This is a genomic window from Cupriavidus campinensis (assembly GCF_905397395.1).
In the GTDB taxonomy this organism is placed as follows: domain Bacteria; phylum Pseudomonadota; class Gammaproteobacteria; order Burkholderiales; family Burkholderiaceae; genus Cupriavidus; species Cupriavidus campinensis.
Genome location: NZ_CAJPVH010000006.1, coordinates 55,442 through 110,704 on the forward strand (window position 1 = coordinate 55,442; position 55,263 = coordinate 110,704).

The 55,263-nt window shown below is 65.5% G+C and carries 58 protein-coding genes and 1 tRNA gene (2 of these 59 only partly in view); 8 read left to right on the plus strand and 51 right to left on the minus strand.

What is annotated here, in order from left to right:
• The 11 genes from KHO18_RS05650 to petA all read right to left on the minus strand — a co-directional run.
• Positions 1-127, minus strand: the 5' portion of a protein-coding gene (locus KHO18_RS05650) for an endo alpha-1,4 polygalactosaminidase (RefSeq protein WP_211942896.1). Its footprint begins 776 nt before the window's first position; the window shows 127 of its 903 coding nt (coding positions 1-127); the start codon lies at positions 125-127; its stop codon lies beyond the left edge, outside the window.
• Positions 128-187: 60 nt separating this feature from the next.
• Positions 188-847: a DUF2894 domain-containing protein gene (locus KHO18_RS05655; RefSeq protein WP_144200446.1), complete on the minus strand. Its 660-nt coding sequence runs from the start codon at positions 845-847 to the stop codon at positions 188-190.
• Complete coding sequence (locus tag KHO18_RS05660; RefSeq protein WP_144200444.1) at positions 840-1,487, minus strand: OmpA family protein; 648 nt, start codon at positions 1,485-1,487, stop codon at positions 840-842. Before KHO18_RS05660 ends, KHO18_RS05655 begins: the two co-directional genes overlap by 8 nt.
• Positions 1,484-3,379, minus strand: a complete 1,896-nt coding sequence (locus tag KHO18_RS05665) for a DUF802 domain-containing protein (RefSeq protein ID WP_211942897.1) — start codon at positions 3,377-3,379, stop codon at positions 1,484-1,486. The genes KHO18_RS05660 and KHO18_RS05665 overlap by 4 nt, the downstream gene beginning before the upstream one ends.
• A 10-nt stretch (positions 3,380-3,389) precedes the next feature.
• The gene (locus KHO18_RS05670; protein WP_144200440.1) at positions 3,390-4,088 is read right to left on the minus strand and encodes a DUF3348 domain-containing protein; all 699 of its coding nucleotides are present in this window, start codon (positions 4,086-4,088) and stop codon (positions 3,390-3,392) included.
• A gap of 81 nt (positions 4,089-4,169) precedes the next feature.
• A tRNA-Thr gene (locus KHO18_RS05675) sits at positions 4,170-4,245 on the minus strand.
• 50 nt (positions 4,246-4,295) lie between these two features.
• Entirely contained in the window at positions 4,296-4,784 is a 489-nt protein-coding gene (locus KHO18_RS05680) for a ClpXP protease specificity-enhancing factor (RefSeq protein ID WP_144200438.1), read from the minus strand.
• Positions 4,785-4,811: 27 nt separating this feature from the next.
• Positions 4,812-5,423: a glutathione S-transferase N-terminal domain-containing protein gene (locus KHO18_RS05685; protein ID WP_008643086.1), complete on the minus strand. Its 612-nt coding sequence runs from the start codon at positions 5,421-5,423 to the stop codon at positions 4,812-4,814.
• A gap of 244 nt (positions 5,424-5,667) precedes the next feature.
• Complete coding sequence (locus KHO18_RS05690; RefSeq protein WP_144200436.1) at positions 5,668-6,411, minus strand: cytochrome c1; 744 nt, start codon at positions 6,409-6,411, stop codon at positions 5,668-5,670.
• 37 nt (positions 6,412-6,448) lie between these two features.
• Positions 6,449-7,852, minus strand: coding sequence for a cytochrome b (locus KHO18_RS05695; RefSeq protein WP_144200434.1), 1,404 nt, complete (start codon positions 7,850-7,852; stop codon positions 6,449-6,451).
• Between the two features lie 2 nt (positions 7,853-7,854).
• Positions 7,855-8,472 carry a ubiquinol-cytochrome c reductase iron-sulfur subunit gene (petA, locus tag KHO18_RS05700; RefSeq protein ID WP_144200432.1) on the minus strand — a complete coding sequence of 206 codons (618 nt, stop codon included), beginning with the start codon at positions 8,470-8,472 and terminating at the stop codon, positions 7,855-7,857.
• A 218-nt stretch (positions 8,473-8,690) separates the two neighbouring features.
• Between petA and mscL the strand changes: the two genes are divergently transcribed.
• The gene (mscL, locus tag KHO18_RS05705; RefSeq protein WP_144200430.1) at positions 8,691-9,125 is read left to right on the plus strand and encodes a large conductance mechanosensitive channel protein MscL; all 435 of its coding nucleotides are present in this window, start codon (positions 8,691-8,693) and stop codon (positions 9,123-9,125) included.
• 33 nt (positions 9,126-9,158) lie between these two features.
• Here the strand turns inward: mscL and KHO18_RS05710 are convergent, their stop codons facing one another.
• Positions 9,159-9,905, minus strand: a complete 747-nt coding sequence (locus KHO18_RS05710; RefSeq protein WP_144200428.1) for a Nif3-like dinuclear metal center hexameric protein — start codon at positions 9,903-9,905, stop codon at positions 9,159-9,161.
• A gap of 20 nt (positions 9,906-9,925) precedes the next feature.
• Between KHO18_RS05710 and KHO18_RS05715 the strand changes: the two genes are divergently transcribed.
• Positions 9,926-11,119: a Do family serine endopeptidase gene (locus KHO18_RS05715; protein WP_144200426.1), complete on the plus strand. Its 1,194-nt coding sequence runs from the start codon at positions 9,926-9,928 to the stop codon at positions 11,117-11,119.
• Positions 11,120-11,469: 350 nt separating this feature from the next.
• Here the strand turns inward: KHO18_RS05715 and KHO18_RS05720 are convergent, their stop codons facing one another.
• The 27 genes from KHO18_RS05720 to KHO18_RS05850 form a co-directional block, all read right to left on the minus strand.
• Positions 11,470-12,609, minus strand: a complete 1,140-nt coding sequence (locus tag KHO18_RS05720; RefSeq protein WP_244844573.1) for a porin — start codon at positions 12,607-12,609, stop codon at positions 11,470-11,472.
• Positions 12,610-12,863: 254 nt separating this feature from the next.
• Positions 12,864-13,652 (minus strand): twin-arginine translocase subunit TatC, encoded by a 789-nt coding sequence (gene tatC, locus KHO18_RS05725; protein ID WP_144200422.1) that lies wholly within the window; start codon positions 13,650-13,652, stop codon positions 12,864-12,866.
• A gap of 94 nt (positions 13,653-13,746) precedes the next feature.
• Positions 13,747-14,262: a Sec-independent protein translocase protein TatB gene (gene tatB / locus KHO18_RS05730; protein ID WP_144200420.1), complete on the minus strand. Its 516-nt coding sequence runs from the start codon at positions 14,260-14,262 to the stop codon at positions 13,747-13,749.
• 77 nt (positions 14,263-14,339) lie between these two features.
• On the minus strand, positions 14,340-14,576 hold the full coding sequence (gene tatA / locus KHO18_RS05735) for a Sec-independent protein translocase subunit TatA (protein WP_092299262.1): 237 nt from the start codon (positions 14,574-14,576) through the stop codon (positions 14,340-14,342).
• Between the two features lie 152 nt (positions 14,577-14,728).
• A complete protein-coding gene (locus KHO18_RS05740; RefSeq protein WP_144200418.1) occupies positions 14,729-15,085 on the minus strand; it encodes a histidine triad nucleotide-binding protein in 357 nt (118 codons plus the stop codon).
• Positions 15,086-15,121: 36 nt separating this feature from the next.
• Positions 15,122-15,514, minus strand: coding sequence for a DUF4870 family protein (locus KHO18_RS05745; protein ID WP_144200416.1), 393 nt, complete (start codon positions 15,512-15,514; stop codon positions 15,122-15,124).
• Between the two features lie 72 nt (positions 15,515-15,586).
• Positions 15,587-15,973, minus strand: a complete 387-nt coding sequence (locus tag KHO18_RS05750) for a phosphoribosyl-ATP diphosphatase (RefSeq protein ID WP_144200414.1) — start codon at positions 15,971-15,973, stop codon at positions 15,587-15,589.
• Between the two features lie 2 nt (positions 15,974-15,975).
• On the minus strand, positions 15,976-16,377 hold the full coding sequence (gene hisI / locus KHO18_RS05755) for a phosphoribosyl-AMP cyclohydrolase (RefSeq protein ID WP_092299274.1): 402 nt from the start codon (positions 16,375-16,377) through the stop codon (positions 15,976-15,978).
• Between the two features lie 2 nt (positions 16,378-16,379).
• Complete coding sequence (gene hisF / locus KHO18_RS05760) at positions 16,380-17,150, minus strand: imidazole glycerol phosphate synthase subunit HisF (RefSeq protein WP_144200412.1); 771 nt, start codon at positions 17,148-17,150, stop codon at positions 16,380-16,382.
• 68 nt (positions 17,151-17,218) lie between these two features.
• Positions 17,219-17,962 (minus strand): 1-(5-phosphoribosyl)-5-[(5-phosphoribosylamino)methylideneamino]imidazole-4-carboxamide isomerase, encoded by a 744-nt coding sequence (hisA, locus tag KHO18_RS05765; RefSeq protein WP_092299279.1) that lies wholly within the window; start codon positions 17,960-17,962, stop codon positions 17,219-17,221.
• A gap of 186 nt (positions 17,963-18,148) precedes the next feature.
• A complete protein-coding gene (hisH, locus tag KHO18_RS05770; protein ID WP_186296926.1) occupies positions 18,149-18,802 on the minus strand; it encodes an imidazole glycerol phosphate synthase subunit HisH in 654 nt (217 codons plus the stop codon).
• A complete protein-coding gene (locus tag KHO18_RS05775; RefSeq protein WP_144200409.1) occupies positions 18,799-19,422 on the minus strand; it encodes a YchE family NAAT transporter in 624 nt (207 codons plus the stop codon). The genes hisH and KHO18_RS05775 overlap by 4 nt, the downstream gene beginning before the upstream one ends.
• 97 nt (positions 19,423-19,519) lie before the next feature.
• Positions 19,520-20,107, minus strand: coding sequence for an imidazoleglycerol-phosphate dehydratase HisB (gene hisB, locus KHO18_RS05780; RefSeq protein ID WP_092299285.1), 588 nt, complete (start codon positions 20,105-20,107; stop codon positions 19,520-19,522).
• A gap of 7 nt (positions 20,108-20,114) precedes the next feature.
• A complete protein-coding gene (gene hisC / locus KHO18_RS05785) occupies positions 20,115-21,215 on the minus strand; it encodes a histidinol-phosphate transaminase (protein WP_144200407.1) in 1,101 nt (366 codons plus the stop codon).
• A 39-nt stretch (positions 21,216-21,254) separates the two neighbouring features.
• Complete coding sequence (gene hisD, locus KHO18_RS05790) at positions 21,255-22,592, minus strand: histidinol dehydrogenase (protein WP_144200405.1); 1,338 nt, start codon at positions 22,590-22,592, stop codon at positions 21,255-21,257.
• 39 nt (positions 22,593-22,631) lie between these two features.
• On the minus strand, positions 22,632-23,306 hold the full coding sequence (hisG, locus tag KHO18_RS05795) for an ATP phosphoribosyltransferase (protein WP_092299294.1): 675 nt from the start codon (positions 23,304-23,306) through the stop codon (positions 22,632-22,634).
• Positions 23,307-23,348: 42 nt separating this feature from the next.
• Positions 23,349-24,599 (minus strand): UDP-N-acetylglucosamine 1-carboxyvinyltransferase, encoded by a 1,251-nt coding sequence (gene murA, locus KHO18_RS05800; protein WP_144200402.1) that lies wholly within the window; start codon positions 24,597-24,599, stop codon positions 23,349-23,351.
• 57 nt (positions 24,600-24,656) lie between these two features.
• Positions 24,657-24,908: a BolA family protein gene (locus KHO18_RS05805; RefSeq protein WP_149137230.1), complete on the minus strand. Its 252-nt coding sequence runs from the start codon at positions 24,906-24,908 to the stop codon at positions 24,657-24,659.
• Positions 24,909-24,951: 43 nt separating this feature from the next.
• Entirely contained in the window at positions 24,952-25,722 is a 771-nt protein-coding gene (locus tag KHO18_RS05810) for an ABC transporter permease (RefSeq protein WP_144200559.1), read from the minus strand.
• A 74-nt stretch (positions 25,723-25,796) separates the two neighbouring features.
• Entirely contained in the window at positions 25,797-26,747 is a 951-nt protein-coding gene (locus tag KHO18_RS05815) for an ABC transporter ATP-binding protein (RefSeq protein ID WP_144200398.1), read from the minus strand.
• A gap of 270 nt (positions 26,748-27,017) precedes the next feature.
• The gene (locus tag KHO18_RS05820) at positions 27,018-27,320 is read right to left on the minus strand and encodes an STAS domain-containing protein (RefSeq protein ID WP_144200396.1); all 303 of its coding nucleotides are present in this window, start codon (positions 27,318-27,320) and stop codon (positions 27,018-27,020) included.
• A 135-nt stretch (positions 27,321-27,455) separates the two neighbouring features.
• Positions 27,456-28,091, minus strand: coding sequence for an MlaC/ttg2D family ABC transporter substrate-binding protein (locus KHO18_RS05825; RefSeq protein ID WP_144200394.1), 636 nt, complete (start codon positions 28,089-28,091; stop codon positions 27,456-27,458).
• 236 nt (positions 28,092-28,327) lie between these two features.
• Positions 28,328-29,239 carry an MlaA family lipoprotein gene (locus KHO18_RS05830; protein ID WP_144200392.1) on the minus strand — a complete coding sequence of 304 codons (912 nt, stop codon included), beginning with the start codon at positions 29,237-29,239 and terminating at the stop codon, positions 28,328-28,330.
• Positions 29,236-29,790 (minus strand): outer membrane lipid asymmetry maintenance protein MlaD, encoded by a 555-nt coding sequence (gene mlaD, locus KHO18_RS05835; protein ID WP_211942898.1) that lies wholly within the window; start codon positions 29,788-29,790, stop codon positions 29,236-29,238. The genes KHO18_RS05830 and mlaD overlap by 4 nt, the downstream gene beginning before the upstream one ends.
• Positions 29,791-29,828: 38 nt before the next feature.
• Complete coding sequence (mlaE, locus tag KHO18_RS05840) at positions 29,829-30,605, minus strand: lipid asymmetry maintenance ABC transporter permease subunit MlaE (protein WP_144200388.1); 777 nt, start codon at positions 30,603-30,605, stop codon at positions 29,829-29,831.
• A complete protein-coding gene (locus KHO18_RS05845; RefSeq protein WP_244844574.1) occupies positions 30,602-31,453 on the minus strand; it encodes an ABC transporter ATP-binding protein in 852 nt (283 codons plus the stop codon). The genes mlaE and KHO18_RS05845 overlap by 4 nt, the downstream gene beginning before the upstream one ends.
• A gap of 134 nt (positions 31,454-31,587) precedes the next feature.
• On the minus strand, positions 31,588-32,709 hold the full coding sequence (locus tag KHO18_RS05850; protein ID WP_144200386.1) for a tripartite tricarboxylate transporter substrate-binding protein: 1,122 nt from the start codon (positions 32,707-32,709) through the stop codon (positions 31,588-31,590).
• Positions 32,710-32,903: 194 nt separating this feature from the next.
• Between KHO18_RS05850 and KHO18_RS05855 the strand changes: the two genes are divergently transcribed.
• The 3 genes from KHO18_RS05855 to KHO18_RS05865 all read left to right on the plus strand — a co-directional run bounded on the left by KHO18_RS05855 (position 32,904) and on the right by KHO18_RS05865 (position 34,340).
• Complete coding sequence (locus tag KHO18_RS05855; protein WP_211942899.1) at positions 32,904-33,428, plus strand: GNAT family N-acetyltransferase; 525 nt, start codon at positions 32,904-32,906, stop codon at positions 33,426-33,428.
• Between the two features lie 145 nt (positions 33,429-33,573).
• On the plus strand, positions 33,574-34,005 hold the full coding sequence (locus KHO18_RS05860; protein ID WP_144200382.1) for an STM2901 family protein: 432 nt from the start codon (positions 33,574-33,576) through the stop codon (positions 34,003-34,005).
• Positions 34,005-34,340, plus strand: coding sequence for a DUF1493 family protein (locus tag KHO18_RS05865; RefSeq protein ID WP_144200380.1), 336 nt, complete (start codon positions 34,005-34,007; stop codon positions 34,338-34,340). Before KHO18_RS05860 ends, KHO18_RS05865 begins: the two co-directional genes overlap by 1 nt.
• A 346-nt stretch (positions 34,341-34,686) precedes the next feature.
• On the opposite strand, the gene KHO18_RS05870 is transcribed toward KHO18_RS05865, so the two are convergent.
• From KHO18_RS05870 to pilM, 11 genes are all read right to left on the minus strand, one after another.
• Entirely contained in the window at positions 34,687-36,150 is a 1,464-nt protein-coding gene (locus KHO18_RS05870) for a glutamate synthase subunit beta (protein WP_144200378.1), read from the minus strand.
• Positions 36,151-36,272: 122 nt separating this feature from the next.
• Entirely contained in the window at positions 36,273-40,940 is a 4,668-nt protein-coding gene (locus KHO18_RS05875; protein WP_244844576.1) for a glutamate synthase-related protein, read from the minus strand.
• A gap of 376 nt (positions 40,941-41,316) precedes the next feature.
• Positions 41,317-42,048, minus strand: coding sequence for a transposase (locus KHO18_RS05880; RefSeq protein ID WP_211942901.1), 732 nt, complete (start codon positions 42,046-42,048; stop codon positions 41,317-41,319).
• A gap of 81 nt (positions 42,049-42,129) precedes the next feature.
• A complete protein-coding gene (locus KHO18_RS05885) occupies positions 42,130-43,266 on the minus strand; it encodes a deoxyguanosinetriphosphate triphosphohydrolase (protein WP_144200372.1) in 1,137 nt (378 codons plus the stop codon).
• A 54-nt stretch (positions 43,267-43,320) separates the two neighbouring features.
• Complete coding sequence (aroB, locus tag KHO18_RS05890; RefSeq protein ID WP_144200370.1) at positions 43,321-44,427, minus strand: 3-dehydroquinate synthase; 1,107 nt, start codon at positions 44,425-44,427, stop codon at positions 43,321-43,323.
• The gene (locus KHO18_RS05895; protein ID WP_144200555.1) at positions 44,424-44,996 is read right to left on the minus strand and encodes a shikimate kinase; all 573 of its coding nucleotides are present in this window, start codon (positions 44,994-44,996) and stop codon (positions 44,424-44,426) included. The genes aroB and KHO18_RS05895 overlap by 4 nt, the downstream gene beginning before the upstream one ends.
• Before the next feature lie 261 nt (positions 44,997-45,257).
• The gene (gene pilQ / locus KHO18_RS05900) at positions 45,258-47,390 is read right to left on the minus strand and encodes a type IV pilus secretin PilQ (RefSeq protein ID WP_211942902.1); all 2,133 of its coding nucleotides are present in this window, start codon (positions 47,388-47,390) and stop codon (positions 45,258-45,260) included.
• Entirely contained in the window at positions 47,387-47,923 is a 537-nt protein-coding gene (locus KHO18_RS05905; protein WP_149137216.1) for a pilus assembly protein PilP, read from the minus strand. The genes pilQ and KHO18_RS05905 overlap by 4 nt, the downstream gene beginning before the upstream one ends.
• 38 nt (positions 47,924-47,961) lie before the next feature.
• Positions 47,962-48,636, minus strand: coding sequence for a type IV pilus inner membrane component PilO (locus KHO18_RS05910; protein ID WP_144200366.1), 675 nt, complete (start codon positions 48,634-48,636; stop codon positions 47,962-47,964).
• 2 nt (positions 48,637-48,638) lie between these two features.
• Positions 48,639-49,286, minus strand: a complete 648-nt coding sequence (locus KHO18_RS05915) for a PilN domain-containing protein (RefSeq protein ID WP_144200364.1) — start codon at positions 49,284-49,286, stop codon at positions 48,639-48,641.
• A 17-nt stretch (positions 49,287-49,303) separates the two neighbouring features.
• Entirely contained in the window at positions 49,304-50,374 is a 1,071-nt protein-coding gene (pilM, locus tag KHO18_RS05920) for a type IV pilus assembly protein PilM (protein WP_177219987.1), read from the minus strand.
• Between the two features lie 455 nt (positions 50,375-50,829).
• Between pilM and KHO18_RS05925 the strand changes: the two genes are divergently transcribed.
• Complete coding sequence (locus KHO18_RS05925; protein WP_144200362.1) at positions 50,830-53,208, plus strand: penicillin-binding protein 1A; 2,379 nt, start codon at positions 50,830-50,832, stop codon at positions 53,206-53,208.
• Between the two features lie 90 nt (positions 53,209-53,298).
• Here the strand turns inward: KHO18_RS05925 and cyaY are convergent, their stop codons facing one another.
• On the minus strand, positions 53,299-53,634 hold the full coding sequence (gene cyaY / locus KHO18_RS05930) for an iron donor protein CyaY (protein WP_144200360.1): 336 nt from the start codon (positions 53,632-53,634) through the stop codon (positions 53,299-53,301).
• 168 nt (positions 53,635-53,802) lie between these two features.
• Between cyaY and lptM the strand changes: the two genes are divergently transcribed.
• Both lptM and lysA read left to right on the plus strand, forming a co-directional pair.
• A complete protein-coding gene (gene lptM / locus KHO18_RS05935; RefSeq protein WP_144200358.1) occupies positions 53,803-54,060 on the plus strand; it encodes an LPS translocon maturation chaperone LptM in 258 nt (85 codons plus the stop codon).
• Positions 54,061-54,091: 31 nt separating this feature from the next.
• Positions 54,092-55,263, plus strand: partial view of a diaminopimelate decarboxylase gene (lysA, locus tag KHO18_RS05940; protein ID WP_211942903.1) — the 5' portion only. It continues 88 nt past the right edge of the window; 1,172 of the gene's 1,260 nt are visible here — the first part of the coding sequence; the start codon lies at positions 54,092-54,094; its stop codon lies beyond the right edge, outside the window.

Below are 55,263 nucleotides of genomic sequence, written 5' to 3' on the forward strand. Positions count from 1 at the left end.
CGCGGACGACCGAACCGCCGTCGTCATCCCCCCCGCCGCCGCAGGCGGCAAGCGTTGCGACGGCCACCGCCGCGGCAAGACGCGCCAGGCGCGCGAGGCCGCCCATGCTCTGATTGTTTTGCATCATTGACCCTTCCTGTTGTTATCCCAAATGTATGCGACACATTATGCGTGCAAGCATAGGCGATCAGGCAAGGGGGTCGGCTTCGGCGGCACGGCGCTTGACGCGCGGCCGTTTTGGGGCGCTGGCGGCGCGGCGGGCTGTTGGCTCGGCCGGAGTCACAGCACCGGGGTTCATCTGTTCCAGCCACGCCAGACCATCGACATAGGACAGGAAACGCTGGAAATAGCCCGGCGACACGTCCCGCATCAGCGCAAGTGCGCCATGTACAAGATGATTCGTATTGAGCGGCCCGGCGTTCGCCGGCACGCTGTCCAGTGCCTCGCGCAACTGGCGGTCCGCGCTGACGCGCGCCCAGCTGTCGCGGAAATAGTCGATCAGGGCCGGCGCCGGCTCGGGACCGCGTTGCGCACCAGCGACAGGTGGCAGCGCACTGGCCGAGGAGCGCGCCGCGATGTATGCCACAAGCCCGCCGAGCGGGCTGGCATCTGGCTTGGCTGGCCGGTCGGCGCGCGGGGCAGCGTGCGTGAGCGCGTCGCCATACGCGGCCACGAGGTGTGCCAGCCGCGCATCGAGCAGTTCGCGCGCTTCGCCATGCTGGTTCGACGAGCGCCGCGCCAGCGCTTCCAGCAGCCGAAAGCGCACCGGGTCGATCCGGTCGGCGCCGCTCTCGCGCCAGGCGGCGAGACGAGCGCGCGGGTCCTGGCGCGGGTCCAAATCAGCCATGAGACTTTGCCGCCCCCGTGGACACTCTCGGAATCGGCGCGATCTCCACGCGGCGGTTCCTGGCGCGGCTCGCGGCGTCGGCATTCGGCACCACCGGCTGCTCGGCGCCAAACGCGGCCGAGAACACCATCGCGGCGGGAATGCCCGCCTCGATCAGCCCACGCGTCACGGTCAGTGCGCGCTGGGCAGACAACTCCCAATTGTCGGCAAAGCGGCGATTGCTGTCGCGCACCTGGGTGTCATCGGTATAGCCGCTCACCATCAGGATCTCGTCACGCGCATGCAGGTAGGCCCCCAGCGGCGCGGCAAGGCCCTTCAGCAACTCGCGCCCTTCTGGCTGCAACTGGTCCGAATTCACCGCGAACAGCACGTTCCCGCTAATGCCGATGCGCCCGTTCACGAGCGTCACGCGGCCCGCCGAAAGCGGCCCGGCGAGCGCCTTCTCGAGCGTCTCGCGCCGCTGCATCTCCTCCTGCCGCTGCTTGACCTCGGCTTCGAGCCGGGCCGACAGCTCCATCTGGAAGCCGATCACCCCAAGCAGGATCAGCACGAAGCCGCCCAGCAGCACGGACATCAGGTCGCCAAAGACGGCCCAGACCGGCGCGGTTGACTCCACGCCGGCGTCGAGGTCCTCGCTCATGCGGCCTCCGCGCCCGGTCCGTTGGCCGCGCCCGGTGCTGCCAGCCGTTGCAGGTCTTCGAGAATCTGCTTCTGCGAGAGCATGCTGAGATCGACAACCTCCCGCGCCTGCGCCACGTAGTAGGCGAGCTGCTCGTCGCTGCGCGCCATCGACTTGTCGAGCGCAGCCTCGATGCGTTGCAGGTGCGCGACCAGTTGCCCGTTGGCATCGCTGAACACCTGCACGGCGGCGCCAAACGACTCGCCAAGGCTGGCGGTCTCGACAGCGCTGCACGACACCTGCGCGGCAATCGTCGCCATGCGTTCGGTTTCGGACTCGACCGACTCGGCGAACCGGGCGCCAACGCGCTCGAGCAACTCGGCCGTGGTCGTCACGAGCCCGTCAACCGCAACGCGCTGGTCGGTGGAGGCATGGTTCACGGCATCAAGCAGGGTTTCGAGCGATGCCAGCAGGCGGCCGCGTTCGGCGAGCATTGCGTTGTCGCGTACGAGTCCTTCGGACAGTTTCTCCCGCAACTCCTCGATGATGGCGGCCGCCGCCTTGGGGGCCGCTGTCGTCGCCTCGACGAGGCGAGACACTTCCGCAATCGTCTCACTGGCCTGCGCCTGTGTCTGTGTGGCAATCGCGGCGGCCATGGCGCCGAGCGCATCCGTCCACGCGGTCAGACGCTGTTCGTCGCGGGCCTGCAACTGGACCTGAAGATCGGCGTGCGACTGGGTCACCGCCGCCGCCAGCGAAGTCGATTGCGCGGCGAAACTAGACGAAGTTTGAGCCAGTGCTTGCTGATTTTCGCGGACCAGGGCTTCACCGAAAGTATCGAGCGATTGGCGCAGGTCACGGGTCAGGGTTTCACTTGCGTGCCGATGTTCGCCCAACGCCTGTTGCCAGATATCGGCGACATTGGCGGTGGTTGTCGCAAATTCTGTCGAAATGCCCTCGAGTTGTTGCCGCACCGCCCCGGAGACGGTGTCCCGCAAGGCCGACATCTCATGCGCGAGACCGGCCATCGTCTCCCTGACGGCGGGCTCGACCACCGCGCTGACCACGCGCGCGCTATCGGCTATGCTGGTTTTCAAGCTTTCTTCGACAGAAGATGCCAGCCGCGTGTAAGTCGCTTCGGTCGAACCGTGAAACGCCTCCTGGCTCGCGGCAAGGCGCTCGGCCAGGGTCCGGCTCTGGCGCTCCATCGTGGCCATCATGTCTTGCAGACGGTCGACCAGCGTCGGCATGACCTCGGCCTGACGTTGCACAAGCCGGAACATTTCATCGCGCTGATGGCTGCGCGAGAACGGGCGCAGCGTGGTGGCGATCCGGGTGTCGAGCTGCCGCACCGCTTCAATGCGCTCGCGCCGGCACAGCGCGGCGATCAGGCCGAGCATCGCCGACGTGGCAACGCCCGCCACCGAGGTGCCGAACGCGAAACCCAGCCCCTTCACCGGCGCCGCCAGCGAGGCGCGCATGGCTTGCAAGTCCGTCGCGCCTTCCAGGGCCATGCCAGTGCCGCGCAGCGTGGCCACCATGCCGAGGAAGGTGCCGAACATGCCGAGCAGGACTAGCAATCCGACGAGATATGGCGTCAGCGTCGGTGCGGGCAGCGTCACGCGCTCGCCCTCGACGCGCAGCCGGACGGCATCGCGCAGACCGGCGGGGAGCGTGTCCAGCCAGTGGCCGAGACTTGCCGGGCTCTCGGACAATTTCGACACCGCATGCGCCAGCGAGGCCGTCGCCTGTCGATAGCGCTGAAGTTCGAACGCGCCGGTCACGTAGAAGGCACCGATCACGAGCGTTACGCCAAGGGCGAGCGCGTTCGCGCCCGCGTAGCCGGCACCGATCCAGCAAACGACGGCGAGACCCGCCATGAAGGCGACGATATGAGGAAGAATTCTGTTCATGTCTATGCGGTTAGCCAGCGCGCAGGGCGGCGAGCAGCCCTTCGACCGGTTCAAAACGGATGTCCAGTTCGGCCAGCAGAACGGCCTGCATGTCCTTGCGGAACTGCGCGAGCCAGGCGCCGGGCGCATGCCCGGAGGCCTGGCGCAGGTGCTCGAAATGGGTTTCCAACAGCCCCGGCACGCTCGACAGCAGGCTCTGCTCGCGTGCGCCTACCACGCGCTCCATGACCGTATCGACCATCGCCAGCTTCGCCATCACGGGCTGGCGGGCGGTCAATGCTTTGCGCAGCCGAGCTCGCAAAATGCCGATGTCCGTCGCCATGGTTTGTTGCGTAGTCAGATATCTGTGACGATAGACCGCGAAATCGACCGTCGCGTCAGGCGACTCCGCCGGCACGGCTGGCCGCCCCGGCCCACGGCGCCGCGCGCCGGATGCACCGTCATCGACAATCGCATTGGCCAGCGCGGCGCGCACGCGCACGGCATCGCGCGCCTCGGTATTCCCCGGGCGCGGCGGCAGCGACGATCCCGGCGCCGGATGGCTGGTGAGCGCGGCGGACAGGGCGATGGCGTCCGTCCACCCGAGCCATTGGCTTAGCTGGTGGGAGAGGGAACTGGCAGGTTCCGCGGCATCGACGTGGATCAGGCGAGACAGGAGCCGAACGAGCGTCGGGCCGCTATGGGCAGTGCGCCGTGGCAGATGGGACATACCGCCGGTTTCCGATCGAAAAACCAAGCAGTTTACAACGGACAAGGGGTTACAGCGCTTGCTGTAACCCCTTGTTTTATCTGGTGCCGGCTGCAGGACTCGAACCCGCCACCTGATGATTACAAATCAACTGCTCTACCTGATGAGCTAAGCCGGCATTTTGATGCAGACCGCGATTCTACTGCATGCGATCCACTTTGACGATGGCTACTTCACCACCTTCAGCGACGGCTTCTTGCCGCCGATTCGCGGCACCGGGGGCGGGGTCGGATCGTCGTCCGTGCCGCCCTCTTCGGCCGTGACCGGCGTGTCCGCATCCACCGGCGCCAGCTTTGGCGGGGGATTGTTTTCGCGCTCGGTGGCGGCCTGCGTCTCGGGGATGCTGCGCTCCACCGGGAACGCCATGCCCTGGCCATTTTCGCGCGCGTAGATCGCCAGCACGTTTTCCACGGGCACGTCGATCTTGCGGGACACACCACCAAAGCGTGCGCTGAAGCCGATCCACTCGTTACCCATGTCCAGCCCGCTTGTCGCGTCGAAACTCACGTTCAGCACGATCTCGTTGTTCTTCACGAATTCGCGCGGCACGTTCGTATTCCCGTCGACAAACACGGCGACATACGGCGTAAAACCGTTGTCTGTACACCACTCGTAAATGGCGCGGATCAGGTAGGGCTTGGTGGATGTTTCAGACATTACGCTTCCGGTGGCGTCGATACCGTCTTAACGACGCATGACCTTTTCAGACGGGGTCAGCGCCTCGATGTACGCCGGGCGGCTGAAGATCCGCTCCGCATACTTGAGCAGCGGCGCGGCGTTCTTCGACAGTTCGATACCATAGTGATCCAGGCGCCACAGCAGCGGCGCGATGGCGACGTCGAGCATCGAAAACTCTTCACCGAGCATGTACTTGTTCTTCACGAAGATCGGTGCGAGCTGCGTCAGGCGGTCGCGAATCGCGGCGCGGGCGCGCTCGTGATTCTTCTCGGCAGCCTTGCCCTTCTCGTTCTCGAGCACGTACACGTGGGTGAACAGTTCCTTTTCGAAATTGAACAGGAACAGGCGGGCGCGTGCACGCTGCACCGGGTCGGCCGGCATCAACTGCGGGTGCGGGAAGCGCTCGTCGATATATTCGTTGATGATGTTCGATTCGTACAGGATCAGGTCACGTTCGACGAGGATCGGCACCTGGCCGTACGGGTTCATCACCGAAATATCTTCCGGCTTATTGAACAGGTCAACGTCGCGGATTTCGAAATCCATGCCCTTTTCGAACAGGACAAGGCGGCAACGTTGGGAAAACGGGCAAGTCGTACCCGAATACAACACCATCATGGTTGAATTCCTTGGGTGTAAAGTCGCCGGATGCAGTGCATGACGGCGAACTTGGCAGCGCTAGATCGGACAGGGCAAACATTCTGTCAGAACGCCCCATCGAAAAGCAAATAAGTTACAAATAGCGAAAGCGACGCCCAAGCCACCTGCACTGCCGATCCGCAACGGAAAAGGGCCGGCGCGGTGCTGCAACAGTGCAACTTCCGCGCCGACCCTGCCGGCCACTGCAGACGGCTGTTACAACTTACTTCACGTCCTTCCAGAATGCCGCGTTCAGGCGCCAGGCGAAGACCGTGAACACGCCGAGGAACAGCAGCACCCATACGCCCAGGCGCTTGCGGTGGCTCTGCGCCGGTTCGGCCATCCAGTTCAGGTAGTTCACGATGTCGGCTGCGGCCTGGTCATATTCCTGCGTGCTCAGCTTGCCCGGGGTGACCTGCTCGAAGCCGGTGAACTTGTGCACTTTCTGGCCGTGTTCTTCCACTTCGGCGAACTTGGCCGTGCGCTGGCCCTGCAGTTCCCACAGCACGTGCGGCATGCCGACAGCCGGGAAGACGAGGTTGTTCCAGCCCGTGGCGCGCGTGTCGTCACGGTAGAAGGTACGCAGGTAGGTGTAGAGCCAGTCGTTGCCGCGGGCGCGGGCGATGACCGACAGGTCCGGCGGCATGGCGCCGAAGAACGTCTTGGCGTCCTTCGGCGGCATCGCGATCGTCATCGTCTCGCCCACCTTCTCGGCCGTGAAGAGCAGGTTCTGACGGATCTGGTCGTCCGTCAGTGCCAGGTCCTTGAGCCGGTTGTAGCGCATCATCGACGCACCGTGGCAGTTCAGGCAGTAGTTGACGAACAGCTTGGCACCGCGCTGCAGCGACGATACGTCGCTGGTGTCGAGCGGCGCCGGCTCCAGGGGGTAGCCCCCCTCGGAAGCCATCGCGGGCATGGCCGCGAAGCACGCGCCGACCAGTGCGAAGATCGAAAGCAACTTTTTCATCTTGTGTCCTTGTCCTCTTTTGGGGGTCGCGCGGCGCTTAGTGCGGATGGAACGTGACACGCTCCGGCACCGGCTTGAACTCGCCGGCACGGCTCCACAGCGGCATGGTCAGGAAGAAGGCGAAGTACAGCAGCGTACCGAGCTGCGACACCTTCTCACCCACCGGCGACGGCGGTTGTACACCCAGGTAGCCGAGGACCAGGAACACCACCACGAAGACCATCAGAATGGTCTTATGGAAGGCGGGACGATAGCGGATGGACTTGACCGGCGAGCAGTCGAGCCAGGGCATGAAGAACAGCACGACCACCGAGCCACCCATCACCAGCACGCCCCAGAACTTGGCGTCGATGAAGTAGAAGCCCGCCGCCAGGATCACGAGGATCGCCACCGAGCCGATCTTCACGCGCACATCCTTGCTGCGCAGGACCACCATGCCCAGCACCACCGCAAAGAACAGCCACAGCACCGGCAGGAAGTTCGACGTCGTGGCGCGCAGCATCGAATAGAACGGGGTGAAGTACCAGACCGGCGCGATGTGCGGCGGCGTCTTCAGCGGATCGGCCGGGAAGAAGTTGTTGGCTTCGAGGAAATAGCCGCCCACTTCCGGAAAGAAGAAGATCACCGCCGAGAAGAAGAACAGGAAGCCGCCCACGCCCAGCAGGTCATGCACCGAGTAGTAGGGGTGGAACGGGATGCCATCCAGCGGGATGCCGTTCTCGTCCTTCTTGGCCTTGATCTCCACGCCGTCCGGGTTGTTGGAGCCCACTTCGTGCAGCGCGATGATGTGCGCCACGACCAGGCCCAGCAGCACCAGCGGCACCGCAATCACGTGGAACGAGAAGAAGCGGTTCAGCGTGGCATCGCTCACCACATAGTCGCCGCGGATGAACAGCGACAGGTCCTGGCCGATCACCGGGATCGCCGAGAAGAGGTTCACGATCACCTGCGCACCCCAGTACGACATCTGGCCCCATGGCAGCAGGTAGCCCATGAACGCCTCGGCCATCAGGCACAGGAAGATCAGGCAGCCGAAGATCCAGACCAGTTCACGCGGCTTGCGGTACGAACCGTACAGCAGCCCGCGGAACATGTGCAGGTAGACCACGACGAAGAACGCCGAGGCGCCGGTGGAGTGCATGTAGCGCACCAGCCAGCCCCACGGTACCTCGCGCATGATGTATTCCACGCTGGCGAACGCCACTGGAATGCCGGCTGCGTTGAGCGTGCCGTCCGGCTTGTAGTTCATCACCAGGAAGATGCCGGTGACGATCTGGATCACGAGGACCAGCAGCGCCAGCGAGCCGAAGAAATACCAGAAGTTGAAGTTCTTCGGCGCGTAGTACTTGGAGAGATGATCTTCCCAGAGCTGGGTGGCGGGGAAACGGGCGTCGATCCAGCCCAGCAGCCCGGTGGTCTTGACTTCTTTTTCGGCCGCCATGATCAGGCTTCTCCTTTCTCGTCCTTGCCGATCACGATCTTGGTGTCGGACAGGAACTGGTACGGGGGGACGTCAAGGTTCTGCGGGGCCGGCTTGTTCTTGAACACGCGGCCCGCCAGGTCGAACGTCGAGCCGTGGCAGGGGCAGAGGAAACCGGGGTCGGCGCCGAGCTGGGGGTTGGCGCCGGACGCGAACGGACCGGACGGCGAGCAGCCAAGGTGGGAACAGATGCCGACGACGACCAGCAGGTCCTTGTGTTCGGCACGGGAGCGGGTCTCGTTTTTGGCGTAGTCCGGCGTCTCCATCGTGAATGGCACAGCGGACTTCGGATCAGCCACCTCGCTATCGGTTTTCTGGAGCGAGGCCAGCATTTCAGGGGTGCGACGAAGAATCCAGACCGGCTTGCCACGCCATTCCACGGTCATCATCTCGCCGGGCTTGAGGCCACCGACATCGGCCTCGACAGGTGCCCCGGCGGCTTTGGCCTTCTCCGACGGTGCAAAGGTACTGACAAAGGGCACTGCTACAGCTACGCCTCCTACGCCGCCCGCGACAGATGTCGCGATCAACCAATTGCGGCGACCTTTGTCCACGTTCTTCACGTTTTGCTGGTCACTCATTCCAAACCCCAGGGGATGTCATCAATTAGATCTTGCGTCAACCAAAAATTATACCTGAGGCACATCCCGCGACGATAGGCGAACTACCGATAGCCGACTGGTCGATAATCGGTCATGGCAGCGCGAATCCCGCGCGCGGGCTTGCGCTCAGGGGTGCGATGATGCAGTCTTTGTCAAACGCAAACGTTAATCTGAAACAACAAAGCGGAGAATAACCAATGAGCATGATCAGCGAATTCCGTACTTTTGCGATGCGCGGCAACGTGATTGATCTTGCCGTCGGCGTGATCATCGGCGCAGCTTTCGGCAAGATCGTGGATTCCGTCGTCAATGACCTGATCATGCCAGTGATCGGCCGCATCATCGGCAAACTGGACTTCTCGAACATGTTCGTCATGCTTGCGGACCCGCCTCCCGGCGTGCCGCATACGCTCGATGCGCTGAAGAAAGCCGGCGTGCCGGTCTTCGCGTACGGCAACTTCCTCACCATCGTGGTGAACTTCGTCATCCTCGCGTTCATCATCTTCATGATGGTCCGCGCCTTCAACCGGATGGCCGCGAAGCACGAGGAGCCGGCCGCGCCGGCGGCCACGCCCGAAGATATCGTGCTGCTGCGCGAGATCCGCGACAGCCTGAAGACGCCGCGCGCCTGACCGCGCGCCGCGCCCCGGAGCCCAGAGCCCGGCTCAGACCGGGTTCGGAATATCGATGAAAGTATGGCGCAGCCCGAAACGCTGCGCCAGGTGCTCCCCCACCGCGCGGATGCCGTAGCGCTCCGTGGCGTGATGGCCAGCGGCCAGGTAGGCCACGCCGCTCTCACGCGCGAGGTGCGTGGTCTGCTCCGAGACCTCCCCACTCAGGTACACATCGACGCCAGCCGCCACGGCGGCGTCGAAATAGCCTTGCGCGCCGCCCGTGCACCAGCCCACCTTGCGAATCATCTGATCGGGGTCGCCAATCGCCAGCGGCTCGCGCTGGAGCACCGCACCGACATGCGCGGCCAGCGCGTGCAGGGGCATCGGCTGCGGCAGCGTACCGGTCCAGCCCAGTTGATCATCGCTGAAACGGCCGTTCGGCATGAAGCCAAGCTGCAGGCCGAGCTGCGCGTTATTTCCCAGTTCGGGATGGTTATCCAGCGGCAAGTGGAAAGCCATCAGGTTGACGTCGGCGCCAAGCAGCCGTTTCAGGCGCGCATGTTTCTGGCCGATGACCCGGGCGTCCTCGTTTTTCCAGAAATAGCCGTGATGGACCAGGATGGCATCGGCGCCGGCCTCGATCGCCGCGTCGACGAGGGCCAGGCTGGCCGTCACGCCGGTCACCACGTGGGTGATCTCCGATCTACCTTGCACTTGGAGGCCGTTCGGGCAATAGTCCTTGAAACGAGAAACTTCCAGTAGATCGTTCAAGTACAATTCAAGCTCTTTTGTTTTCATTTTCTGCTCAAAACTCCAATATGTTGCGCCGATTCTGGCTTTTTTTCGCCCAGGCTGTCACCGTGGTGCTGGCCGTGTGGTTCGTCGTGGCCACGCTGAAACCCGAGTGGCTGCAGCGCGGGCGGGTGGCCGTGCAATCGGGCTCACCGATTGTGGCACTGAAGGAAGTGGTGCCGAGTGTGACGGGTTCCGCGGCCGAGGGCTCTTATAGTGACGCCGCGCGCCAGGCCATGCCTGCGGTGGTGAATATCTTCACGAGCAAGAACGGCTCGCGGCGGTCGCCCAATCCGCAAACCGAGGATCCCTGGTTCCGGTTCTTCTTTGGCGACCGGCTGCCGGAGCGCCAGGAACCGGTGTCCAGCCTGGGCTCGGGCGTGATCGTCAGCGCCGAGGGTTATATTCTAACCAACCACCACGTGGTGGACGGGGCCGACGAGATCGAGATCGCCCTGACCGATGGCCGCAAGGCCAACGCCAAGGTCGTAGGCTCCGATCCGGAAACCGACCTGGCCGTACTCAAGGTCACGCTCAATGACTTGCCGGCGATCACGCTGGGCCGGATCGAGAACGTGAAGGTCGGCGACGTGGTGCTGGCCATCGGCAACCCGTTCGGGGTTGGCCAGACCGTGACGATGGGTATCGTCTCGGCGCTGGGCCGCAGCCACCTGGGCATCAACACCTTCGAGAACTTCATCCAGACCGATGCGGCGATCAACCCCGGCAACTCGGGCGGTGCGCTGGTTGACGCACAGGGCAACCTGCTCGGGATCAACACGGCGATCTACTCGCGCTCGGGCGGCTCGCTGGGGATTGGCTTCGCGATTCCCGTCTCTACCGCCAAGCAGGTAATGGAATCGATCATTTCGTCCGGCACGGTCACTCGCGGCTGGATTGGTGTGGAGCCGCAGGACCTGACGCCCGAGATAGCCGAGTCGTTTGGGCTCAATGCCAAGGACGGCGCACTGATCGCGGCAGTGGTCCAGGGCGGACCGGCGGACAAGGCCGGGGTGAAGCCGGGTGATGTGCTGGTATCGGTGGATAACCAGGTGATCTCCGATACCACCGCGCTGCTCAATGCTATTGCGCAGCTCAAGCCGGGCGCCGACGTCAAAATGAAGGTGATTCGGCGCGGCAAACCTGCTGACGTCACGGTGACCATCGGCAAGCGCCCTCCCCCGCCACGGCGCGCGATGCCGCTGGATGAGGAAGAGTAGGACTGGCCGGAAGGCTGATGGAATGCTGAAGGAACGCTGAAGCACCTGGTAGCCCTGGATGCAAAAACCCCCGCCGGGTAGCTGGCGGGGGTTTTTTGTTGGAGCGAGGAGCGAGGATCCTGAGCTGAGGGCAGCGCCGGCTGAGCGCTGCAAGCCACGGGCAGGCTGTGCAACCCGCGCCGCGAGTCCTAAGGTAGGGGGGGCCTTACAGGCTTTGCCGATCAAGCCAGGGCACCTGGTGCGCCATCAGCCAGCTCCCATCCCACGTCACAAAACAAAACGCCGGCATCCTTTCGGATGCCGGCGTTCTGATCAAGCCGAATCTGATGCGGGCTTACACCCGCGTCAAATTAGAACTTGTGACGCACACCAACCACAGCGCCGAACTGGTTGGCCGAGCCGTTGGTCGCGCCGAAGCCCGAACCAGCAGCGCCCGTGCCCGACAGGCCCAGGGTCGAACCATCCTTGTTCAGGGCGTAGGCCACGTTCAGGTAAGCGTCAGTGCGCTTCGAGAAAGCGTAGTCAGCCGAAGCCACGAAGCTCCACGGATCCGAACCGGTGTTGTTGAAGTCCTGGTAGTACGCAGCACCCGTCAGCGACAGAGCCGGGGTCAGCTGGTAACCCATGCCCAGCCAGTACAGGTTCGAACGGTCAGCAGCAACCGTGCCGTCAGCCAGCGTGCCGCCCGGCAGACGTGCGCCGTCTTGAGCCTTCGCCCAACGGTAGCCAGCGAACACCTTGGCCGGGCCGAAGGCGTACGTACCAGCAGCCGAAGCGCGGCGGATCTTGGCGTCGCCCGGCAGAGCAGCGATACCCGGATTCGTCTCGTCATAGATCACGCCCAGGGAGAACGGACCTGCTGCGTAGATCAGGCTGGCCGAGTACGAACGACCCAGCTTGTAGTTGCCCGGCACTTCACCAGCCGTGCCTTGGTAGGCCGTAGCCGACGTAGCGGTAGCACCGGTATTGGTGCCTTGGCTATACAGCAGGCTACCGGTCAGGCCACCGAACTTGCCGATGTACTTGATCGAGTTGTCAGCACGCGACTGGAACTCGGTACCTTGCGAGGTGATCGAGTAGTTCGAAGCGATGGCCATCGGATCGAAGGCCAGGCCGAAGTCATAGAACGGCGTCTGGTGACGGCCCAGGGTCAGCGTGCCGTAGTTGCTTTGCACACCAACGAAAGCCTGACGACCGAACAGACGGTTGCCTTGACCCGACGTGCCGGTGTCAACGCTGAAACCGCTTTCCAGGACGAAGACGCCCTTCAGGCCGCCGCCCAGATCTTCCACGCCACGCAGGCCCCAACGGCTGCCGGACATGTTGCCCGAGTTCAGGCGCACAACGTCGTGGCTACCGGACACGTTCGGCTGGTGGTTCTGGTATTCAATACCAGCGTCAACCACACCGTACAGGGTCACGCTCGACTGGGCATACGCACCGCCGGCGGCCATGGCGGCAACGGCAGCTGCAAACAGTTTCATCTTCATATCGACACTTTCCTTGTCAACTGATTGGGAAATCTTGGTTGCCCAAGTGCTTGGGCGACGCATTAACCTTCACGTCTGCGTCGTATTATGTGACACCCCCCCTGCCCGCCAGAAGACTTTTTCGCCGTAAACACGGTTTACCAACGTGGTTTGTTGTCATCAAGCAACAACAAACGCAGCATTTTTCCCCAAATTGGTGCAAAACCGCCCATTCGGACGTGGCAGAAACATCTCCGTTACAAGTAACGGGGAACTCAGTCGGCGGGATTTTCGCCCGGAGCGGGCGTTCCAAGCGGCTGCTTGGTCACAAATCGGGCGAGCAACAGGCCCAGTTCGTAGAGCGCGATCAGCGGCACCGCGAGCAGCAACTGCGACATCACATCGGGCGGCGTCACCACGGCGGCGACGATGAAGGCCCCGACGATCACATACGGGCGGATCTGCTTCAGTTTCTCGAGCTCCACCACGCCAAATCGCACCAGGACGATGACCACCACCGGCACCTCGAAGGTAATCCCGAACGCCAGGAACGTCGTCATGGCGAAACTCAGGTATTTATCGATGTCCGTGGACATATCCGCGCCCAATGGCGCGTTGTAATGCGCCATGAAATGGAACACGGTGGGAAACACGAGGAAATAGGCGAATGCCACGCCACACAGGAACAGCAGGTAACTGCTGCTCACCAGCGGCATGATCAGCTTCTTCTCATGCTGGTACAGGCCCGGCGCCACGAACTGCCAAACTTGGTAGAGCACCCACGGGAGCGCGATCAGGAACGCCACCAGCATTGTCACCTTCATCGGCACGAAGAACGAGCCGGTGACATCCGTCACGATCATCCTGCCGCCCTTGGGCAGCGATTCCATCAGCGGCGCGGAGAACAGGTTGAAAATCTGCGGCGCCCAGTAGATCAGGCTGAGGAAGACGATGATGACCCCCGCCACCGCCTTGACCAGCCGCTCGCGCAGCTCGATCAGGTGGGAGATGAAGGTTTCCTGCTGGGATTCGTCGTTGGGGTCTTGGGAGGGGGAGTCGCTCATGGCGTAGCCGCTTCAGCCGCGCTGGCTGGCATCGTAGTTATCGTGGCGGCCGCCGCCAGCCTGCACGGCAGCGGGACGGCGCAGCACGGCATGGTTACTCGAAGAACGAGCGGGAACGTCCGGTGGGCGGGCGGTGCCGCTTCACACGTGCGGCACCAGACTGCACCCACACGCGCGTACCCTGCTGACGCTTGAACCAGATCGGCCGCGCGCCCTGCTTGACGCGCCAGCTCTTGCGTCCGTTGTGCGACTTGTGCGCGGCGTCCCAGCTTGGCACGTAGCCGCCACCCACGCCGGGGCTGCCGGCGTCGGAAGCCGCCGTGTCGGTGCCGCCCAGGGCCTCGTTGAGCGCCTGGGTCTGCTCGTTCACTTCCTTGTGGATCGTGCGCTCGACGTCGCGCGCGGCGTCCTCGAACTCCGTGCGCATCTTGCGCAGTTCGTCCAGTTCCACCTCGCGGCTGACTTCCGCCTTCACATCATTGATATAGCGCTGCGCGCGCCCGACGAGCGCGCCCACGGTGCGTGCCACCTTGGGCAGCCGTTCGGGACCGATCACGATGAGCGCCACGGCGCCAATCAGTGCCAGCTTGGAAATGCCGAGATCGATCATGCGGACATGGAGCCAGGGACACGAGGGGGGCGGACCGCATCGAACGCGGCCGCCATGAGGAATTCAGGCAATTCGGCTTACTGCTGGCGCGACTTGTCCTTGGCTTCCACGTCGATCGTGGTGGTATCGCGCAGTTCCTTGGCCGGGGCGCCCGGCTCCTCGGCCGCGTTGCCATTGCCGTCCTTCATGCCATCCTTGAAGCCCTTGACCGCGCCACCCAGGTCGGTGCCGATGTTGCGCAGCTTCTTGGTGCCGAACACGAGCATGACGATGACCAGCACGATCAGCCAGTGCCAAATGCTAAACGAACCCATTTCTTGCTCCTGATGAAGCCGCGGGCGATGGAGATTGGCCGCCCGGCCCCGTAGTTCCGTCCCTCAAAGGCCGCGTCGGGCGACGGTTGCCGACGCAGCACATGGCCGGGACGCGAGTCCCGGTCCGCTGATACCCTGGCTGCCCCGATTGCTCAGGGCGCCGGTGCCTTCCACTGTTCGCGCGGGCCGCCGAGCACGTGGACATGGAGGTGGTACACCTCCTGCCCGCCGTCCGGGCCGGTGTTGATCACCGTCCGGAAGCCGTTATCGCAGCCAGCCTGGCGCGCCAGTTCAGGCACCTTGAGCATTATTCTAGCAAGCACATCCCCCTCGCCGGGTCCGCAATCCGCCAGCGAATCGACGTGAGTCTTCGGAATCAGCAGGAAGTGTACCGGCGCCTTGGGATGGATGTCGTGAAATGCCAGCAGTTCGTCGTCCTCGAACAGCTTGTTCGACGGGATCTGGCCGGCCACGATCTTGCAGAAAATGCAATTGTCCTGAGATTTCATGACGTTTTTGTTGCGGGATGTCGGATCGTCGCGTTCTCAGAACTGCTGGTCCGGGTACATGGGCTTGCGGTCGTTCAGGTACAGCCAACCCTTGACGATACGATACAGCATCCAAAGTGACAACACGCACCACATCACCCATGCCACCGGCGCCAACAGGATGGTGAAGAACAGGACCCAGCTCAGCGCGAACCAGAGCACCGACCACCAGAACGTGCGGATCTGCCAGGCGAAATGCGAGGCATACAGCGTGCCGCGCGTGTCGTCGCGCTTCACATAGTTCACCACGATCGCGATCAGCGCCGTGATGCCGCCCGTCAGCCAGAAAATGGCGTAGAGCGCATACAGGATATGCGTGAGCTTGCGCAAGCCGCTCAACCTGTCGTCTTCAGCCGTGGTAGTGACTTGCGTGGTGGTGTCAGTCGACATCGTACCCTCCAGCGTCCGTTGCGTGCATGGCGCGCGGCGCGGGACGATTCCCGCGCCCACATGCGCATTATGCTACGCCTTGCGGCTCGCCTTCTCGGCCAGGCCGGAAAGTCCCTCGCGCCGCGCCAGTTCGCCGACCACGTCGGCCGGACTCAGCCCGAAGCGCGCCAGCAGCACCATGGTGTGGAACCACAGATCGGCCACCTCGTAGACCACCTTGCCGGTGGCCTCGGCGCTCAGGCCAGCGGCGCGGGCGTCCTTGGCGGCCATCACGGTCTCGGTGGCTTCCTCGCCAATCTTCTTCAGGATGGCGTCGTCGCCCTTGTGGAACAGCCTGGCCACGTAGGACTTGTCCGGATCGCCGCCGTTCTCGGGCTTGCGGGACTCGAGCGTAGCGGCCACGCGCGCCAGCACATCGGCCAGGTCCGCCGGGACGGCGGGGTTCGGGGTATCGCTCATGGTTATTTGGCGTAGATGGTGGAGGGGTCCTTGAGCACCGGCTCCACGGTCTGCCAGTCGCCCGACTCCACATCGCCCTCGAATTTCTGGAAGAAGCACGAATGACGGCCGGTGTGGCAGGCGATGCTGTCCACCTGGGTCACCTTGAGCAGCACCACGTCCTCATCGCAATCCAGACGCATCTCATGGACCTTCTGCACGTGGCCCGATTCCTCGCCCTTGTGCCAGAGCCGCTTGCGCGAGCGCGACCAGAACACGGCCTCGCCCAGTTCCACGGTGCGCTGGAGCGCCTCGCGGTTCATGAACGCGAACATCAGCACATCGTTCGAGCCGACTTCCTGGACGATCACCGGCACCAGGCCGTTGTCGTCCCACTTCACCTTGTTCAGCCACTTCTTCGCCATGATCACATCCGGACGGGAATGCCCTCGCGGGCCATGAATGCCTTGGCCTCGCCCACCGTGTGCTGGCCATAGTGGAAGATGCTGGCCGCCAGCACGGCGTCGGCGTGGCCCAGGCGGATGCCGTCGGCCAGGTCCTGCAGGCCGCCCACGCCGCCCGAGGCGATCACGGGCACCGGCACCGCGTCGCTGACGGCACGGGTCAGTTCCAGGTCAAAGCCGCTCTTGGTGCCGTCGCGGTCCATGCTGGTCAGCAGGATCTCGCCGGCGCCGCGCGCGGCCATTTCCTTCGCCCATGCCACGGCGTCCAGGCCGGTAGCCTTGCGGCCGCCGTGCGTGAAGACTTCCCAACGTGGCGGCTCGCCCGGCGCGGAACTGCGCTTGGCGTCGATGGCCACCACGATGCACTGCGAGCCGTACTTGCCCGCGGCATCGGATACCAGTTGCGGATTGGCGATGGCCGAGGAGTTCACGCTGATCTTGTCCGCCCCGGCGTTGAGCAGCCGGCGCACGTCTTCCACGGCGCGCACCCCGCCGCCCACGGTCAGCGGAATGAACACCTGCGAGGCCACCGCCTCGATGATGTGGAGGATCAGGTCGCGACCGTCGCTGGTCGCCGTGATGTCGAGAAAAGTGATTTCATCGGCACCTTGCTCGTCATAGCGGCGCGCGATCTCGACCGGGTCCCCTGCGTCGCGGAGTTCGACGAAGTTGACCCCCTTGACCACCCGCCCGTTGGTCACGTCCAGGCAGGGGATGATACGTTTGGCTAACATGGGTTTCCTTGCCGCCCGCCCCTTGCCGGGTGGCGGCGTCTTGCCCGGCGCACCCGCGCCGGGGCGGCTTACTCTTCGCCCAGCTTGTCCGCGCGCGCCTGCGCCTCGGTAAAGTTGAGGTCGCCGGAGTAGATGGCACGGCCGCAGATCACGCCTTCCACGCCTTCGCGCTCCACCGCGCACAGTTGCTCGATGTCGGTCAGGTTGGACAGCCCGCCGCTGGCGATCACCGGGATCGACATCGACTGCGCCAGCTTCACGGTGGCGTCGATATTGATGCCCTGGAGCATGCCGTCGCGGCCGATATCGGTGTAGATGATGGCCTCGACGCCGTAATCCTCGTACTTGCGTGCCAGATCCGCCACTTCGTGGCCGGTCAGCTTGCTCCAGCCATCAGTGGCCACCTTGCCGTCCTTGGCATCGAGGCCGACGATGATGTGGCCGCCGAAGGCCGAGCAGGCGTCCTTCAGGAAGCCGGGGTTCTTGACCGCCGCGGTACCGATGATGACGTACGACAGCCCGTCATCCAGCCAGCGCTCGATGGTGTTGAGGTCGCGGATGCCGCCGCCCAGTTGGACGGGGATCTCGTCGCCCACCTCGGCGATGATGGCCTTGATGGCGGCCTCGTTGCGGGGCTTGCCGACAAAGGCGCCGTTGAGGTCGACCAGATGCAGGCGACGCGCGCCCTGGTTGACCCAGTGACGTGCCATGGCGGCGGGATCTTCGGAAAAGACGGTGGCCTGGTCCATGTCGCCTTGTTTGAGGCGTACACACTGACCGTCCTTCAGGTCGATGGCCGGAATGAGCAACATAAGCGTGACGAGCGTGGTGGTTGTGTAAAAAGGAAAAAGGCAGCGATGCCGGCACGGGCGCCGGTGGGCTCAGGTCATGTCAGTTTGGCAGTTGGATGCGCAGTCTGGTCGGTGGCTCTGAACGATCGCTGGTCAGTATCGGGGCGCTTCGGTTCTCGGGATGCTTCTCACGCGCTTCACGGCGCGTTACGGATTCCAGTGCACGAAATTCCGGTAAAGCTGCAAACCCATCGCGGCGCTCTTCTCCGGGTGGAACTGCGTGGCGAAAATATTATCGCGTGCCACCGCGCTGGTAAACACGCCGCCGTAGTCGGTTTCGCCCGCGATGTGCGACGCATCCTGCGCGCGCACATAGTAACTGTGGACGAAATAGAACCAGCTTTCGTCCGGAATTCCCTGCCAGAGCGGGTGCGCGCGCGACTGCCGCACGCGGTTCCAGCCCATCTGGGGCACCTTGAAGCGCGAGCCGTCGGGCTGCGTCAGCCCTTCCAGCTCGAAACGCACCACTTCGCCCGGCATCAGCGCCAGGCAAGGCGTGGCGGCATTGCCAGTGCGACTTTCGGTGCTACGGTCGAACAGCATCTGTTCGCCAACGCACACGCCCAGCAGCGGCTTGCTCGCGGCCGCCTCCACCACGGCCTCCTGCAGCCCGGACGCGCCCAGCGCGCCCATGCAGTCGGGCATGGCGCCCTGCCCCGGCAGCACCACGCGGTCCGCCGCGCGGATGGCCTCGGGCCGATCCACCACCTGGACATCCGCTTCCGGTGCCGCGGCGCGCAACGCCTGCGCCACCGAGCGCAGGTTGCCCATGCCGTAATCCACAATTGCTATGGTAGTCATGATTTCAAAACAGGCAACAATGTCTTCAGCCCGTCCACAATGAACTCGACGGCCAGCGCCGACAGGATCAAACCCATCAGACGCGTGCCAATATTGATCCCGGTGCGCCCCATCACCCGTGCGATGGGGTCCGCCGCGCGGAACGTCAGGTACACCACGGCCCCCAGCACCACGCCAATCCCCACCAGCACCAGCGACTGCCACCAGTGCGCCGACTTGCCGGCATAGACGATCACCGTGCTGATGGACCCCGGCCCGGTCAGCAGCGGAATCGCCAGCGGCACCACCGCGATGCTGGCCTTGGCGTCGGCCTCGTCCTCTTCCTCGGGCGTGGCCTTGGTGCGGCTGGTCTGCGCGTTCAGCATGTTCATGGCCATCATGATCATGATCAGCCCGCCACCCACCTGCAGCGACGCCACCGAGATATTGAAGAACTCGATGATCTGCTGCCCCAGCAGCGCCGAAACCGCCACCACGATCGCCACCGACATCGACGCCGTCTTGATGGTACGCAGCTTTTCCGCTTCCGTCTGCTGACTGGTCAGGCTGATGAAGAACGGGATCGCCCCGATCGGATTGATCAGCGCCAGCAGCGAGATAAAGGACTTGAGCGTATCCATCGGTTGCGCGGTCGGGTGAGCGTCAGCGGGCGCCGCAACCGGCCGGCACGCCCTCAGGTTCGGGTCGGGCCCGGTAGCGGGCCCCTCGCCTTATGCCTTAAAGCGTCCCTTTTGTCGATGGAATCGTGTTGCCGGCACGCGGGTCGAGCTCCACCGCCATGCGCAGCGCCCGCCCGAAGGCTTTGAACACCGTTTCGCATTGATGATGGGCATTGATGCCGCGCAGGTTGTCGATATGGAGCGTCACACCGGCGTGGTTGACGAAACCTCGGAAAAATTCGATGGTCAGGTCCACGTCGAAGCTGCCCACGCGCGCACGGGTGAACGGCACGTGGAATTCCAGGCCGGGGCGGCCCGAGAAGTCGATCACCACGCGCGACAGGCACTCGTCCAGCGGCACGTAGCTGTGGCCGTAGCGGGTGATGCCCTTCTTGTCGCCGATCGCCTTGGCCACGGCCTGGCCGAGCGTGATGCCGACGTCTTCCACGGTGTGGTGGTCGTCGATATGCAGGTCGCCGCGGGCCTCGACTTCGAGGTCGACCATGCCATGGCGGGCAATCTGGTCCAGCATGTGGTCGAGGAACGGCACGCCGGTGGCCAGCTTCTGGCGACCGGTGCCATCAAGATTCAGCGAAACGCGGATCTGCGTTTCCGAGGTATCGCGGGTGACCTCTGCTACACGCATGGTGGGGTTAATCCTGCAATGAAGCGGCAAATGCTTCAAGAAACTGCGCGTTTTCTTCGGGTGTGCTGACCGTCACGCGCAGACAGTTGGCCAGCAATGCGTGCATTTTACTCACGTTCTTGATCAATACCTTCCGCGCGAGCAGCCGGTCGAACGTCTGTGCCGCATCCGCCACGCGGATCAGCAGGAAGTTGGCGGCGCTCGGGAACACGGTCACGCCCGGCTGGGCAGCCATCGCCTCGGCCAGCCGGCCGCGTTCGGCGCGCAGCTGGGCCGCCTGCTCGTCGAGCACATCCACATGTTCAAGCGCGAACAGCGCGGTGGCCTCGGTCAGCACGTTGACGTTGTACGGCGGGCGCACCTTGTCCAGCTGCGCCAGCCACTCGGGTGCGCCGGCCACGTAGCCGAGGCGGATCCCGGCCAGGCCCAGCTTCGACACCGTGCGCATGACCAGCAGATTGCCGAATTCGGTCAGGCGCGGCATCCAGCTTTCCTGGGCGAACGGCTGGTAGGCCTCGTCCACCACCACCAGGCTGTGGCAGACCTCGCCCTGGGCGGCGCGGACGATGGCCTCCATGTCGGCCGCATCGAACAGGTTGCCGGTGGGGTTGTTCGGGTAGGCGAGATAGATGATGGCCGGCTTGTGCTCGGCCATGGCGGCCAGCATCGCCGCGCGGTCCAGCGTGAAATCGGCGCGCAGCGGCACGCCGACGAATTCCAGCCCGGCGAACTGCGCCGACATCGCATACATGACGAAACCGGGCACCGGCGCCAGCACCTTGGCGCCGGGGCGCGCGGCCGCCAGCGACAGCATGCTGATGATCTCGTCCGAGCCGTTGCCCAGCAGCACGTCCATGCCGGCCGGCACGTCCATGACGGCGCGCAGCCGGGCGCGCAGCGCCTCGCTGCTCGGCACCGGGTAGCGGTTCAGCGCCACCTCGCCGAGCCGCGCGGCCAGCTGGTCGCGCAGCGCGGGCGGCAGGCGGTACGGATTCTCCATGGCGTCCAGCTTCACCAGACCGTGCGAGTCCGCCACGTGGTAGGCGCCCATGGCGCGTACGTCGTCACGGATGATGCGTTCGATCAGGGAAGGGTCTGCGGCCGACATGAAAAATCCTTTATGTTCAAAGAGTTGCGCGCGCTGGCATCAGCCGCGCTTGAAACGGTATTCCGCGCTGCGGGCGTGGGCCTGGAGGCCCTCGCCATAGGCAAGTTCGGCGGCGATCTGCCCCAGCATCTGCGCGCCGCCCTCGCTGACCTCGATCAGGCTCGAGCGCTTCTGGAAGTCGTACACGCCCAGCGGCGACGAGAAGCGCGCCGTGCGCGAGGTCGGCAGTACGTGGTTCGGGCCCGCGCAGTAGTCGCCGAGCGACTCGCTGGTGTAGCGGCCCAGGAAAATGGCGCCGGCGTGGCGGATCTTCTCGCTCCACTGGCGCGGGTTCTCGGCGGAGATCTCCAGGTGTTCCGGGGCGATGGCATTGGCGATCTCGCACGCCTCCTCCATATCGCGCACCTTGATCAACGCGCCCCGGCCCGCCAGCGAGGCATGGATCACCTCGCGGCGCGGCATGGTCGGCAGCTGGCGGCGGATGCTCGCCTCCACGCGGTCCAGGTATTCGGCGTCCGGGCAGAGCAGGATCGACTGCGCCAGTTCATCGTGCTCGGCCTGCGAGAACAGGTCCATCGCCACCCAGTCCGGGTCGGTGGTGCCATCGCAGATCACCAGGATCTCGGACGGCCCGGCGATCATGTCGATGCCGACCGTGCCGAACACGCGGCGCTTGGCCGCCGCCACGTAGGCGTTGCCGGGGCCGACGATCTTGTCCACCTGCGGCAGCGTGGCCGTGCCGTAGGCCAGCGCGCCCACGGCCTGGGCCCCGCCGATCGTGAACACCCGGTCCACGCCGGCGATCTGCGCGGCGGCCAGCACCAGCTCGTTGCGCACGCCGCCGGGCGTGGGCACGACCATGATCACTTCCTTCACGCCGGCCACGCGGGCCGGAATGGCGTTCATCAGCACCGACGACGGATACGCCGCCTTGCCGCCCGGCACGTACAGGCCCACGCGGTCCAGCGGGGTCACCTTCTGGCCCAGCATCGTGCCGTCGGACTCGGTGTATTCCCAGCTATGGCTGCCGCATTCGATCTTCTGCTTCTCGTGGTAGGCCCGCACGCGCGCGGCGGCGGCCTCCAGCGCGGCGCGGCGCTTGGGCTCCAGGTCTTCCAGCGCGGCTTCCAGTTGGGACTGCGACAGCTCCAGCGCGCCCATCGATGCCGCCTCCAGGCGGTCGAAGCGGCGCGTGTATTCGAGTACGGCGTCGTCGCCGCGCTGGCGCACATCGGCCAGGATCTCGGCCGCGGCGCGGTCGATGGCCTCGTCCTCGGAGGCCTCGAACGCCAGCACCTGGCGCAGCGCGTGCGCGAAGCCCGGCTCCGCCGCGTCCAGCCGGCGTATCGACAGGTTATCCATTTCGCTTTCGTTCATGACTTCCTTCCTCACGGGCACCCCGGGTGCGGCAATGCCTCAGGCGAGCGCTGCCGAGGCCCGTTCAAATGCTTCGAGAATCGGCGTGAGCCGTTCCCGCTTGAGCTTGAGCGCGGCCTGGTTGACCACCAGCCGCGACGAAATCTGCACGATCTCTTCCACTTCGACGAGGTTGTTGGCGCGCAGCGTGCCGCCCGTGCTCACCAGGTCGACGATGGCATCGGACAGGCCCACCAGCGGGCCCAGCTCCATCGAGCCGTACAGCTTGATCAGGTCGACGTGCACGCCCTTCTTGGCGAAGTGCTCGCGCGCGGTCTGCACGTACTTGGTGGCCACGGCCAGCCGCGCGCCCTGGCGCACCGCATTGGCGTAGTCGAAGCCGGCCGGCACCGCCACCGACATGCGGCAGCGGGCGATATTCAGGTCGATCGGCGCGTACAGCCCGGTCATGCCGGTTTCCATCAGCACGTCCTTGCCCGCCACGCCGAAGTCCGCCGCGCCGTACTGCACGTAGGTCGGCACGTCCGAGGCGCGCACGATGATCACGCGCACCGCCGGGTCCGACGTCGGCAGGATCAGCTTGCGCGACGTCTCCGGGTCCTCGGTCACGTGGATGCCGGCGGCCGCCAGCAGCGGCAGCGTCTCGGAGAAGATGCGGCCCTTGGACAGCGCCAGCGTAAGCTGGTCGGGCGAGGCGTTGAAAGCTGGGCTCATCGTACGTTCTTCAATTCTTCTTGCAGTGTTTCAGGGGCCGTCTCAGGCAATGCGGCGGATCTTCGCGCCCACGGCCGACAGCTTGGCTTCCATGCGGTCGTAGCCGCGGTCCAGATGGTAGATGCGGTCGATGACGGTCTCGCCATCGGCCACCAGGCCGCCAATCACCAGGCCGGCCGAGGCGCGCAGGTCGGTCGCCATCACGCTCGCGCCCGACAGGCGCGGCACGCCGGTCACCACGGCCGTGTTGCCTTCGGCGGTGATGTTGGCGCCCAGGCGGTTCAGTTCCTGCACGTGCATGAAACGGTTCTCGAAGATCGTCTCGGTGATCCGCGCGGTGCCTTCGGCCACGGCGTTGAGCGCCATGAACTGGGCCTGCATGTCGGTCGGGAAGGCCGGATACTCCGAGGTGCGGAAGCTCACGGCCTGCGCGCGGCGCGGCATGGCCAGGCGGATCCAGTCGTCGCCGGTCTCGATCGTGGCGCCGGCTTCGCGCAGCTTGATCAGCACGGCGTCCAGGATGGTCGGCGGGATGTCGCGCAGCGTCACGTCGCCCAGCGTGGCCGCGGCCGCGCAGAGGAAGGTGCCGGCCTCGATGCGGTCTGCCACCACGGCATGGCGCGCGCCATGCAGGCGGTCCACGCCCTGCACCACCAGGCGGTCAGTGCCGATGCCATCGATCTTCGCACCCATCTTCACCAGCAGGTTGGCCAGGTCGGTCACCTCGGGCTCGCGCGCGGCGTTCTCCAGCACGGTCTCGCCCTCGGCCAGCGTGGCGGCCATCAGCAGATTCTCGGTGCCGGTCACGGTGATCATGTCCGTCACCACGCGCGCGCCCTTCAGACGGCTGGCGCGGGCGTGGATGAAGCCGTGCTCGATGGAGATCTCGGCGCCCATCGCCTGCAGGCCCTTGATGTGCTGGTCCACCGGCCGCGCGCCGATGCCGCAGCCGCCCGGCAGGGAGACGCGGGCCTCGCCGAAGCGCGCCACCAGCGGCCCCAGCACGAGGATCGACGCGCGCATGGTCTTCACCAGCTCGTACGGGGCCTCGGGCGCATTGATGTCGGCGGCGGCCAGCGTGGCCGTGGCGCCGTCAATGTCGGCCCGGGTGCCCATCTGGCGCAGCAGCTTGAGCATCGTGCGCGTGTCCTGCAGGTTCGGCACGTTGTCGATGGTGATGGCATCGGCGGTCAGCAGGCTGGCGCACAGGATCGGCAGCGCCGCATTCTTGGCGCCCGAAACCCGGATCTCGCCCTTGAGCGGGCCGTTGCCCTCGATCTGGAATTTGTCCATGTTGTGTCGGTATTCGTTATGCAGCGTTAGGCGGCGTGATGCGTCCCGGGACGGGCATCAGGCAGCGCCCGACCCGGCCTTCCATTCGGCCGGGGTCAGCGTCTTCATCGACAGCGCATGGATCTCGGCGCGCATGCGGTCGCCCAGCGCCGCGTAGACGCGCTGGTGCCGCTGGATCAGGCGCTTGCCGTCGAACTCCGCGCTGACGATGGTGGCAAAGAAGTGCTGGCCGTCGCCTTCCACTTCCAGATGGTCGCAGGGCAACCCTTGGGCAATGTATTCCCTGACTTGTTCCGGTGTAGGCAGCATGTCTGTCTCTTGTGAATTTGTGTCGATCGCGTGCGGGGTAGCGTCAGTGGCGCAGCTTGTAGCCGGTGCTGAGCAGCCGCAGCGCCAGCCCGGCCAGCACCGCGAAGGACACGGCCACCACGGCCAGGCTGTGCAGGGGCGGCACGTCCGATACGCCAAAGAAGCCGTAGCGGAACCCGTCGATCATGTAGAAGAACGGGTTGGCGTGCGACACCGCCTGCCAGAACGGCGGCAGCGAGTGAATCGAATAGAACACGCCGGACAGGAACGTCGCCGGCATGATCAGAAAATTCTGAAAAGCGGCCAGCTGGTCGAACTTTTCGGCCCAGATACCCGCAATCAGCCCCAACGTACCGAGAATGCCGGCCCCGCCCAGTGCGAAGACCAGGATCCAGGCGACGTTGTACACATGCAGGTGCGCGAACCACGCCGTCACCAGCAACACGCCCAGCCCCACGCTCAGGCCACGGATGACCGACGCCGCCACGTAGGCGCCGAACATTTCCCAGTGGGACAGCGGCGGCAGCATGATGAACACCAGGTTTCCGGTGATCTTGGACTGGATCAGCGACGACGAACTGTTCGCAAACGCATTCTGGAGAATGCTCATCATCACCAGCCCCGGCACCAGGAAAGCGGTATAGCTGATCTGGTCGTACACCCGCACGCGGTCTTCCAGCACATGGCCGAAGATCAGCAGGTACAGCACGGCGGTCAGCACCGGCGCGGCCACGGTCTGGAACGCCACCTTCCAGAAACGCAGCACTTCCTTGTAGAGCAGCGTGCGGAAGCCGACGAAGCCGCCCACCGCCATGGCATCCAGCCGGGCTTTGTCGGTCAGGTCGGACAGCTCCGAGGCGCGATTGTCGAGTTGGTCGATAGGTCGGGTCATGCCGCAGCCTCCAGGGACGCATCGGGCACCGCGCCCGGCATGTGCCCTTCTCGCCGCATGATCTGGACGAACACGTCTTCGAGGTCGGCCTTGCTGATTTCCATGTCTTCCACTTCGCAGCCAGCCTCGCGCAGCGCGGCCAGGATCGGTTCGACGGCTTCGTAGCCCGAAAGGCGCAGCCGGTGGGCGCGCTCGCCGGGGTTGGACGGCGTGCGCAGCGCCTCCAGCGCCGGCGGCAGCGTGCCGCGCGACAGCGTGAGCACCAGCTGCAGCCCCGCGAACTGGGTCAGCAGGTTGCTGGTGCGGTCCAGCGCCACCACCTCGCCAAACTTCAGCATGGCGATACGGTCGCACAGCGCCTCGGCTTCCTCGAGATAGTGCGTGGTCAGGATGATCGTGTGACCTTCCTTGTTCAGGCGCGAGATGAACTTCCAGAGCGTCTGGCGCAACTCCACGTCCACGCCGGCGGTCGGCTCATCGAGCACGATCACGGGCGGCCGGTGCACCAGCGCCTGCGCCACCAACACGCGCCGCTTCATGCCGCCGGACAACTGGCGCATGTTGGCGTCCGCCTTGCTGGTGAGGTCCAGGTTGGCCATGATTTCGTCGATCCAGTCGTCGTTGCGCGTCAGGCCGAAATAGCCCGATTGCAGCCGCAACGTCTCCCGAACCGTGAAAAACGGGTCGAAAACCAGTTCCTGGGGCACCACGCCGAGCATGCGGCGCGCCATGCGGTAGTCGTCCACCACATCGTGCCCGAGCACGCTCACGCGGCCCGAATCGGCGCGGTTCAGGCCCGCGAGGATCGAGATCAGCGTGGTCTTGCCGGCACCGTTGGGACCGAGCAGGCCGAAGAACTCGCCGCGCTCGACGGTGAAACTGACACCCTTGAGCGCCTGCAGGTTGCGGTAGCGCTTGCGGACATCGGTAATTTCGATGGCTTTCATGGCCGATGGTCTTGTGAGGGGCGCCTGGGCGGGCCGCCTCACTGGAGTTGGGGGGAACGTCCTTGAGGTTAGCCGCGCAGCACCTGGTGGAGCCGTGTCAGGACACTTGGGGGCGACTTGGGGACGAACAACCCGGAATTATAGGGGATGCGGGGGGTGTCTCGCTTTGGCCCGACTGGCCCCGCTACCGTTCCGACGCGGCGCCGGCCGCAGCCTGACGCCGGGGCATCGCATCGGCCGCGCCAATCACGCGCAGCCATGGATGCCGGTTCAATGTCGGTGGTGGTGGTGTTCCGGGTGGGAGATCGGCGCGGGCGGCAGGCCCAGCAGGCTTTCCACGCCGTAAAGCGTGGCCAGCGAGGCCAGTTGCGGCGGCACGCCATGCAGCGCCAGCGCCTGACCCCGGGCGGCGGCGGCGCGTTGCCACGCCAGCAGCACGGCCACGGCAGCCGAATCGACCTGCGCCAGCGCGCTGCAATCGACGGCCACATCACCCTGGGACACGCGCGACAGCCCCTCACGCAGCACGGCGGCGGCGTTGCGGTTGGTCAGCGAAGGGCCGAGCGCAGGCATCAGATCGATCGAAGAAGGGAAATCGAGGTCGGGAAACCGGCGCCCACGCATATTTCTACGAGAAACAGGTTGGCGCCGAGCGGCCATTGTAGACCGGAATGGCTGCGGCGTGCTGCGCCGCAACCAGATTCCGCATCAGCTCTTGGCGTTGGCCAGTTGCCGGTTGCGGTCCTGCAGGGTCTTGATGACGCCGTCCACACCCTGCTGCGTCACGATCGTGTTGAAGCTGCCCTTGTAGGCTTCGGTCAGCCACGCGCCGAGTACGTTGATGTCGTAGACCTTCCAACCCTGGGCGGTCTTCTCGAGGCGGTAATCCATCTGGATCGGCTCGCCCTTGTTGATGACCTGTGTACGGATCGTGGCGTCAGTGTCCTCAGCCGTGCCGCGGTACGGGCGGAACTGCACCTGCTGGTCGCGGATCTGGGCGATGGCGCCGGCATAGGTACGGATCAGCAGCGTCTTGAACTCATCGGTGATGATCTTCTGCTGTTCCGGCGTGGCCTTCGACCAGTTGCGGCCCATCGCGATCTGCGTGGTCTTGCCGAAGTTGGCGTTCGGCAGGATCTTCTGCTCGACCAGCGCCGTGATCTTGCCGAGGTTGCCGGCCTGCATGTCCTTGTCAGCGCGCACGGAGGCCATGACGTCGTTCACCACGGTCTTGACCAGCGCGTCCGGCGAGGACGCGTCCGTGGCCTGCTGGGCCTGCGCGGTGCCGGTGAAGGCCAGCACGGTGAAGACGGAAACAAAGGGGACCAACAGTCGCTTCAGCATCGTAAATATCCTTATCTATCAAGGGCTTCGCGTCGGCCAACGCATGACGCCAGGTGCCCAGGAAACCGCTGCGGCTGGCGTGGAGCTGCCAAACCGCGCACTCATTGAAACATAGGCGCCCGGGAAGCGCTTGGCATCCAAGCGCCTCAAACACCACTTTCAAACACTTTGTTGCAGGGCTCACAGCGCTGGCACAGTCGCCGCAAACCCCAGCCAGCACGGGGCTGGCAAATCGATCACCGGCCGAAACGGAGCGCGCCGCCCGGACCAATCAGGTTCGGGGTCGGCACGGGCATCGGCTGGGCCGGCTGGGTGCCCTGGTCGGCCGGGGCTTCGCTGGCGGGCTTGTCCTGGGCCGGCGCCGCGTCGGACGGGGCTGTCGAACTCGCCGGGCTGGCCGATGAAGCACCCTCCTGGTCCTGATCATCCTGGGATGGCGGATTGCCGTCATAGATCAGGTACTGGCGGCGCTGCATATAGGAGTCGCGCAGGAAGGCATAGCGGTCCAGCGCAGCCGCCTCGATCAGGTTCGAGGCGCCCATCAGCTGCGAGCGGCCATCGACGATGCGCACGCCGGCGGCGGTATTGCGCGCCCACACCGGGTAGATATAGGCGGACGGGTCCATCAGGCGGTCCACCAGCATGCCGCCGGTGTCACGCACGGTGCTCGGGCCGAACAGCGGCAGCACCAGGTACGGGCCGGACGGCACCCCCCACACGCCGAGCGTCTGGCCGAAGTCTTCCTTGTACTTGGGCAGCCCGGCCGGCGTGGCGATGTCGATCAGCCCGCCAATGCCGAGCACGCTGTTGATGGCCACCCGCATGGTGTCTTCCGCCGCGCGCGACGGCTTGCCCTGCAGCAGGTTGTTCGCCGCCGAGTAGACATCGGACATATTCGAGAAGAAGTTGCCCACGGCGGTCCGGACCGGCGACGGCACATAGTCCGCGTAGACCGTGGCAACCGGCTTCAGCGCGTACTTGTCCACCTGCTCGTTGACCGTCTGCACGCCCCGGTTCAGGGGTTCGAGCGGGTCCTTCGGATTGGCGTCGGGGCCGGTGGCGCAGCCCGCCAGCATCAGGGCAGCGAAGGCGGCGGCACACAGTTGTCCAGGCGCCCGCGGGCGCCGATGCCTGACACGGCGGCTCATTTCGCGCCCTCCGTGCCCGGTGCGGCCGGCAGCGCGGCGGCGCCGGAAGACGGCGCGGCAGCCGGAGCCGTCGAGGCGGAACCCCCGCCGGCGCCGGCGTCGGCGGCCTTGTTGTACAGGAACTGACCGATCAGGTTTTCAAGCACGACTGCCGACTGGGTCATCGTGATCTTGCTGCCCTGGGCCAGCATGGCGGTGTCGCCGCCGGCCTCGAGGCCGATGTACTGCTCGCCCAGCAGGCCGGACGTCAGAATCTTGGCCGAGGTGTCCTTCGGAAACTGGTACGACTTGTCCAGGTTCAGCTCCACCGTGGCCAGGTAGGACTTGTCATCGAAGCGGATGGACGCCACGCGCCCCACCACCACGCCGGCGCTCTTGACCGGCGCACGCGCCTTCAGCCCGCCGATGTTGTCGAACTGCGCCTGGACCGAGTAGGTCTCCTGGAACGAGAAGCTGCTCATGTTGCCGGCCTTGAGCGCGAGGAACAGCAGCGCGACAAACCCCACCACCACGAACAGCCCCACCCAGTAGTCGAGTGATTTTTTCTTCATGCGAGTCTCTTGTCGAATGCGTTTCGTTTGCCGCCGCGTCAGCTGAACATCAGCGCGGTCAGCAGGAAATCCAGGCCCAGCACGGCCAACGAGGCCATCACCACGGTACGCGTGGTGGCCCGTGACACGCCTTCCGGCGTCGGGCGGGCCTCGAAGCCCTGGTACAAGGCAATAAACGTCACCGCGATACCAAAAATGAAGCTCTTGATCACGCCATTGAGCACGTCGGCGCGCACATCCACGCCGCCCTGCATCTGCGACCAGAACGCGCCGGCGTCCACCCCGATCAGCTGCACGCCCACCAGGTAGCCGCCCAGGACGCCCACGGCGCTGAAGATGGCCGCCAGGACCGGCATGGCAATCACGCCGGCCCAGAAGCGCGGCGCAATCACGCGCTGCAACGGGTTCACGGCCATCATTTCCATGGCGGTGAGCTGCTCGCCCGCCTTCATCAGGCCGATCTCGGCCGTCAGCGAGGTGCCCGCGCGCCCCGCGAACAGCAGTGCCGAAACCACCGGCCCCAGCTCACGCACCAGCGACAGCGCCACCAGCAGCCCGAGCGCCTGCTCCGAGCCATAGCGGTTCAGCGTGTAGTAGCCCTGCAGGCCCAGCACGAAGCCGACGAACAGCCCGGACACGGCGATGATCACCAGAGACAGGTTGCCGACGAAGAACACCTGGTCGGTGACCAGCCGGGGCCGGCGCAGCAACGCCGGGGACAGCGCCAGCAGCGCGAAGAACATGCGCGTGGCGTGGCCGACGCCGCCCACGAAATTGCGCACGGCGGCGCCGATGCTGGTGAAGAAGGCGGTCAACGGCTACCTCCGGCGGCGAAGTCATCGGCCAGCGAGGGGCCCGGGTAATGGAATGGCACCGGGCCGTCGGCCTCGGCATGGACAAACTGGCGCACGAACGGATCGGTCGAGGCACGCAGCGCGTCCGGCTCGCCCTCGGCCGCGATCCGGCCGTTGGCGATGAAATAGACGTAGTCGGCAATCAGAAACGTCTCCTGCACATCATGGGAGACGATGATCGTGGTGGCGCCCAGCGCGTCGTTGAGGCTGCGGATCAGGTTGGCGGTGAGGCCGAGCGAGATCGGGTCAAGGCCAGCGAACGGCTCGTCATACATCAGCAGCGCCGGGTCCAGCGCGATGGCCCGCGCCAGCGCCACCCGCCGCGCCATGCCGCCGGAGATCTGGGCCGGCATCAGCTCCCGCGCGCCGCGCAGGCCCACCGCGTTGAGCTTCATCAGCACGAGGTCGCGGATCATCGAATCGGGCAGGTCCGTGTGCTCACGCAACGGAAACGCCACATTATCGAAGACCGAGAGGTCGGTGAACAGCGCCCCGAACTGGAACAGCATGCCCATCTGGCGCCGCACGGCGTAGAGGCCGGGCTGGTCCATGGCATCGATGTCGGCGCCGTTGAAGGTCACCCGTCCGCTGGAGGGGCGCACCATGCCGCCGATCAGGCGCATGACCGTGGTCTTGCCGCAGCCCGAGCCGCCCATCACGGCCACCACCTTGCCGCGCGGGAAGCGCATCGACAGGCCGGCGAGCACCGGCTTGTCGCCCGCCGCATAGGCGAAATCGACATCGGCGAGTTCGACGATGTCCGGGCTGATCAGGGACTGGGCAGGGAGGTTCGGTACGGTAGCGGTCACGTTGGCACCGGATTGGGCAGGGCGCCATTATAAGGGCTACCACCTAGACGCGCGGGTTGCTGTGTGGCGACCGCTACATTCCAGTCCGGACAACAGTGTTCCCGAAATGGAACAAATCGCCGGCTGGCGGCCAGTCAGGGCTCCGCGCCCTGCGTCGACTGGCGCACCAGCATCTGCCACTGGAGGGTCTCGGCGCGGATGGCCGTGGCGAACGCCTCCGGCGAATCGCGCACCGCCGTGAGCCCGGCAGCCATCAGCCGCGCACGCACTTCGCGCTCGTTGGTGACGTTATCCAGCTCCGTGGCCAGGCGGGCAACGATGGCGCGCGGCGTCTTGGCCGGGGCCATCACGCCGTACCAGGCCGTGGCGCCATAGCCATCCATGCCCGCTTCCTGCAGCGTGGGCACCTGTGGCGCCAGCGGCGAGCGCTGGCCGCCGGTGACGCCAAGCAAGCGCAGCGTGCCGCTGCGCACGTGGTTCTGCACGGCTGTATAGGAACAGAAGCAGGCGCTGATGCGGCCGGCGAGCATTTCGAGAACCACGGCGGCCTCGCCCTTGGCCGTCACCAGCGGCACCCCGCTCGGGATGCCGCGCACCGCGTATTCGGCATAGAAGTGGGCCGGGCTGCCGGGCTGGCCGTAGCCATAGCTATAGGAGCCCGGGCTCGACCGCACCGCCGTGACCCATTGCTGCGGCGTCTGCATCGGCAGGCGCCCATCGATCACGAGGAACAGCGGCATCGTGGCCACACGCGCCACGGGCGTGAAGTCGCGCACCACGTCGTAGGGCACCGGCTCCAGGCCGGGCTGGATCAACATGTTGGCCTGGTGGAACAGCAGCGTGTGACCGTCGGAACTGGACTTGGCGACGACATCGCCGGCCATTGTGCCCGCCGCGCCGGGGCGGTTGTCCACCTCGACCGGCACGCCCAGGCGCACCGCGAGGCGCTCGGCCACCAGCCGCGCCGTGGCATCGGCCACACCGCCGGCCGGGAACGGCACGATCATGCGGATGGGCCGCGCCGGGAAGGACACGGGACGGTTCAGCAGTTCGGGGCGGCTGCCGTTGGGAATGGCGGCGAATTGTGCGGTGGCCAGTCCGGCGGGAGGCTGCGCGAATGCCACTGCCGCACCGAGGAAGGCGGGCAGCATCAGGACGGCCCGCCACGAAGGGCGCGGGGCCGCCGGGGAGGCAGCGAGTGTCGGCAACTCCGTATTACCTCGCCAAAGCCGCGACCTTTTGCGCACTTCGGGCATCAATTTCCTCCGGACCACGACGCAAGGCCATGGCACCAAATCGGCTGAAAGGGATTTCGAGGCAGTCTCTTGTTATCGCTTTTTGGGCATTGTACGAACAACGCTCAGGACGGCACAGACCACGTAAACCATAGCCGGGTGGACCCCAATGGGTGATCGTGGGGCGCAATGGATCCCTCTTTTATAATCGCCCGATGTCTGAAATTGTCCTGCGGCGGATGCTGGCCGCCGACCTGCCCGCCGTGCTCGCCGTCCAGGCGCAGTGCTATGCCTCCACGCTGATCGAATCCGCCGACGCCCTCGCCAGCCGCCTCGCGCTGTCGCCCGGAACCTGCTGGGTGGCCGCGCTGCCCCAAAGCCGGCTGGCCGCCTACCTGTTCACCCACGCCTGGCCGCAAGCCACGCTGCCACCGCTCGACGGCGTGCTGGCGCGCGACTGGCCGCCCGCCACTCCCCTGACCTGGTTCGTCCACGACATGGCCGTGGCGCCCGCCGGCCAAGGCGCTGGCCTGGCCGCCCGCCTCTACACCGCCGCCGAACAGTCGGCCCGCACGCTGGGCCTGACCTCATCGCGCCTGATCGCCGTTCAGTCCGCCGCCGCCTGGTGGCGCAGGATCGGGTACGCCCCGCTGACCGCACACGACGCCGCCCCGCATGCCCAAAAACTGGCCGCCTACGGCGCAGATGCAATCCTCATGGAGCGTAGGTTTGGCGGCTGACGGGAGGCTGACAGGGTGGGCGGTGGCAAGCGCGTCGCGCGTGTTTGACGTGCAGCAAGCCCGACCGGGAACTCGATGAAGTCCGATTTCTTCACCGGCGGTGTGGCGATACGGTTTCCAGCTCAACAGAGTTGGAGATCTACGTATGGGCAACACTTATCGCTATGGCATCCACGAAAACCTTTCGCCCGGAGAATTGTTCCTGCTGGTCACCATCGACGAAACCTGCAAGCAGCTTGGGATTGAAGATTTCGCTACTGTTGGAGCGATTCTGGCGGGCCAGAACTGGGTGCCCACGCGAGGTAAATTTCACGGGGCCACGCCGCGACCCTCCGTGGCTTCAAAACTCGCGCGAACCTACCTGAATTACGATCTGAAGCGAAAGATCTTGCCGACTGTCACGAATGCGAGCGTCAGACAACTCAAAGTGTTCATGACGCGAAACCTTGGCACTTTCGTCGGCCGCTCCGTTCCGGTTCTCGGCTGGGCACTCTTCGCTCGAGACGTAGCCATCATCACTGCTAACTCAGTGGGCCAGTACAACCGTTTGGTCAAAAGCGAAGACAGGGCCTTCTAATGACAGACGCCACGCTTGCGGCAGTTACTGCCTTTATCCGGCAAAGCACCGGCCTTCCGGAAGGCCAGCGCATTTCCCGCACCGACAGCCTTGAGCGCGATCTGGACCTGACCGGCGACGAAGCCTTTGATTTCATGGAGGAATTTCTCACGCACTTCGGCATCGAGCGTGGCGACTATGCGTTCCAGCGTTACTTCTGCGAAGAGGGCTTCAGCCTGCTCGAGATCCTCGCCATGCCGTTCTCACGGAAGCTTCGTCTGAAGTACGAAAAGATGCCGCTGACCGTCGGCATGCTGGAACGGGCGATCGAGTCGGGCGCCTGGGAAACGCCATGAGATCCGCGATCCGCTGGCTTGCCCAAGCTTCTTGCATCTGGGGAGTGCTTCTCCTGGCGGCTCTAGCGGGCAACTCGTATAGCTGGATGTACGAGATGGCCCCCTCGATTCCGCGTGGCGCAATCGAGGACGCCTCAGGCAACGAGGCGGTCCTGGCAACCATGGTCTTCCTGGCGATAGCGGCATGGCATGCCGGGCGAGACGCGCATCGGCGAGATGGATGGCGGTGCTGACGATCGCCGCCGCCGCTGTACCGTGGACCATGACGCTCTAGTCCACCCCGTCCACAAAACAAAAAGCCCGCCCGAGAAACCCCGGGCGGGCTCTTTACCTGGAACGCCTGCAATCAGCGCGGCAGTACCGTGTGGCCCATCAGGAAGGCGTCGACCGAGCGGGCGGCCTGGCGGCCTTCGCGGATGGCCCAGACCACGAGGGACTGGCCGCGGCGCACGTCGCCGGCGGCGAAGACCTTGGGCACGTTGGTGTAGTACGCGCGATCGCCTTCGGTGGAGGCCTTGGCGTTCTTGCGGGCGTCCGTATCCACGCCAAAGGCCTCCAGCACCGAGCCCACCGGGTTGGTGAAGCCCATGGCCAGCAGCACCAGGTCTGCCGGCAGCACGAATTCGCTGCCCGGCACTTCCTGCATGCGGCCGTCCTTCCACTCCACGCGGCAGGCTTTCAGGGCCGTGAGCTTGCCGTTCTCGCCGATGAATTCCTTGGTGGCCACGGACCAGTCACGCGAGCAGCCTTCGTCGTGGGACGACGACGTGCGCAGCTTGATCGGCCAGTACGGCCACACCAGCGGCTTGTTTTCCTCGTCCGGCGGCTGCGGCAGCAGTTCGAACTGGGTCACCGACACCGCGCCATGGCGATTCGACGTACCGACGCAGTCGGAACCCGTATCGCCACCGCCGATCACGATCACGTGCTTGCCATCCGCGCGGATGTCGTTCACGGCGTCGCCGGCCACTTCCTTGTTCTGCGGGATCAGGAATTCCAGCGCGTAGTGCACGCCGGCCAGCTCACGGCCCGGCACCGGCAGGTCGCGCGGCACTTCCGAGCCGCCGGCCAGCACCACGGCGTCGAACTGGTCCATCAACGACTGCGCGGACACCGTCTCGCGGGCGTAGTTCACGATACCGGCGGGCAGTTCGCCTTCGGTCACCATCACGCCCGCCCGGAACGTCACGCCTTCGGCCTGCATCTGCTCGATGCGGCGGTCGATCAGCGTCTTCTCCATCTTGAAGTCGGGGATGCCATAGCGCAGCAGGCCGCCGATGCGGTCGTTCTTCTCGAACACCGTCACGTCATGGCCGGCGCGGGCCAGTTGCTGCGCGGCAGCCAGGCCAGCCGGGCCGGAGCCGACCACGGCCACGGTCTTGCCGGTCTTGTGCGCGGGCACGTGCGGCGCCACCCAGCCCTCTTCCCAGGCCTTGTCGATAATGGCGTGCTCGATCGACTTGATGCCCACCGGCAGCTCGTTGATGCCGAGCGTGCAGGCCGCCTCGCACGGTGCCGGGCAGATCCGGCCCGTGAACTCGGGGAAGTTGTTGGTCTGGTGCAGGACCTCGATGGCCGTCTTCCAGTCCTGGCGGTACACCAGGTCGTTGAAGTCCGGAATGATGTTGTTGACCGGGCAGCCGTTGTTGCAGAACGGGATGCCGCAGTCCATGCAGCGCGCACCCTGGATCTTCGCCTCGCTGTCGGACAGCGCGAAGACGAACTCCTTGTAGTGCTTCACACGCTTGACTACCGGCTCATAGCCTTCGTTCTGGCGGGGAAATTCGAGAAAGCCAGTCGCCTTACCCATGTTGCGTCCTTGGTCTAGCTGGGCGCGAGGCGGCTGGGCCGGCCTCGCGTGGGGTCAGTATCTTGTTGGCGCCGCGGGGCATGCCGCGCGGCGCCATCTCGTGGGGTGGCCGATGCGCGCCGTCAGGCGGCAATCGCCTCGCGGTCGTTGTCGCGGGCGGCCTGCTCCTTGGCGTACATCTCGCCCAGGGCGCGCTTGTACTCGGTCGGGAAGACCTTGACGAACTTGCGGCGCGCCGTGGTCCAGTCCGCCAGCAGCGCCTTGGCGCGCTCCGAACCGGTGTAGCGGAAATGCTGCTCGATCAGGTTGCGCAGGATCACTTCGTCCAGCTCGCGCTTGCCGCCCTGCTTGTGCCACTGTGCCTTGGGCTGGCCCTTCTCCTGGTCGGCCGAGGCGAGCACCGCCTCCAGCGCCACCATCGAGGTGTTGCAGCGCTTGTCGAACAGGCCATCCTCGTCATAGACGTAGGCCACGCCGCCGGACATGCCCGCCGCGAAGTTGCGGCCCGTGCCGCCCAGCACGACCACCGTGCCGCCGGTCATGTACTCGCAACCATGGTCGCCCGTGCCCTCGACCACCGCCACGGCGCCCGAGTTGCGCACCGCGAAGCGTTCGCCGGCCACGCCGTTGAAGAACGCCTCGCCGGCGATGGCGCCGTACAGCACCGTGTTGCCGACGATGATGTTGCGCGTCGGGTCGCCACGGAACTCGTGCGGCGTGCGCACGATCACGCGGCCGCCGGAGAGGCCCTTGCCCACGTAGTCGTTGCCGTCGCCCACCAGGTCCAGCGTGATGCCGTGCGCCAGGAACGCGCCGAACGACTGGCCGGCCGTGCCTTGCAGCTGGATGTGGATGGTGTCGTCAGGCAGGCCCTCGTGGCCGTACTGCTTGGCGATCACGCCGGACAGCATCGCGCCCACCGTGCGGTTCACGTTCTTCACCGGCTGGATGAACGACACGCGCTCACCCTTGTCGATGGCCTGGCGCGCCTTGGCGATCAGCACATGGTCCAGCGCCTTGCCGGCTTCCACCGACAGGCCGTGGTCCTGCACGTCCGTGTGGAAGCGCGGCACGTCGGCGGCGAACGCCGGCTGGTAGAAGATGCGGCCGAAGTCCAGGCCGCGCGCCTTCCAGTGCTCGATGCCGCTGCGCATGTCGAGCAGGTCGGCGCGGCCGATCAGCTCGTCGAAGGTGCGGATGCCCAGTTGGGCCATGATCTCGCGCGCTTCCTCGGCAACGAAGAAGAAGAAGTTCACCACGTGCTCGGGCTTGCCCTGGAACTTCTTGCGCAGCGCCGGATCCTGCGTGGCCACGCCCACCGGGCAGGTGTTCAGGTGGCACTTGCGCATCATGATGCAGCCCTCGGCCACCAGCGGTGCCGTGGCGAAGCCGAACTCGTCGGCGCCCAGCAGCGCGCCGATCACCACGTCGCGGCCGGTCTTCATCTGGCCATCTGCCTGCACGCGGATGCGGTTGCGCAGGCCGTTGAGCATCAGCGTCTGCTGCGTCTCGGCCAGGCCCAGCTCCCAAGGCGTGCCGGCGTGCTTGATCGACGACCACGGCGAGGCGCCGGTGCCGCCGTCATGGCCGGCGATCACCACGTGGTCGGCCTTGGCCTTCGCCACGCCGGCCGCCACGGTGCCCACGCCCACTTCGGACACCAGCTTGACCGAGATGTCCGACACCGGGTTCACGTTCTTCAGGTCGTGGATCAGCTGCGCCAGATCCTCGATCGAGTAGATGTCATGGTGCGGCGGCGGCGAGATCAGGCCCACGCCCGGCACCGAGTAACGCAGCTTGCCGATGTAGTCCGACACCTTGTGGCCAGGCAGCTGGCCACCCTCGCCGGGCTTGGCGCCCTGGGCCATCTTGATCTGGATCTGGTCGGCCGACGCCAGGTACTCGGCGGTCACGCCAAAGCGGCCCGACGCCACCTGCTTGATCTTGCTGCGCAGCGAATCGCCTTCCTGCAGCGGCAGGTCACGCTCGATCACGTGGTCGCCCAGCAGGCCCTTGAGGGTATCGCCCTGCTTGATGGGGATGCCGCGCAGTTCGTTGCGGTAGCGCTTCTCGTCCTCGCCGCCTTCGCCGGTGTTCGACTTGCCGCCGATGCGGTTCATCGCCACGGCCAGCGTGGTGTGGGCTTCGGTCGAGATCGAGCCGAGCGACATGGCGCCCGTGGCGAAACGCTTCACGATGTCCTTGGCAGACTCCACTTCCTCGAGCGGAATGGCGCGCGACGGATCGACCTTGAACTCGAACAGGCCGCGCAGCGTCATGTGGCGGCGGCTCTGGTCGTTGATGATGTTCGCGTATTCCTTGTACGTCTGGTAGGCACCCTTGCCGTCATCGGCGCGCACCGAGTGCTGGAGCTTGGCCACCGAATCCGGCGTCCACATATGCTCCTCGCCCCGCACGCGGTAGGCGTACTCGCCGCCGGCCTCGAGCATGGTCTCGAGCACGGGGTTGTTGCCGAACGCGTCGCGATGCAGGCGGATGGCTTCCTCGGCGACCTCGAAGATGCCGATGCCTTCCACGTTGGACGGCGTGCCGTGGAAATACTTCTGCACCAGTTCGCGCGACAGGCCGATGGCCTCGAAGATCTGCGCGCCGGTGTAGGACATGTACGTGGAGATGCCCATCTTGGACATCACCTTGAACAGGCCCTTGCCGATGGCCTTGACGAAGTTCTTGACCGCCTTCTCGGGCGACAGGTCGCCAGACAGGCCGGTGGCCATGTCGGCCAGCGTTTCCATCGCCAGGTACGGGTGGACTGCCTCGGCGCCGTAGCCAGCCAGCAGCGCGAAGTGGTGCACCTCACGCGCCGAGCCGGTTTCCACCACCAGGCCGGCGGACGTGCGCAGGCCCTTTTCCACCAGGTGATGGTGGATGGCGGACGTCGCCAGCAGTGCCGGAATCGCCACATGATCGGCATCGACGCGGCGGTCGGACACGATCAGGATGTTGTAGCCCGAGCGCACGGCATCCACGGCCTCGGCGCACAGCGACGCCAGGCGCGCCTCGATGCCTTCCTTGCCCCATGCCGTCGGATAGCAGATGTTCAGCTCATAAGCGCGGAACTTGCCACCGGTGTAGTGCTCGATGTTGCGGATCTTTGCGATGTCCTTGAAGTCCAGCACGGGCTGGGACACTTCGAGGCGCATCGGCGGGTTGATGTTGTTCAGTTCGAGCAGGTTCGGCTTCGGGCCGATGAACGACACCAGCGACATGACCATGTTCTCGCGGATCGGGTCGATCGGCGGGTTGGTCACCTGGGCGAACAGCTGCTTGAAGTAGTGGTACAGCGTCTTGTTCTTCGACGACAGCACGGCCAGCGGCGAGTCATTGCCCATCGAGCCGGTGGCTTCCTCGCCGGCCAGCGCCATCGGCGCCATCAGGAACTTGACGTCCTCCTGCGTGTAGCCGAAGGCCTGCTGGCGGTCCAGCAGCGGCGCCGCGGGCTTCTTCTCGGCGGCCACGTCCTCGGGCTTGGCCTCGAGCTCGTCCATCTTGATGCGCACGGCATCGATCCAGCTCTTGTACGGCTTGGCGTTGGCCAGGTTGTCCTTGAGCTCCTTGTCGTCGATGATGCGGCCCTGTTCCATGTCGATCAGGAACATCTTGCCGGGCTGCAGGCGCCACTTCTGCACCACGCGCGACTCGGGGAACGGCAGCACGCCGGCTTCCGAGGCCAGCACGACCACGTCGTCTTCGGTCACGTAGAAACGGGCCGGACGCAGGCCGTTACGGTCCAGCGTGGCGCCGATCTGGCGGCCATCGGTGAAGCAGATGGCGGCGGGGCCGTCCCACGGCTCCATCATGGCGGCGTGGTACTCGTAGAACGCCCGGCGGTTGTCGTCCATCAGCGTGTGCTGTTCCCAGGCTTCCGGGATCATCATCATCATCGCGTGGACGAGCGGGTAGCCGGCCATCGTCAGCAGTTCGAGGCAGTTGTCGAACGATGCCGTATCGGACTGGCCCGGATAGATCAGCGGCCACAGCTTGGGCAGGTCGTCGCCGAGCACCGGCGACGAAATGGCGCCCGTGCGCGCGTTGACCCAGTTGACGTTGCCCTTGACCGTGTTGATTTCGCCGTTGTGGGCGACCATGCGGTACGGGTGGGCCAGTTCCCAGGCCGGGAAGGTGTTGGTGGAGAAGCGCTGGTGCACCAGGGCCAGGGCCGAGACGGCGCGCGGGTCCTGCAGGTCGAGGTAGTACTCGCCCACCTGGTTGGCCAGCAGCAGGCCCTTGTACACCACGGTACGGGCCGACATCGACGGCACGAAGTATTCCTTGCCGTGCTTGAGCTTGAGCGCCTGGATGGCGTGGCTGGCGGTCTTGCGGATGACGTAGAGCTTACGTTCCAGCGCGTCCGTGGTCATGATGTCGCGGCCACGGCCAATGAAGATCTGGCGGATCACCGGCTCGGTGGTGCGCACCGTGGGGGACATCGGCATGTTGCAGTCCACCGGCACGTCACGCCAGCCCAGCACGACCTGGCCTTCCAGGCGCACCGTGCGCTCGAGCTCCTGCTCGCAGGCCAGGCGCGAGGCGTGTTCCTTCGGCAGGAAGATCATGCCCACGCCGTACTCGCCGTTCGGCGGCAGGGTCACGCCCTGCTTGGCCATTTCCTCGCGGTAGAACTGGTCCGGGATCTGGATCAGGATGCCGGCGCCGTCGCCCATCAGCTTGTCGGCGCCCACGGCGCCGCGATGGTCGAGGTTCTCGAGGATCTTCAGGCCCTGCGAGATGATCTCGTGCGACTTGCGGCCCTTGATGTGCGCAACCATGCCGACGCCGCAGGCGTCGTGCTCGTTGGCCGGGTCATAGAGGCCCTGCGCTTGCGGGCGGGCGGCGGTATCGATGGGATCGGCGGGGTGTTGCGAGTGGTCCACGGGCTGAATTCCGGTGAAGGCAGCGCGCGCGGCAAGGCAGACCGAACGGGGTGGCTGGATGCAGGCGCCTCTTTGACGGGCGGGTGGCAGGCAGCGGGGCCGCAGCGGCGTACACGAGCGTGACGCGCCGCACAATGACTGTGGGTGGAGCAACTATATGAGAATCGGGAATGTATCGCAAAAATTTTAAATGGGGTCAGAACACATTAAAATCGCCCCGGTTCAGGGCGCATTTTTAATGGGGACACATTAGCTTTGCCGCACTTAGGCGTCAGGCTGGTGCATCGCCGGCCGTTGCCTCGTCGAGATCTTCCTCGCCGGCCCGGCGCGGCCGGCCCTTCGGCAACGGCTGCACGCGCCGTGTGGCGTGACGCTCCAGCTGCGTCAGGAAGGCCGCGTGGCCGAGCGGCCATCCGCTATGGGCATGCTGGCGCAGCGTGGCGAGCGTCTTTCCCGACAGTCCCTCGGCAGTCAATGCGCGATAGTTCGACTGGCGCTCAAAAGGCGTATTGCCAAGCTCCCAGTAGGCGGAGTGATCGCTCACAAGCGGGCTCGACTCGATGCCCGCGTGATGCCGATAGCTGCTCCAGCGGTCGGCCTCGGCCGTCATGACATCGCCAGCGCGCAGCGCATTACCTTCGACATAGAGCATCGCCGGCAGCAGCCAGGCATTGGGTTCGATCACGGCCGAGCGGAAGCGCCCCTCCCAGAGCGTACCCGTGCGATTGGCCACCCGGTTGAAGTGGCGCGCATAGCGGCGGCCGACCGCCTGCATCGCCAGGCTCAGGGAATCGGGCCCCTTGGGCGTGGCCACCAGATGGATATGGTTCGGGCGCAGCGCGTAGGCATGAACGGCCAGTTCATGCTCGCGCGCGGCCATGCGCAGGCAATCGAGGTAATGGAGGTAATCGTCCGGGCCCAGGAACACGGGCTGACGGTTGTTGCCGCGTTGCAACACGAGGGCCGGCAAACCGGCTGGGGAGAATCGGGGAAGGCGCGCCATACGGGGATTTGGGGAACCTGCATCAGCAATCCCCGCATGATAGCCTGATCCGTCCCCATTTAATTCGGGGACGTGGCGGGATCAGTCGCTCTCGCTGACGGCGAAGATGCGGCGGTGCTCGCGAATCGCGTAGCGGTCCGTCATGCCGGCGATGTAATGGGAGATCAGGCGCGGCTGGTCGCCGCCATGGCTGGCCTGATACTGCGGCGGCAGCAGGCGGGAATCCTGCATGAAGGCGCCAAACAGGTCCGAAATGATCCGCTGGGCCTTGGCGGACATCCGCATCACCAAGTAGTGCCTATATAGATGACGGAACAGGAAGCGCTTGAGCGCCGCCGCCTCCTCGTGGACCTTGGGGCTGAAGGCGACCAGCGCACCGGCGGCGCGCACGGCATCGATATTCTTGGGGTTGGCCGCGGCGATATTGCGCCCGGTTGTCTCGATCAGGTCCACGATCAGCGTGTTGATCATGCGGCGAACCGTCTCATTGATGGCGCGCCGGCCATTGATGCCCGGGAACGCGGCCGTGACCTCGGCCCGGTGGCGGCCCCACATCGGCACTTCGTCCAGTTGCTCCAGCGTCAGGAGCCCCGAGCGCAGGCCATCGTCGATATCGTGGTTGTTGTAGGCGATTTCGTCGGCCAGGTTGGCCAGCTGGGCCTCCAGCGACGGCTGCGCGCCCTCGAGGAAGCGCCGCCCCAGCTCCCCGAGCGCTGCCGCGTTGACCCGCGAGCAATGCTTGAGAATGCCCTCACGGGTCTCGAACGTCAGGTTCAGCCCATTGAAGCCGCCGTAGCGCTCCTCCAGCTCGTCCACCACCAGCAGGCTCTGCAGGTTGTGCTCGAAGCCGCCGTGGTTCTTCATGCAGAGGTTCAGCGCATCCTGCCCGGCATGGCCGAACGGGGTGTGGCCAAGGTCGTGGGCCAGCGAGATCGCCTCGACCAGATCCTCGTTGACGCGCAGGTTGCGCGCGATGGACCGCGCGATCTGCGCCACCTCCAGGCTGTGCGTGAGCCGGGTGCGGAACAGGTCGCCCTCATGGTTCACGAACACCTGGGTCTTGTACTCCAGGCGCCGGAACGCGGTGCTGTGGATCACGCGGTCGCGGTCACGCTGGAATTCGCTGCGCGACGACGACGCCGATTCGGCATGCACCCGCCCCCGCGACTGCGTCGAGTGGGCGGCGTACGGGGCGAGGTGGGATTCGAGGTCGGTCATGCGGCAATCCGGTGGCGGGGCTTGGGGTTGCAAGGCATGGCCGATCGCTTGGGTTCAGGCGACCGGTGCCTCGGTTGGGGGTTTCAACGTGGCATGGCGCAGCGTCTCGCGCAGGTCCGCGTCGGGCACGGTGGTGATGAAGGCTTCGCCAAGCTTCTTCAGCAGGATGAACTTGATGCTGCCCGCCTCGGCCTTCTTGTCCACTTTCATCAGTTCGATATAGCGGTCGATGCCGAGTTCCGGCGCCACCACGGGCAGCATGGCCGCCCGGGTCAGTTCGCGGATGCGCGCGCGCGTCTCGGTGTCGATGAAGCCCAGCCGGTGCGACAGGTCGGCAGCCATGACCATGCCGCAGCCCACCGCCTCGCCGTGCAGCCACTCGCCGTAGCCCATGCCCGCCTCGATGGCATGCCCGAAGGTGTGGCCGAAGTTCAGGATCGCCCGCAGGCCGCCCTCGCGCTCGTCCTGGGCCACCACGGCGGCCTTGATCTCGCAGGAGCGGCGCACGGCCTCGGCCATCAGGCTGGTATCGCAGGCATTCAGGCCGGCGATATGGCTCTCGATCCAGTCGAAGTAGGCCGTATCGGCAATCGCGCCATGCTTGATGACCTCGGCCAGGCCGGCCGCCAGCTCGCGGGCCGGAAGGGTGCGCAGGGTGTCGATGTCGGCGATCACCGCGTTGGGCTGGTGAAACGCGCCAATCATGTTCTTGCCGAGCGGGTGGTTGATGCCGGTCTTGCCGCCCACCGAGGAGTCCACCTGCGCCAGCAGCGTGGTCGGCACCTGCACGAACGGCACGCCGCGCATGTAGCAGGCAGCGGCAAACCCGGTCATGTCGCCCACCACGCCGCCGCCCAGTGCGATCAGCGTGGTCTTGCGGTCGGCGCCGGCGCCCAGCAGCGCATCGAAGATCAGGTTCAGGGTTTCCCAGTGCTTGAAACGCTCGCCGTCCGGCAGCGTGACCACGCGCACGGTCTTGCCGAGCGCGGCCAGCGTGGCTTCCACCCGGGCGGCGTACAGCGGACCGACCGTCTCGTTGGTGACGATGACGGCGTGCTGGCCACGCACGTGCGGGGCCAGCAGTTCGGCGCGGTCGAGCAGGCCGCTACCAATATGGATCGGGTAGCTGCGCGTCCCGAGGTCGACTTCAAGCGTAATCATGAATGGGTGTCCTGCGCCGGCTGGTCCGGCGCCGCGGGCGGGGCCGCATCGGCGTCCGGGGTGGCTTCCGCGGGCGGAAACACAAAGCCGGCCATCTCAAGTTGCATCAGAACCATATTAGCAAGCTGTGCCACGGACGGCTTGCCGGTTTCGATGATGAAATCCGCCACTTCGCGGTACAGCGGGTCGCGCTCGGCGTACAGCGCCTCGAGCCGGCCCTTGGGGTCCTGGGTCTGGAGCAGCGGCCGGTTACGGTCGTGGCGGGTGCGCAGCCAGAGGTCGTGCGGGCTCGCGCGCAGGTAGACCACGGTGCCATTGGCACTCAGCACCTCGCGGTTCTCCGGGCGCAGCACAGCGCCGCCGCCCGTGGCCAGCACAATGCCCTGGCGCGAAGCCAGCTCGGCAATCATATGCGCCTCGCGGTCGCGGAAGCCTGCTTCGCCCTCGTGTTCGAAAATGATCGGAATCCGCACGCCGCAACGCGCCTCGAGCTCATGGTCGGAGTCGAAGAACGGGTAGTTGAGACGCCGGGCCACGGTGCGGCCGACGGTAGTCTTGCCGGCGCCCATGAGGCCAACGAAAAAGAGATTCGGGCGAGTGGCTTGCGCGGTCACTGGGGTATCGAGGTCAAGCAGGCGTGGTGCCTGGCGGCTTCGCATTATCGCCCCGGCCGGGACTTTCGCAAAACAGGTGATGACAATACATCACGCGGCATCGCGCGCTTCCGGCCATGGCTGCCTGACGACACCGCCAATGAAAAAAGGCCGCGTCGGCAAGCGACGCGGCCTCTCAGTCTACTGCATCCGGGCCCGGTACTGCACCCGGTGCGGTTATTTCAGCGACACATTGTCGTTCAGGATACGCGGCGTCAGGAACACCAGCAGCTCGGTGCGGTTGTTGACCTTGGCGTTGTTCTTGAACAGGTAGCCGAGCACCGGGATATCGCCCAGGAACGGCACCTTGTTGTAGTTGTTGCTCTCTTCCTGGCTGTAGATACCGCCGATCACCACGGTGCCGCCGTTCTCCACCAGCACCTGCGTCTGCACGTGCTTGGTGTCGATGGCGAAGCCGTTGGTGGTCTGGATACCCACGCTGTCCTTGTTCACGTCCACATCCAGCAGCACGTTGCCTTCCGGCGTGATCTGCGGCGTGACCTCGAGCTTCAGGTTGGCCTTGCGGAACTGCACCGAGGTGGCACCGCTCGACGTGGCGGACTGGTACGGCAGCTCCGTGCCCTGCTCGATCAGCGCCTTGATGTTGTTGGCGGTGACCACGCGCGGGCTGGAGATGATCTTGCCCTTGCCGTCGGCTTCCAGCGCCGACAGTTCGAGCGCCAGGAAACGGCCCGCACCGGCGTTGAAGATGCTGAACGCCACCGATGCCGGGTTCGTGCCGTTGATCGCGGCGGCCGGCAGGCTCAAGGCCGGGCCGTTATCCCACGTGGCGTCCTGGGTGACCGGGCTGACCACGTTGGTGTACGAGTTGCCGTAGCCCGCACCCGACCGCTGCGAGGCAAAGCCCAGCTTCACGCCGAGGTTGCGGCTGAAAGTGTCGCTGGCCTCGACGATACGTGCCTCAATGATCACCTGACGCACCGGGATGTCGATCTTCGTCAGGAAGTTCTGCACTTCCTCGAGCTTGCTCGCCACGTCCGACACGAACAGCTGGTTGGTACGCGGGTCAGCCGTCAGCGAGCCTCGCTTGGACAGCATGCGCGTCGCGCCCATCGTCCCTGCCGCACCACCCGAGGCCACGCCACCCGAGCTGGCGCCCGCACCGCCGGTGCTCTGGCCCAGCAGCATGCGGCGCACATCGTCCGCCCGCTGGTAGTTGAGCTGGTAGACCTGGCTGCGGATCGGCTCAAGCTCGGTGATCTGCTGCGCCGCCTCGAGTTCGAGCTTTTCCTTGGTGGCCAGTTCCGCCTTGGGCGCCACCCACAGCACGTTGCCGTTGCGGCGCGAGGCCAGCCCCTTCGAATCCATCACGATCTGGAGCGCCTGGTCCCACGGCACGTCCTTGAGACGCAGCGTCAGGTTGCCCTGCACCGTGTCGCTCGTGATGATGTTCAGGTTCGTGAAGTCGGCGAACACCTGGAGCAGCGAGCGGATGTCGATGTTCTGGAAGTTCAGCGACAGGCGCTCGCCCCGGTAACCCTGGCCGGCGATCAGCTTGTTCGGGTCGTCCTTGACCGGACGCACTTCCACCACGAACTGGTTGTCGGTCTGGTACGAGCTGTACTCCCAGTTACCGCGCGGCTCGATGGTCAGGCGGGCGTTGCCGTTGGTGTCGCTGGCGCGCATGCCCTGCACCGGCGTGCCGAAGTCCGTCACGTCGAAGCGGCGGCGCAGATCCTGCGGCAGCGAGGTGCCCATGAAATCCACCACCAGGTTCTGGCCCTGCTGCTGGATATTGATGCCCGAGTCGCGCGAGGACAGGTCCACGACCACCCGGCCCGCACCGTCGGTGCCGCGCCGGAAGTCGATATTGCGTAGCGCCGCGCGGTTGGCCGCCTGGGCCGGCGCCGGGCTGGCCGCGAACGTCGGTGCCGCCGTCGTGCCGGTCTGCGTCACGTTGTCCAGCAACACCACGAACTGGTTGCCGCGCACTTCCGTGCGATACGTGGCCGAACGGCTCAGGTTCAGCACCACGCGGGTGCGGTCCCCGATCTGCATCACATTGGCGCTCTTGAGCACCTTGCCGGCGTACTCGTACTGCGCACGGCCGGCAGGGAAGCCCGTATCGAAGAAGTCGATCGCGATCTTCGCCGGATTCTGCGTGGTGAAGTCCGCAGGCTTCTGCGCGAGCGGCCCTTGCAGGTCGACCGTGAACACGGTCTGCTCGCCAACGACGTTGGCTTCCACCTGCTTGAGCTGGTTAGTCTGAGCGTGTGCGGCCGGAGAGGCCAGCACCAATGCCATCGCTGCCGCGCCCGCAAGCGCCCGGTACCATCGTGCCGTGATCATGCGGATGCCTCCAGCTTCAGGCTGGTCATTTTCTCTTTCCAATCTGAGACCCCTTCCCGAACCAATTCGCGCAACACGATCTCTTGATCGTTGATGCGGACCACCCGGCCATAACTCTGGCCGAGATACTGACCCACTTTGACGTGGTGGATCTTGTTATCTACGCGTACGACACCGTAGGTCTCGCCGTGTTTTTTCAGCATGCCGAGCATCTTGAAGTTTTCCAGCGGGAATTCCTCAAGCGGCTCGCGTCGCCGTCCGGCCTCCGGCGACTCAGACATCGTCTTGTTCAGTTCACCGATCTTGGTCTGCGCGAACGGCTCCGGCGACGTGCGCCCGCCGTACTCGCGCGGCACGTACGGCTTGACCTCGGGCAGCGGCTCCGGCGGCGGCGCCTTGGCGGCGCGCGTCTGGCTCATCCATTGCTGCAGCCCTTCGTCCTCGCTGGCGCCACAGGCGGTCAGCGTGGTGGCGGCGAGCACCGCGACGGCGGCGGCGGCCAGCCGGCGCGGCGTGCGGGATGTGCGTGACATCATGGCAATGCGATGCGGGGGGCGATGTGTCAGCCGGCTCACTTGGCACCTCCCTTGGCCTTCTTGGCAGCGGCGTCCGCGGCGGCGCGGCGCTGGGCGGCCTGCTCGTCCGGGTCCAGGGCGCGGTAGGCCATGGCCTGCGCTTCCATCGACAACGTGCCGTCCTTGGCCACCGCCATGTTCAGGTTGCGCATCGAAACGATCCGGGAGAGCGCCGCCACGTCCGCGTTGAACAGCGCGACGTCGTGATAGCGGCCGGTGACCTTCAGGTTCACCGGAATTTCGGCGAAATACGGCTTGATGGAGGCGGGCTGCGGCTTGAACAGCTCGAACTGGAGACCGCGCGCCACGCCGGCGTGATTCACGTCGGCCAGCAGCGCATCCATCTCGGTGCTGTTCGGCAACTGGCGCTCGGCCAGCGCCACGCGCTTTTCCACTTCCACCTTCTGGGCGCGCAGCGCGTCCAGGTTGGCCACCTGCGCCACCTTGGTCTTGAACGACTGCTTCAGCGTCTCGTGCTCCGCGTGCTTGCGGTCGAGTTCGGTGTTCTTGTCGCTCCAGTAGAACTGCCAGCCGAGCACCAGCACGATGACGGCGGCCAGCGTCGAGAACAGCAGGCGCGGCGCGGCCGGCCAGGTCTCGGGCTCGTTCAGGTTCAGGCCGCGGAACTGCGCGGTGATGTCCTGCAAGGAAATATCCGAATTGAGTGCCATGATCAGACCTTCCCCGCTGCAGGTTTGGCCGCGGCATCGGACGCGGCGCCCTTCTTCTTGTCGCCGGGCACTTCCGGCGCGCGATAGGAGAACCGCATCGAGAAATCAAACAGCCGGCGCTGCTCGCGCAGGTTGTTGGTCATCGTCACGGCCTTCGATTCCACCAGTTCGGCGCGGTCGAGCCACGTCACCTGGTCGATATTGCGCAGCAGTTCGGACACGCGCTCGTTGGACTGCGCCACGCCTGCCATGACAAAGCTGTCGCCGGTCTGCTTCAGGCTGGTCAGGTAGACGCCTTCCGGCACCTGGCGCACCAGCTCCTCGAGCAGCTGCACGGGCAGGTTGCGCTCCGCCTGCAGGCTTTCGATGGCGCGCTGGCGGTCCAGCAGGGCCTCGATATCCTTCTTGAGCGTGTTGACCTCGCGAATCTGGCCGTCCATCTGCGCATTGGCCTGCTGCAGCACGGCATTGCGCGCCGTCACGGCCTCGATCTGCGAGTCGATATAGAACCCGCCGATCAGCACGATGACCGCGCCGGCGGCTGCCGCGCCGCCCAGGAGCGAATAGACCTTCTTGCGCCGCGCGGCCTTGCGGGCCTCGTGATACGGCAGCAGGTTGACCGACGGGATGGTGTTCGTCGTCGTGGACATGCTTCTCCCCCCGTGGGTTATTGCAGCCCGCGCAATGCCAGTCCCGCACTGACGATGTAGGCCGGCAAGTCGCGCTGGAGATAGCGCTCGTTGACGTTGCCTGCGGTCATCATGTTGGCGAAAGGATTGGCCAGCGTGGTAGTGATCTGCGTCTGCTGCTGGATGGCGGCCTGCACCCCCAGCAGCGAGGCATGTCCGCCCGAGAGCAGGATCTCGTCGACCCGGCCCAGGCTGGAACTGGCTACGAAGTTGCCGATGGCGCCCTGCACTTCCATCGCCAGGGCTTCCAGCGACGGCTTGAGCAATTGCGCGCGCCACGCCTCAGGCAGCGTGTTCTTGCGCTTCTTGATCTCGGCCTTGAGGGCATCCAGCGTGAACATGCGCGCGGCGCTCTGCGTGAGCTGGTCGCCGTAGCTGTTCAGGGGCTGTTCGTAGAGTTCCTTCCAGCCCTGGTAGAAGATCGCCTTGGAGCGACTGCCACCGAGGTGGATGACGGCGACCACGGGGAGATCCTTGGCGTCGGTCTCGGTCAGGGAGGACGGCACGCCGAGCATCTGCACGACCGAGCGCTGCACGGCGTACTCCTCGACATCCATCACCTGCGGCTTCAGGCCAGCCATTTCGGCCGCCGTTACCCGCTCCTGCACGCGATCGCTGTTGGCGGCCGTCACGCGCACGCCAATCCCGCCTTCGGTCTCGTTGGGGCCAATCACCGCGAAGTCGAAATTCACCGCCTGGGAAGGCGGATAGAGGCGGTGCGCCTCCGATTCGACCTGCGAATAGAGTTCGTCCTCGGACAGGTTGTCCGGAAGACTGACAGTCTGAGATTCCGTCAGCATGGACGGCACGCCAAGGACAACGTCCTTGGTACGAATACCGGCCTTGCCAAGGGCTCGCTTCAGCGCGATGCCCACGGCCTCGATGTTGACGACGTTGCCATCGGCAACGGCGTTGCGGTCCAGCAGTTCGCTGGCGCATTTTTCCAGCCTGAAGTCGTGTTTGCCCGCCCCAACGGACAGCTCCACGACCTTGACGCTGGACGACCCGATATCCACGCCGACCGTAGTCCGGCGCAGAAGACCCGACAAGATGCCCCGTCGCAAGGTGACCCCCTGACATTTGAACTCGCCCACGGCATGACTGCTCTAATGGGGCGAGCCAGTTAGTTTCTTGGATGAAACGTTTGCTCTTTTATGTTCGTGGATTCTCACAAAAAGCAGAGGCGCGCGCAATGTGCCGATCTGACCACGCTTTCTTTTTCAGACGGGCCGCGCGAAAGCGTTGCCAAAATCCCACGGTCCACCTCAGGCCCGTTACATAGCGTCGCGCCACAGCATCGTTGGCGCCAGATCGGCCTCCCGGCTGCCCCCTCCTCCGTAACACCCGCCAACCCGCCCTGCGCCGAAGACCTGCGCGCCGTGACAACCTGATCTCAACAGGATTACATCTTGTAACAGCGCGATAGCGCCTTTTGCGGCACGGCGCACCGGGGGCGCCCCATCCCCGACGATATAATCCGGGCACTCTGATTAGGTAAACCCTTATGGCCACAGCACAACAGAAGCCGTCCCTTCCCGTCCGCCGTCCGCTCTGGGCGCGGATCATGTTCGGGCTGATCGGACTGCTTGTCGCCGGGCTCGTCGCCGTGGCGCTGCTGGTGGGCTATGCGCTGGTGGTGGCCGCGCCCAACCTGCCGTCGCTGGACACCATCACCGACTACCGCCCGAAGATCCCGCTGCGGATCTACACGGCGGACAACGTGCTGATCGGCGAGTTCGGCGAGGAGCGCCGCAACTTCGTGCCGATCACCGAGATCCCGGACGTCATGAAGAAGGCCGTGCTCGCGATCGAGGACGACCGCTTCTACGAGCACGGCGGCGTGGACTTCGTGGGCGTGCTGCGCGCCGGGCTGGCCAACCTGCGCGGCGGGCTGTCGCAGGGCGCCTCCACCATCACCATGCAGGTGGCGCGCAACTTCTTCCTCTCGAGCGAGAAGACCTACACGCGCAAGATCTACGAGATGCTGCTGGCGTACAAGATCGAGGCGAACCTGACCAAGGACCAGATCCTCGAGCTGTACATGAACCAGATCTACCTGGGGCAGCGCGCCTACGGCTTCGCCAGCGCCGCGCGGGTCTACTTCGGCAAGTCGATCAAGGACGTGACGCCGGCGGAGGCCGCCATGCTGGCCGGCCTGCCGAAGGCGCCGTCGGCCTACAACCCCGTGGTGAACCCGCGCCGCGCCAAGGTGCGCCAGGAGTACATCCTCCAGCGCATGCGCGACCTCGGCTACATCACGCCGGAGCAGTACGACCAGGCCGTGCGCGAGGAGCTGAAGGTGCGTGGCGAGGGCAACGAGTTCTCCACCCATGCCGAATATGTCGCGGAAATCGTGCGCCAGCTCATGTACGCACAGTATCGCGAGGAAACCTATACGCGCGGCCTCAACGTCTACACGACGCTGAACAAGGCCGACCAGGATGCCGCCTACGACGCCGTGCGCGGCGGCATCATGACCTACGAGCGCAAGCACGGCTATCGCGGCCCGGAGGCATTTATCGACCTGCCGTCGAATCCGTCCGAACGCGAACAGGCCATCGACGACGCCCTGGTAGAGCACCCGGGCAGCGACGACCTGCGCTCGGCCGTGGTCACCAGCGTGACGCCGAAACAGGTGCGCGCCACGCTGCTCTCTGGCGAGGTGGCGACGATCGAAGGCACCGCGCTGCGGTTTATCGCGCCGTCGCTGTCGGCCAATGCCCAGCCGAAGGTCAAGATCCGCCCCGGCGCGATCATCCGCGTTACGCAGGATGCCAAGGACAATACGTGGTCCGTCACGCAGCTGCCCGAGGTGGCGGCCGCCTTCGTCTCGTTGAATCCTGAAGATGGGGAGATCCGGGCGATGGTCGGCGGCTTCGATTTCAACCGCAACAAGTTCAACCACGTGACGCAGGCTTGGCGCCAGCCGGGCTCGAGCTTCAAGCCGTTCATCTACACGGCCGCGCTGGAGAAGGGCTTCTCGCCCGCTACGGTGATCAACGACGCCCCACTGACGATCGGCCCTGACACCGGCGGCCAGGTCTGGGAGCCGAAGAACTATGACGGCAAGTTCGAGGGCCCGATGACGATGCGCCGCGCGCTGGCCAAGTCGAAGAACCTCGTATCCGTACGAATTCTGCGCGCCATCGGCACGCAGTACGCGCAGGACTACATCACGCGGTTCGGCTTCGAGGCCGACAAACACCCAGCCTACCTGCCGATGGCGCTGGGCTCCGGCGCGGTGACGCCGCTCCAGATGGCCGGCGCCTACTCGGTGTTTGCCAACGGCGGCTATCGCGTCAACCCGTACCTGATCCAGCGCGTGGTGGATTCGCGCGGCAACGTGATCTCCGAGACCCGTCCGCAGAAGGCTGGCCAGGACGCCGTGCGCGTGCTGGACGCCCGCACCGCGTTCATCGCCGACAGCATGCTGCGCGAGGTGGTGCGCAGCGGCACGGCCAACCCGGCCAAGCAGCGCCTGGGCCGCAACGACATGGCCGGCAAGACCGGTACCACGAACGATGCCGTGGATGCCTGGTTCGCCGGCTACACACCGAAACTCGTGGCGATTGCGTGGATGGGCTACGACCAGCCCAAGAGCCTGGGCGTGCGCGAGACCGGTGGCGGCCTGGCGCTGCCGATCTGGGTCAGCTATATGAGCAAAGCGCTCAAGGGCGTGCCCGAGAGCCCCGAGCGGCAGGCGCCGGAGGGCGTGGTGATGGTGGCCGGCGACTGGACGCTCGAGGAGAACGCCGCGGGTGCCGGCGTGGCCTCGGTGGGGCTGGGCGATCCGTGGCCCGGCAAACCCGACGAGAGCGCGCGCCCAGTGCAGGATACCGAAGCCGAGAAGCGCAAGATCCTGGAAATGTTCGGCGGCGCCTGAATCCCAGAACGGCATCCGGACGATTATTTTCGCCCCAACAAAAAACCGGCCCTCGTGGCCGGTTTTTTGTTGGCCGGGACCGGTGCGGTCTCAGCCGAGCGTCAGCGTGGCGCCCGCCTGCTGGCTCATATAGGTGGAGAGCGCCGCATAAAGTTCAGCGCCGCTGCGCGTGTCCATCCACTTGGCGCCGTCGTGGCGGAAGTGGAAACCGCCGGCCTTGGCCGCCACCCACAGTTCCTGCATCGGCGCCTGGCTGTTGACGATGATCTTCGAGCCATCCTCGAATTCCAGCTCCATGACATTGCCGGTGCGGTTGATCTCGACATCGGCATCGGCCGCATCGGCGGCGGCTTCGATATCGGCTTCAAGCCGGTCAAGGGCCTTGCCGGCCAGTACCAGGAACTCGCTTTCGGTGAGGGGGGGCATGCTACACTCCAAAGCCGCCGGCAGCGCGCCCGGACAGACGTCCCGGAGCGCGATCCGGCTGGCGGAAAAATGGAAAATTGTCGGGATTTGCCGCGGATTCCTGCGGATTCCGGGCCGTTTCACCAGCCATCCAGAAAGTCACCCCAAGCCATCCAAGGCATTCAGACAATGAAGGACTCCCCGAAGCTGCGTCGTGGTGCGATTGTATCGGCGTTTGCCGCCACACTCGTGATGACCCTGGCCGGATGCGGCGTTCGCGGCCCGTTGACCATGCCCCGGGTACCGCCCGCCCCGACCCCGCCCACCGTGCCCGATCCGGGTCTGGGCCAGGCAGGCGCCGTGGCGCCGGCACGGCCGATGGGCGAACCCGCCACCAGCGCGCCGGTTCCCGCCGAACCGGCCACGACCACGAATTCGACGAAGTAACCCGGGCGCCTCGCCCCTCCGCACGCTGAACATGACTGATTTCTTTACCCGCCGCGACGGCGCCCTGGCTGTCGAACAAGTGCCGCTGGCCCGTATCGCGGCCGAGTTCGGCACGCCGACCTACGTCTACTCGCGCGCCGCACTGACCACGGCCTACCAGGCCTACGCCGCCGCCTGCAAGGGCCGCAACGCGCATGTGCAATTCGCCGTGAAGGCCAACTCGAACCTGGCGGTGCTGCAGGTTTTCGCCCAGTTGGGCGCCGGTTTCGACATCGTGTCCGGCGGCGAACTGCTGCGCGTGCTGGCCGCCGGCGGCGACCCGCGCAAGGTGGTGTTCTCGGGCGTGGCCAAGAGCGAGGCCGACATGGCGCTGGCGCTGGCGCACGACGTACGCGGCTTCAACGTCGAATCGATCCCCGAACTGGACCGGCTGAACGCCGTGGCCGGCCGGCTGGGCAAGCGCGCGCGCGTGTCGCTGCGGATCAATCCGGACGTGGATGCCAAGACGCACCCCTATATCTCAACGGGTCTCAAGGGCAACAAGTTCGGCGTGGCGTTCGAGGACGTACTGCCGACCTACCGCGCCGCGGCTGCACTGCCGCACCTCGAAGTGGTCGGCATCGACTGCCATATCGGCTCGCAGATCACGGAAGTGGCGCCCTATCTGGAAGCGCTCGACAAGGTGCTCGACGTGGTGGAAGCGCTCGAGCGCGAAGGCATCCGCCTGGACCATATCGACGTGGGCGGTGGCCTGGGCATTACCTATGCCGACGAAACCCCGCCGGACATCACCGGCTTCGCCACCACGCTGCTGGACCGCGTGGCCGCCCGTGGCCACGGCCACCGCGAGGTGCTGTTCGAGCCCGGCCGCTCGCTGGTGGGTAACGCCGGCGCGCTGCTGACGCAGGTGGAATTCCTGAAGCCCGGCGCGGCCAAGAACTTCTGCATCGTCGATGCGGCGATGAACGACCTGGCCCGCCCGGCGATGTACGAGGCCTACCACCGGATCGAACCCGTGGCGCCGCACGCCGACGCGCCCGTGACCTATGACGTGGTAGGCCCGGTGTGCGAATCGGGCGACTGGCTCGGCCGCGACCGCGCGCTGGCCGTGCAGCCGGGGGACCTGCTGGCGGTGATGTCTGCCGGCGCCTATGGCTTTGTGATGAGTTCCAACTACAACACCCGGGGCCGCGCCGCCGAGGT

Excerpts from the sequence above, each read along its gene's own strand:
- KHO18_RS05655 (WP_144200446.1), bottom strand. The coding sequence starts at position 847 with ATGGCTGATTTGGACCCGCGCCAGGACCCGCGCGCTCGTCTCGCCGCC.
- KHO18_RS05660 (WP_144200444.1), bottom strand. The coding sequence starts at position 1,487 with ATGAGCGAGGACCTCGACGCCGGCGTGGAGTCAACCGCGCCGGTCTGG.
- KHO18_RS05665 (WP_211942897.1), bottom strand. The coding sequence starts at position 3,379 with ATGAACAGAATTCTTCCTCATATCGTCGCCTTCATGGCGGGTCTCGCC.
- KHO18_RS05670 (WP_144200440.1), bottom strand. The coding sequence starts at position 4,088 with ATGTCCCATCTGCCACGGCGCACTGCCCATAGCGGCCCGACGCTCGTT.
- KHO18_RS05680 (WP_144200438.1), bottom strand. The coding sequence starts at position 4,784 with ATGTCTGAAACATCCACCAAGCCCTACCTGATCCGCGCCATTTACGAG.
- KHO18_RS05685 (WP_008643086.1), bottom strand. The coding sequence starts at position 5,423 with ATGATGGTGTTGTATTCGGGTACGACTTGCCCGTTTTCCCAACGTTGC.
- KHO18_RS05690 (WP_144200436.1), bottom strand. The coding sequence starts at position 6,411 with ATGAAAAAGTTGCTTTCGATCTTCGCACTGGTCGGCGCGTGCTTCGCG.
- KHO18_RS05695 (WP_144200434.1), bottom strand. The coding sequence starts at position 7,852 with ATGGCGGCCGAAAAAGAAGTCAAGACCACCGGGCTGCTGGGCTGGATC.
- petA (WP_144200432.1), bottom strand. The coding sequence starts at position 8,472 with ATGAGTGACCAGCAAAACGTGAAGAACGTGGACAAAGGTCGCCGCAAT.
- mscL (WP_144200430.1), top strand. The coding sequence starts at position 8,691 with ATGAGCATGATCAGCGAATTCCGTACTTTTGCGATGCGCGGCAACGTG.
- KHO18_RS05710 (WP_144200428.1), bottom strand. The coding sequence starts at position 9,905 with ATGAAAACAAAAGAGCTTGAATTGTACTTGAACGATCTACTGGAAGTT.
- KHO18_RS05715 (WP_144200426.1), top strand. The coding sequence starts at position 9,926 with ATGTTGCGCCGATTCTGGCTTTTTTTCGCCCAGGCTGTCACCGTGGTG.
- KHO18_RS05720 (WP_244844573.1), bottom strand. The coding sequence starts at position 12,609 with ATGAAGATGAAACTGTTTGCAGCTGCCGTTGCCGCCATGGCCGCCGGC.
- tatC (WP_144200422.1), bottom strand. The coding sequence starts at position 13,652 with ATGAGCGACTCCCCCTCCCAAGACCCCAACGACGAATCCCAGCAGGAA.
- tatB (WP_144200420.1), bottom strand. The coding sequence starts at position 14,262 with ATGATCGATCTCGGCATTTCCAAGCTGGCACTGATTGGCGCCGTGGCG.
- tatA (WP_092299262.1), bottom strand. The coding sequence starts at position 14,576 with ATGGGTTCGTTTAGCATTTGGCACTGGCTGATCGTGCTGGTCATCGTC.
- KHO18_RS05740 (WP_144200418.1), bottom strand. The coding sequence starts at position 15,085 with ATGAAATCTCAGGACAATTGCATTTTCTGCAAGATCGTGGCCGGCCAG.
- KHO18_RS05745 (WP_144200416.1), bottom strand. The coding sequence starts at position 15,514 with ATGTCGACTGACACCACCACGCAAGTCACTACCACGGCTGAAGACGAC.
- KHO18_RS05750 (WP_144200414.1), bottom strand. The coding sequence starts at position 15,973 with ATGAGCGATACCCCGAACCCCGCCGTCCCGGCGGACCTGGCCGATGTG.
- hisI (WP_092299274.1), bottom strand. The coding sequence starts at position 16,377 with ATGGCGAAGAAGTGGCTGAACAAGGTGAAGTGGGACGACAACGGCCTG.
- hisF (WP_144200412.1), bottom strand. The coding sequence starts at position 17,150 with ATGTTAGCCAAACGTATCATCCCCTGCCTGGACGTGACCAACGGGCGG.
- hisA (WP_092299279.1), bottom strand. The coding sequence starts at position 17,962 with ATGTTGCTCATTCCGGCCATCGACCTGAAGGACGGTCAGTGTGTACGC.
- hisH (WP_186296926.1), bottom strand. The coding sequence starts at position 18,802 with ATGACTACCATAGCAATTGTGGATTACGGCATGGGCAACCTGCGCTCG.
- KHO18_RS05775 (WP_144200409.1), bottom strand. The coding sequence starts at position 19,422 with ATGGATACGCTCAAGTCCTTTATCTCGCTGCTGGCGCTGATCAATCCG.
- hisB (WP_092299285.1), bottom strand. The coding sequence starts at position 20,107 with ATGCGTGTAGCAGAGGTCACCCGCGATACCTCGGAAACGCAGATCCGC.
- hisC (WP_144200407.1), bottom strand. The coding sequence starts at position 21,215 with ATGTCGGCCGCAGACCCTTCCCTGATCGAACGCATCATCCGTGACGAC.
- hisD (WP_144200405.1), bottom strand. The coding sequence starts at position 22,592 with ATGAACGAAAGCGAAATGGATAACCTGTCGATACGCCGGCTGGACGCG.
- hisG (WP_092299294.1), bottom strand. The coding sequence starts at position 23,306 with ATGAGCCCAGCTTTCAACGCCTCGCCCGACCAGCTTACGCTGGCGCTG.
- murA (WP_144200402.1), bottom strand. The coding sequence starts at position 24,599 with ATGGACAAATTCCAGATCGAGGGCAACGGCCCGCTCAAGGGCGAGATC.
- KHO18_RS05805 (WP_149137230.1), bottom strand. The coding sequence starts at position 24,908 with ATGCTGCCTACACCGGAACAAGTCAGGGAATACATTGCCCAAGGGTTG.
- KHO18_RS05810 (WP_144200559.1), bottom strand. The coding sequence starts at position 25,722 with ATGGCGGTGGGCGGCTTCGTCGGCTTCCGCACGCTGCTCTACAAGGAA.
- KHO18_RS05815 (WP_144200398.1), bottom strand. The coding sequence starts at position 26,747 with ATGAAAGCCATCGAAATTACCGATGTCCGCAAGCGCTACCGCAACCTG.
- KHO18_RS05820 (WP_144200396.1), bottom strand. The coding sequence starts at position 27,320 with ATGCCTGCGCTCGGCCCTTCGCTGACCAACCGCAACGCCGCCGCCGTG.
- KHO18_RS05825 (WP_144200394.1), bottom strand. The coding sequence starts at position 28,091 with ATGCTGAAGCGACTGTTGGTCCCCTTTGTTTCCGTCTTCACCGTGCTG.
- KHO18_RS05830 (WP_144200392.1), bottom strand. The coding sequence starts at position 29,239 with ATGAGCCGCCGTGTCAGGCATCGGCGCCCGCGGGCGCCTGGACAACTG.
- mlaD (WP_211942898.1), bottom strand. The coding sequence starts at position 29,790 with ATGAAGAAAAAATCACTCGACTACTGGGTGGGGCTGTTCGTGGTGGTG.
- KHO18_RS05850 (WP_144200386.1), bottom strand. The coding sequence starts at position 32,709 with ATGCCCGAAGTGCGCAAAAGGTCGCGGCTTTGGCGAGGTAATACGGAG.
- KHO18_RS05855 (WP_211942899.1), top strand. The coding sequence starts at position 32,904 with ATGTCTGAAATTGTCCTGCGGCGGATGCTGGCCGCCGACCTGCCCGCC.
- KHO18_RS05860 (WP_144200382.1), top strand. The coding sequence starts at position 33,574 with ATGGGCAACACTTATCGCTATGGCATCCACGAAAACCTTTCGCCCGGA.
- KHO18_RS05865 (WP_144200380.1), top strand. The coding sequence starts at position 34,005 with ATGACAGACGCCACGCTTGCGGCAGTTACTGCCTTTATCCGGCAAAGC.
- KHO18_RS05870 (WP_144200378.1), bottom strand. The coding sequence starts at position 36,150 with ATGGGTAAGGCGACTGGCTTTCTCGAATTTCCCCGCCAGAACGAAGGC.
- KHO18_RS05875 (WP_244844576.1), bottom strand. The coding sequence starts at position 40,940 with ATGGTTGCGCACATCAAGGGCCGCAAGTCGCACGAGATCATCTCGCAG.
- KHO18_RS05880 (WP_211942901.1), bottom strand. The coding sequence starts at position 42,048 with ATGGCGCGCCTTCCCCGATTCTCCCCAGCCGGTTTGCCGGCCCTCGTG.
- KHO18_RS05885 (WP_144200372.1), bottom strand. The coding sequence starts at position 43,266 with ATGACCGACCTCGAATCCCACCTCGCCCCGTACGCCGCCCACTCGACG.
- aroB (WP_144200370.1), bottom strand. The coding sequence starts at position 44,427 with ATGATTACGCTTGAAGTCGACCTCGGGACGCGCAGCTACCCGATCCAT.
- KHO18_RS05895 (WP_144200555.1), bottom strand. The coding sequence starts at position 44,996 with ATGGGCGCCGGCAAGACTACCGTCGGCCGCACCGTGGCCCGGCGTCTC.
- pilQ (WP_211942902.1), bottom strand. The coding sequence starts at position 47,390 with ATGATCACGGCACGATGGTACCGGGCGCTTGCGGGCGCGGCAGCGATG.
- KHO18_RS05905 (WP_149137216.1), bottom strand. The coding sequence starts at position 47,923 with ATGTCACGCACATCCCGCACGCCGCGCCGGCTGGCCGCCGCCGCCGTC.
- KHO18_RS05910 (WP_144200366.1), bottom strand. The coding sequence starts at position 48,636 with ATGGCACTCAATTCGGATATTTCCTTGCAGGACATCACCGCGCAGTTC.
- KHO18_RS05915 (WP_144200364.1), bottom strand. The coding sequence starts at position 49,286 with ATGTCCACGACGACGAACACCATCCCGTCGGTCAACCTGCTGCCGTAT.
- KHO18_RS05925 (WP_144200362.1), top strand. The coding sequence starts at position 50,830 with ATGGCCACAGCACAACAGAAGCCGTCCCTTCCCGTCCGCCGTCCGCTC.
- cyaY (WP_144200360.1), bottom strand. The coding sequence starts at position 53,634 with ATGCCCCCCCTCACCGAAAGCGAGTTCCTGGTACTGGCCGGCAAGGCC.
- lptM (WP_144200358.1), top strand. The coding sequence starts at position 53,803 with ATGAAGGACTCCCCGAAGCTGCGTCGTGGTGCGATTGTATCGGCGTTT.